This is a genomic window from uncultured Limimaricola sp. (assembly GCF_964022235.1).
In the GTDB taxonomy this organism is placed as follows: Bacteria; Pseudomonadota; Alphaproteobacteria; order Rhodobacterales; family Rhodobacteraceae; genus Limimaricola.
Genome location: NZ_CAXHZL010000008.1, coordinates 109403 through 164159, shown reverse-complemented (window position 1 = coordinate 164159; position 54757 = coordinate 109403). Strand labels below are relative to the sequence as shown.

General features: G+C 66.6%; 55 protein-coding genes (2 of these 55 cut by a window edge). 23 read left to right on the top strand and 32 right to left on the bottom strand.

All coding sequences use genetic code 11. The features are described from left to right. From AADJ02_RS11955 to guaA, 9 genes are all read right to left on the bottom strand, one after another. Positions 1–755: the 5' portion of a helix-turn-helix transcriptional regulator gene (locus AADJ02_RS11955; protein WP_341213239.1), read on the bottom strand. Its footprint begins 334 nt before the window's first position; the window shows 755 of its 1089 coding nt (coding positions 1–755); the start codon lies at positions 753–755; its stop codon lies off the left edge, out of view. 182 nt (positions 756–937) lie between these two features. After that, positions 938–1555: a TetR/AcrR family transcriptional regulator gene (locus AADJ02_RS11950; RefSeq protein WP_341213238.1), complete on the bottom strand. Its 618-nt coding sequence runs from the start codon at positions 1553–1555 to the stop codon at positions 938–940. Between the two features lies 1 nt (position 1556). After that, the gene (gene ppk2 / locus AADJ02_RS11945) at positions 1557–2429 is read right to left on the bottom strand and encodes a polyphosphate kinase 2 (protein WP_341213237.1); all 873 of its coding nucleotides are present in this window, start codon (positions 2427–2429) and stop codon (positions 1557–1559) included. 41 nt (positions 2430–2470) lie between these two features. Next, positions 2471–3448 (bottom strand): alpha/beta hydrolase, encoded by a 978-nt coding sequence (locus tag AADJ02_RS11940; protein ID WP_341213236.1) that lies wholly within the window; start codon positions 3446–3448, stop codon positions 2471–2473. Next, complete coding sequence (gene metA / locus AADJ02_RS11935) at positions 3438–4361, bottom strand: homoserine O-succinyltransferase (protein ID WP_341213235.1); 924 nt, start codon at positions 4359–4361, stop codon at positions 3438–3440. The genes AADJ02_RS11940 and metA overlap by 11 nt, the downstream gene beginning before the upstream one ends. Positions 4362–4390: 29 nt before the next feature. Next, positions 4391–5275 carry an ATPase gene (locus AADJ02_RS11930; RefSeq protein ID WP_341213234.1) on the bottom strand — a complete coding sequence of 295 codons (885 nt, stop codon included), beginning with the start codon at positions 5273–5275 and terminating at the stop codon, positions 4391–4393. A gap of 37 nt (positions 5276–5312) precedes the next feature. After that, positions 5313–6245, bottom strand: coding sequence for a DMT family transporter (locus tag AADJ02_RS11925; RefSeq protein ID WP_341213233.1), 933 nt, complete (start codon positions 6243–6245; stop codon positions 5313–5315). A gap of 114 nt (positions 6246–6359) precedes the next feature. Further along, complete coding sequence (locus AADJ02_RS11920) at positions 6360–7499, bottom strand: outer membrane protein transport protein (protein WP_341213232.1); 1140 nt, start codon at positions 7497–7499, stop codon at positions 6360–6362. A gap of 176 nt (positions 7500–7675) precedes the next feature. Continuing rightward, the gene (gene guaA / locus AADJ02_RS11915) at positions 7676–9244 is read right to left on the bottom strand and encodes a glutamine-hydrolyzing GMP synthase (RefSeq protein ID WP_341213231.1); all 1569 of its coding nucleotides are present in this window, start codon (positions 9242–9244) and stop codon (positions 7676–7678) included. Between the two features lie 166 nt (positions 9245–9410). Between guaA and AADJ02_RS11910 the strand changes: the two genes are divergently transcribed. After that, a complete protein-coding gene (locus tag AADJ02_RS11910; protein ID WP_341213230.1) occupies positions 9411–10973 on the top strand; it encodes a trimethylamine methyltransferase family protein in 1563 nt (520 codons plus the stop codon). On the opposite strand, the gene AADJ02_RS11905 is transcribed toward AADJ02_RS11910, so the two are convergent. After that, positions 10966–11241 (bottom strand): DUF6477 family protein, encoded by a 276-nt coding sequence (locus tag AADJ02_RS11905; protein WP_341213229.1) that lies wholly within the window; start codon positions 11239–11241, stop codon positions 10966–10968. The two genes, AADJ02_RS11910 and AADJ02_RS11905, sit on opposite strands and share 8 nt — an antisense overlap. A gap of 311 nt (positions 11242–11552) precedes the next feature. Between AADJ02_RS11905 and AADJ02_RS11900 the strand changes: the two genes are divergently transcribed. Continuing rightward, a complete protein-coding gene (locus AADJ02_RS11900; RefSeq protein WP_341213228.1) occupies positions 11553–12560 on the top strand; it encodes a DUF6456 domain-containing protein in 1008 nt (335 codons plus the stop codon). Here AADJ02_RS11900 and AADJ02_RS11895 read toward each other — a convergent pair. Both AADJ02_RS11895 and AADJ02_RS11890 read right to left on the bottom strand, forming a co-directional pair. Beyond that, positions 12557–13267, bottom strand: a complete 711-nt coding sequence (locus AADJ02_RS11895) for a hypothetical protein (protein WP_341213227.1) — start codon at positions 13265–13267, stop codon at positions 12557–12559. The two genes, AADJ02_RS11900 and AADJ02_RS11895, sit on opposite strands and share 4 nt — an antisense overlap. A 125-nt stretch (positions 13268–13392) precedes the next feature. Continuing rightward, on the bottom strand, positions 13393–14883 hold the full coding sequence (locus AADJ02_RS11890; protein ID WP_341213226.1) for a catalase: 1491 nt from the start codon (positions 14881–14883) through the stop codon (positions 13393–13395). Between the two features lie 105 nt (positions 14884–14988). On the opposite strand from AADJ02_RS11890, the gene AADJ02_RS11885 reads away from it, so the two are divergent. Then, positions 14989–15915 carry a LysR substrate-binding domain-containing protein gene (locus tag AADJ02_RS11885; RefSeq protein ID WP_341213225.1) on the top strand — a complete coding sequence of 309 codons (927 nt, stop codon included), beginning with the start codon at positions 14989–14991 and terminating at the stop codon, positions 15913–15915. 31 nt (positions 15916–15946) lie between these two features. Here the strand turns inward: AADJ02_RS11885 and AADJ02_RS11880 are convergent, their stop codons facing one another. Next, positions 15947–16495 carry a peroxiredoxin gene (locus AADJ02_RS11880; RefSeq protein ID WP_341213224.1) on the bottom strand — a complete coding sequence of 183 codons (549 nt, stop codon included), beginning with the start codon at positions 16493–16495 and terminating at the stop codon, positions 15947–15949. Between the two features lie 217 nt (positions 16496–16712). Here AADJ02_RS11880 and lipA point away from each other — a divergent pair, with 217 nt between their 5' ends. Continuing rightward, complete coding sequence (gene lipA, locus AADJ02_RS11875) at positions 16713–17669, top strand: lipoyl synthase (RefSeq protein WP_341213223.1); 957 nt, start codon at positions 16713–16715, stop codon at positions 17667–17669. A gap of 39 nt (positions 17670–17708) precedes the next feature. Here the strand turns inward: lipA and AADJ02_RS11870 are convergent, their stop codons facing one another. The 3 genes from AADJ02_RS11870 to AADJ02_RS11860 all read right to left on the bottom strand — a co-directional run bounded on the left by AADJ02_RS11870 (position 17709) and on the right by AADJ02_RS11860 (position 19350). Continuing rightward, the gene (locus AADJ02_RS11870; RefSeq protein WP_341213222.1) at positions 17709–18611 is read right to left on the bottom strand and encodes a cytochrome c; all 903 of its coding nucleotides are present in this window, start codon (positions 18609–18611) and stop codon (positions 17709–17711) included. Next, positions 18608–19078 carry a cytochrome c gene (locus AADJ02_RS11865; protein ID WP_341213221.1) on the bottom strand — a complete coding sequence of 157 codons (471 nt, stop codon included), beginning with the start codon at positions 19076–19078 and terminating at the stop codon, positions 18608–18610. Before AADJ02_RS11865 ends, AADJ02_RS11870 begins: the two co-directional genes overlap by 4 nt. An 89-nt stretch (positions 19079–19167) precedes the next feature. After that, complete coding sequence (locus tag AADJ02_RS11860; RefSeq protein WP_341213220.1) at positions 19168–19350, bottom strand: hypothetical protein; 183 nt, start codon at positions 19348–19350, stop codon at positions 19168–19170. Between the two features lie 122 nt (positions 19351–19472). Here AADJ02_RS11860 and AADJ02_RS11855 point away from each other — a divergent pair, with 122 nt between their 5' ends. After that, positions 19473–19922, top strand: a complete 450-nt coding sequence (locus AADJ02_RS11855; protein ID WP_341213219.1) for a type II toxin-antitoxin system RatA family toxin — start codon at positions 19473–19475, stop codon at positions 19920–19922. Here AADJ02_RS11855 and AADJ02_RS11850 read toward each other — a convergent pair. The 3 genes from AADJ02_RS11850 to AADJ02_RS11840 are packed head-to-tail and all read right to left on the bottom strand — an operon-like array spanning position 19907 to position 22019. After that, positions 19907–20389 (bottom strand): CinA family protein, encoded by a 483-nt coding sequence (locus AADJ02_RS11850; RefSeq protein ID WP_341213218.1) that lies wholly within the window; start codon positions 20387–20389, stop codon positions 19907–19909. The genes AADJ02_RS11855 and AADJ02_RS11850 overlap by 16 nt on opposite strands. A gap of 2 nt (positions 20390–20391) precedes the next feature. Then, the gene (locus AADJ02_RS11845) at positions 20392–20889 is read right to left on the bottom strand and encodes a phosphatidylglycerophosphatase A (RefSeq protein WP_341213217.1); all 498 of its coding nucleotides are present in this window, start codon (positions 20887–20889) and stop codon (positions 20392–20394) included. Further along, the gene (locus AADJ02_RS11840) at positions 20886–22019 is read right to left on the bottom strand and encodes a bifunctional 2-C-methyl-D-erythritol 4-phosphate cytidylyltransferase/2-C-methyl-D-erythritol 2,4-cyclodiphosphate synthase (protein WP_341213216.1); all 1134 of its coding nucleotides are present in this window, start codon (positions 22017–22019) and stop codon (positions 20886–20888) included. Before AADJ02_RS11840 ends, AADJ02_RS11845 begins: the two co-directional genes overlap by 4 nt. Positions 22020–22254: 235 nt before the next feature. On the opposite strand from AADJ02_RS11840, the gene dusB reads away from it, so the two are divergent. The 12 genes from dusB (at position 22255) to AADJ02_RS11780 (ending at position 36021) form a co-directional block, all read left to right on the top strand. Next, entirely contained in the window at positions 22255–23253 is a 999-nt protein-coding gene (dusB, locus tag AADJ02_RS11835) for a tRNA dihydrouridine synthase DusB (protein WP_341213215.1), read from the top strand. After that, positions 23250–24326 carry an ATP-binding protein gene (locus AADJ02_RS11830; RefSeq protein WP_341213214.1) on the top strand — a complete coding sequence of 359 codons (1077 nt, stop codon included), beginning with the start codon at positions 23250–23252 and terminating at the stop codon, positions 24324–24326. Before dusB ends, AADJ02_RS11830 begins: the two co-directional genes overlap by 4 nt. Then, a complete protein-coding gene (locus tag AADJ02_RS11825) occupies positions 24326–25702 on the top strand; it encodes a response regulator (RefSeq protein WP_341213213.1) in 1377 nt (458 codons plus the stop codon). The genes AADJ02_RS11830 and AADJ02_RS11825 overlap by 1 nt, the downstream gene beginning before the upstream one ends. A 157-nt stretch (positions 25703–25859) precedes the next feature. Beyond that, the gene (locus tag AADJ02_RS11820; RefSeq protein ID WP_341213212.1) at positions 25860–28082 is read left to right on the top strand and encodes a PAS domain-containing sensor histidine kinase; all 2223 of its coding nucleotides are present in this window, start codon (positions 25860–25862) and stop codon (positions 28080–28082) included. 8 nt (positions 28083–28090) lie between these two features. Further along, complete coding sequence (locus AADJ02_RS11815; RefSeq protein WP_341213211.1) at positions 28091–29485, top strand: sigma-54 dependent transcriptional regulator; 1395 nt, start codon at positions 28091–28093, stop codon at positions 29483–29485. A gap of 107 nt (positions 29486–29592) precedes the next feature. After that, entirely contained in the window at positions 29593–30969 is a 1377-nt protein-coding gene (gene trkA, locus AADJ02_RS11810) for a Trk system potassium transporter TrkA (RefSeq protein ID WP_341213210.1), read from the top strand. A gap of 4 nt (positions 30970–30973) precedes the next feature. Continuing rightward, complete coding sequence (locus AADJ02_RS11805) at positions 30974–32494, top strand: potassium transporter TrkG (RefSeq protein ID WP_341213209.1); 1521 nt, start codon at positions 30974–30976, stop codon at positions 32492–32494. Positions 32495–32619: 125 nt separating this feature from the next. Then, positions 32620–32853 carry an RNA chaperone Hfq gene (hfq, locus tag AADJ02_RS11800; RefSeq protein ID WP_021694502.1) on the top strand — a complete coding sequence of 78 codons (234 nt, stop codon included), beginning with the start codon at positions 32620–32622 and terminating at the stop codon, positions 32851–32853. Continuing rightward, positions 32850–34133 carry a GTPase HflX gene (hflX, locus tag AADJ02_RS11795; protein WP_341213208.1) on the top strand — a complete coding sequence of 428 codons (1284 nt, stop codon included), beginning with the start codon at positions 32850–32852 and terminating at the stop codon, positions 34131–34133. The genes hfq and hflX overlap by 4 nt, the downstream gene beginning before the upstream one ends. Positions 34134–34223: 90 nt before the next feature. After that, positions 34224–34991: a hypothetical protein gene (locus AADJ02_RS11790; RefSeq protein ID WP_341213207.1), complete on the top strand. Its 768-nt coding sequence runs from the start codon at positions 34224–34226 to the stop codon at positions 34989–34991. A 58-nt stretch (positions 34992–35049) separates the two neighbouring features. Beyond that, positions 35050–35622, top strand: a complete 573-nt coding sequence (locus AADJ02_RS11785) for a helix-turn-helix transcriptional regulator (protein WP_341213206.1) — start codon at positions 35050–35052, stop codon at positions 35620–35622. Between the two features lie 39 nt (positions 35623–35661). After that, on the top strand, positions 35662–36021 hold the full coding sequence (locus AADJ02_RS11780) for a VOC family protein (RefSeq protein WP_341213205.1): 360 nt from the start codon (positions 35662–35664) through the stop codon (positions 36019–36021). A 4-nt stretch (positions 36022–36025) separates the two neighbouring features. On the opposite strand, the gene AADJ02_RS11775 is transcribed toward AADJ02_RS11780, so the two are convergent. Both AADJ02_RS11775 and AADJ02_RS11770 read right to left on the bottom strand, forming a co-directional pair. Further along, a complete protein-coding gene (locus tag AADJ02_RS11775) occupies positions 36026–36361 on the bottom strand; it encodes a DUF3140 domain-containing protein (RefSeq protein ID WP_341213204.1) in 336 nt (111 codons plus the stop codon). Between the two features lie 56 nt (positions 36362–36417). Continuing rightward, positions 36418–38883: a penicillin acylase family protein gene (locus AADJ02_RS11770; protein ID WP_341213203.1), complete on the bottom strand. Its 2466-nt coding sequence runs from the start codon at positions 38881–38883 to the stop codon at positions 36418–36420. A 103-nt stretch (positions 38884–38986) separates the two neighbouring features. On the opposite strand from AADJ02_RS11770, the gene AADJ02_RS11765 reads away from it, so the two are divergent. From AADJ02_RS11765 to tsf, 3 genes are all read left to right on the top strand, one after another. After that, positions 38987–39856 (top strand): NAD(P)-dependent oxidoreductase, encoded by an 870-nt coding sequence (locus AADJ02_RS11765; RefSeq protein ID WP_341213202.1) that lies wholly within the window; start codon positions 38987–38989, stop codon positions 39854–39856. Between the two features lie 158 nt (positions 39857–40014). Beyond that, complete coding sequence (gene rpsB, locus AADJ02_RS11760; RefSeq protein WP_341213201.1) at positions 40015–40800, top strand: 30S ribosomal protein S2; 786 nt, start codon at positions 40015–40017, stop codon at positions 40798–40800. A 91-nt stretch (positions 40801–40891) separates the two neighbouring features. Beyond that, positions 40892–41767, top strand: a complete 876-nt coding sequence (gene tsf, locus AADJ02_RS11755) for a translation elongation factor Ts (RefSeq protein WP_341213200.1) — start codon at positions 40892–40894, stop codon at positions 41765–41767. A gap of 350 nt (positions 41768–42117) precedes the next feature. Here tsf and AADJ02_RS11750 read toward each other — a convergent pair whose 3' ends face one another. After that, entirely contained in the window at positions 42118–42861 is a 744-nt protein-coding gene (locus AADJ02_RS11750; protein ID WP_341213199.1) for an autoinducer binding domain-containing protein, read from the bottom strand. Between the two features lie 167 nt (positions 42862–43028). Here AADJ02_RS11750 and AADJ02_RS11745 point away from each other — a divergent pair, with 167 nt between their 5' ends. Beyond that, positions 43029–44027: an IS30 family transposase gene (locus AADJ02_RS11745; RefSeq protein ID WP_341213198.1), complete on the top strand. Its 999-nt coding sequence runs from the start codon at positions 43029–43031 to the stop codon at positions 44025–44027. A 73-nt stretch (positions 44028–44100) separates the two neighbouring features. Here the strand turns inward: AADJ02_RS11745 and phoB are convergent, their stop codons facing one another. From phoB to AADJ02_RS11710, 7 genes are all read right to left on the bottom strand, one after another. Continuing rightward, positions 44101–44790: a phosphate regulon transcriptional regulator PhoB gene (phoB, locus tag AADJ02_RS11740; protein ID WP_341213197.1), complete on the bottom strand. Its 690-nt coding sequence runs from the start codon at positions 44788–44790 to the stop codon at positions 44101–44103. 4 nt (positions 44791–44794) lie between these two features. Then, a complete protein-coding gene (phoU, locus tag AADJ02_RS11735; RefSeq protein WP_341213196.1) occupies positions 44795–45508 on the bottom strand; it encodes a phosphate signaling complex protein PhoU in 714 nt (237 codons plus the stop codon). A gap of 12 nt (positions 45509–45520) precedes the next feature. Beyond that, a complete protein-coding gene (pstB, locus tag AADJ02_RS11730; protein WP_341213195.1) occupies positions 45521–46315 on the bottom strand; it encodes a phosphate ABC transporter ATP-binding protein PstB in 795 nt (264 codons plus the stop codon). Between the two features lie 26 nt (positions 46316–46341). Then, positions 46342–47685, bottom strand: a complete 1344-nt coding sequence (gene pstA, locus AADJ02_RS11725; protein ID WP_341213194.1) for a phosphate ABC transporter permease PstA — start codon at positions 47683–47685, stop codon at positions 46342–46344. Then, the gene (gene pstC, locus AADJ02_RS11720; protein WP_341213193.1) at positions 47682–49145 is read right to left on the bottom strand and encodes a phosphate ABC transporter permease subunit PstC; all 1464 of its coding nucleotides are present in this window, start codon (positions 49143–49145) and stop codon (positions 47682–47684) included. Before pstC ends, pstA begins: the two co-directional genes overlap by 4 nt. 131 nt (positions 49146–49276) lie before the next feature. Further along, positions 49277–50317, bottom strand: coding sequence for a substrate-binding domain-containing protein (locus AADJ02_RS11715; RefSeq protein WP_341213192.1), 1041 nt, complete (start codon positions 50315–50317; stop codon positions 49277–49279). 174 nt (positions 50318–50491) lie between these two features. Beyond that, positions 50492–51532 (bottom strand): ATP-binding protein, encoded by a 1041-nt coding sequence (locus AADJ02_RS11710; protein WP_341213191.1) that lies wholly within the window; start codon positions 51530–51532, stop codon positions 50492–50494. 139 nt (positions 51533–51671) lie between these two features. Between AADJ02_RS11710 and AADJ02_RS11705 the strand changes: the two genes are divergently transcribed. Continuing rightward, the gene (locus tag AADJ02_RS11705; protein ID WP_341213190.1) at positions 51672–52043 is read left to right on the top strand and encodes a hypothetical protein; all 372 of its coding nucleotides are present in this window, start codon (positions 51672–51674) and stop codon (positions 52041–52043) included. 13 nt (positions 52044–52056) lie between these two features. Here the strand turns inward: AADJ02_RS11705 and AADJ02_RS11700 are convergent, their stop codons facing one another. Further along, entirely contained in the window at positions 52057–52578 is a 522-nt protein-coding gene (locus AADJ02_RS11700; protein WP_341213189.1) for a gamma carbonic anhydrase family protein, read from the bottom strand. Beyond that, positions 52575–53213, bottom strand: coding sequence for a guanylate kinase (gmk, locus tag AADJ02_RS11695; protein WP_341213188.1), 639 nt, complete (start codon positions 53211–53213; stop codon positions 52575–52577). The genes AADJ02_RS11700 and gmk overlap by 4 nt, the downstream gene beginning before the upstream one ends. A 176-nt stretch (positions 53214–53389) precedes the next feature. Here gmk and AADJ02_RS11690 point away from each other — a divergent pair, with 176 nt between their 5' ends. Next, positions 53390–53935 (top strand): PAS domain-containing protein, encoded by a 546-nt coding sequence (locus AADJ02_RS11690; RefSeq protein WP_341213187.1) that lies wholly within the window; start codon positions 53390–53392, stop codon positions 53933–53935. 63 nt (positions 53936–53998) lie between these two features. On the opposite strand, the gene AADJ02_RS11685 is transcribed toward AADJ02_RS11690, so the two are convergent. Further along, positions 53999–54757 carry the 3' portion of a 3-deoxy-7-phosphoheptulonate synthase class II gene (locus AADJ02_RS11685; RefSeq protein WP_341213186.1) on the bottom strand. It continues 612 nt past the right edge of the window, so the window shows 759 of its 1371 coding nt (coding positions 613–1371); the start codon falls outside the window, past its right edge; it ends in the stop codon at positions 53999–54001.

The following is a 54757-nucleotide window of genomic DNA, read 5'->3' as shown; positions in this document are numbered from 1 at the left end:
CGGTCGGCGCCCGGACCCGGCACCACGAATCCGCGCCCTACGCGCCCTTCGTGCTCAAGCCGGTCGTCGAGCGCCGTGTTGGCGCTGTCCTCGATGAACCGCAATCGCCGGTCGCGGCCAAGCTTCAGGATCGTGCCCTCCGAAAGCAGCGCCTCGCCCCGCGCGTCGCAAGCCACGAGACGTGAGCGCGAATCAAGCGCGAAGCAGGCGTGCGGCCCGGCGATACCATCCATCACCTGCGCGCCTGCGCGCATCGCGCTGCGCTCGACCAGCCGCGTGAGATCGAAGGCGCGGCGCAGATGCGGACCGACCATCGACAAAAGCTGGCTGCCCGTGGTTCCGATGCTCTCGGCTTCGCCAGGGGCGTAGTTGCAGCTGACCACAAGCCCGCCGATCTCCCCACGCACGAGCACCATGCCAAAGCCGCGGTGGATATCCCCCTGCGGCTTGAGGAAATCGGCGTAAAACTCGCTCTTCAGGAGGGTCTCATTCTGGACGATCTGCCAGTCATGCACCAGTTGCAGCACCGGCGTCCGCCGGAGCGCGGGCAGCCAAGGGTTCATCGCGGCATAATGGTCGGGGTAGGCCTCCATCAGCGCCGGATCGAAGTTCACTCCATGCGCAAATGTGCCCTGTGATTCGCACTGACGCACCAGTTGCATTGCCCACGCGCCGCCTCCGGTGGCCTTGGCGAGGCGCTCAGGCAGGTTTTCCCACATCTCAGGCGTGATCGCGCTCTGATAGATTTCATCCAATAAGTCAGCAATCTTGGGGTCATATGGGAGGGGGGGCATGATTGGGTCTGAAACTCTTCAAAAATTGGTCCAAATGAACCATGCAGCCTCGGGTTAGCCGTGACACTGACTTGTTGCGACGGGTTCTGTCCAGTTCGTCGTTCCCCTAGTTTCCCGGTATCGGGCAGGACCCGTCACGAGTCTCAGCTATCAGGGGCAATAAGTCCCAAGCCCCTAAGATAGATTCCAATGCCGCTTTCGAGCAGGTCATCGGCGGGAAATGGCGCGCGCGTGCCCGGCGACCCGCGCGCGAACAGTTCGACCACGCCATGGCTCATCGCCCAGACATGCGCCGCGAACATCTGCGGCGGCGGGCGGCGATCCTCGGGAATACGCTCGGACAGGGCTTCGGCGGCCCGCTCCAGCACACCGAGCGCGCGGCGCGACGCGGCGGCGAGTTCGGGCGTGCGCTGCACCGAAATACCGCTCTCGAACATCGCCACGTAATGGCCCGGATGCTTGCGCGCGAAAGCGAGATAGGCGCGGCCGGTCTTCTCGAAAGCGGCGAGCACTGATGGGCGACCTTGATCATAGGCATAGTCGAGCAGATCGGCGAAGATCTCGTAGCCCTGCCGCGCGGCTTCGGCGATCAGGTCCTCGCGCCCCGCGAAATGGCGGTAGACAGCCGCCGGCGTCACGCCCGCCTCGCGCGCGGCCTCCGACAGGGTGAACCCCGTGGGGCCCTTGGCCTCGATCAGCTTCAGGCAGGCCTCGACGAGGGCCTGCCGCAGGTTGCCGTGGTGATACCCTTGCTTGGCCACGTTAGTCGCGCGGCCAGATGTCGGGCCCGCCCGCGATCTTGGGATCGAGGGTGCTGACGGCCTCTTTGTCCTTGTCGGGGTAGTCGAGCCCGCCCAGCACGTACCGGATCGCATTGACCCGTGCGCGCCGTTTGTCGTCGCCCCGGATCACGGTCCACGGCGCGAACGCGACATCGGTGCGCTCGAACATCGTGGCGATGCGGGCGGTGTAGTCGTCCCATTTGCGCAGGCCCTCGACGTCGATCCAGCTCAGCTTCCATTGCTTCAGTGGATCGCTCTCGCGCTTGAGAAAACGTTCGAGCTGCGTGGCGCGGCCGACGTTGATCCAGATCTTGAACAGCAGGATACCGTCGTCGGTGAGCATCTTCTCGAAGGGGCCGACCTGATCGTAGAAGCGCACGACCTGTTCCGCGTCGGCAAAGCCGAACACCGGCTCGACCACGGCGCGGTTGTACCACGAGCGGTCGAAAAACACGATTTCGCCCTTGGTGGGCAGCTCCCGGACATAGCGCTGGAAGTACCACTGCCCGGCCTCGGCCTCGGAGGGTTTGGCCAGCGCCACGACGCGGGCGCCGCGCGGGTTCAGGTTCTCGCGAAACCGCGCGATGGTGCCGCCCTTGCCGGCGGCGTCGCGCCCTTCGAAGATCACCACTACGCGCTGGCCCGTTTCCTTGACCCAAGCCTGCATCTTCACGAGTTCGATCTGCAGCGCCGCCATTTCGGCCTCGTAATCCTTCCGCTTCCACTTGGAAGGGTAGGGAAAGCGCGGGCTGGTGATGTCGCCCTTGTCCGTGTCCTCGAGGATGCGGCGGATCTGGTCCGGCGCTTCTTCGTCGTGAAAATGGCTGATCGCTCCGTCGAACGGCTTGGTCATCTGTCTCTCCTCGCGCGGTGCATGTTGCGGGCCGCAAGGGCCTAGCGCAATCCCGCCCGCGCCGCCGCCCGATCGATCGCCGCCACCACCTCGTCCGGGACGGTGTGGTGCGGCATGTGGCCAACGTTCTCGAGCACCGTCAGGTTCGCGCCGGGGATGAGTTCGGCCAACCGCGCCGAATGCACCTCGAGCGGCACGATGGTGTCGGCGACGCCGTGCACGATTTCGACCGGCAGGTTGATCGAGGCATAGCGCTCCTTCATCGCGGTGACCTGCGGCAGGAGCCCGTTCACCTGCCGCGCGTTGATGCGCAGACTGTCGCGTCGCACCGCGAGGCCGACACCGACGAAATCGGCATAGCCCTCCGGCACCGGGTTGGGGGCGAACACCGCCTCGACCGTGTCCTCGACCATCCGCTCGGGCGCAAAAGCGGTGAGAAGCGGCACCACGGCGGCCCCGCCGAGCGCCGAGCCGTTGACCTTGTAGAGCGTGGCGAGGCCCGTCTCCCACGGCATGGTGGCGCCAGCGATGTCGACCACGGCGGCGACGTTGTCGGGCCGCTCCAGCGCCCAGGCCATGGCGACCGCGCCGCCGAAGGAATGGCCAAGGACGATGGGACGTTCCGCCCCGAGCGCCGCGGCCGCCGCCTGCAACAGCCGCGCCTGCGCCGCGACGCTGTCGGCGCGCGAGGTGAGCACATCATCGGCGCGCGGGTCGATCGCATCGGAATAGCCCAGCCCCGGCCGGTCGAAGGCGATGACGCGGTAGCGGTCGTCGAGCCGATCGACGAGATCGAAGGCCATGTCGCGCAGGTTGCCCGACGCGCCATGGATCAGTACGAGATCCGGCCCCGACCCCGAGACGAGCGCGTGCACGCGCCGCCCCTCGACCTCCACGAACTGCCCCAGCGGCGGGTGTTCCTGCTCCGCCGCAACCTCGCGTTTGTCGGCGCGGTAGTCCACGAAGGCACAGCCCGCGAGCGTCATGAGCGCCAGAAAGGCCGCGAGCTTAACGGCCAATGTCGTTCAGGTCATAGGAGGTGGTCTGGTAGATCTGGTTGATCCAGTTGCCATAGAGCAGATGCGCGTGGCTGCGCCAGCGGTTCGCCGGCGGCTTGGTCGGGTCGTCGCCGGGAAAGTAGTTGACCGGCACGGAGATGGCGCTGCCGGAGGCGACGTCGCGGTCGTACTCCTCCTTCAGCGTGTGGCTGTCGTACTCGAAGTGGTTGAAGATATAAAGCGTGCGCCGCTCGGGGTCTTCCACGAGGCAGGGGCCGACCTCATCCGAGGCCAGCAGCGTCTTGAGGCCGGGCTGCGCGTCGATGTCCTCCTGCCGGATTTCGGTCCAGCGGCTGACGGGTACGGTGCAATCGTCCGAAAAGCCGCGCAGGAACGGGCTGTCGGGCTTGAGGTTGCGGTGCCGGAAACAGCCGAACGCCTTCTGATCGAGCAGGTGCTTGGCGATGCCGTGCTGATGCGCGATCAGCGCCATGCCGCCCCAGCAGACGCCGAAGGTGGAATGCGCGTGGGTCTGGGTCCAATCAAAGATGCGGCGCAGCTCGTCCCAATAGGTCACCTCGTCGAAATCGAGATGCTCGACCGGTGCCCCGGTGACGAGAAAGCCGTCGAATTTCTCGCCGGAGGCCTCGATCTCCGAAAAAGGACGGTAGAACTCGTCCATGTGCTCGGGCGTGGTGTTGCGCGCCTCGTGCTCGGACATGCGAATGAGCGTCAGCTCGATCTGCAGCGGCGTCGCCCCGATCAGACGCGCGAACTGCGTCTCGGTCTGGATCTTCTTGGGCATCAGGTTCAGCAGGCCGATCTTCAGGGGCCTGATGTCTTGCCGCGCCGCCTGATCCTCCGACATCACCATCACGCCCTCGCGCGTCAGCACGGAGTAGGCGGGAAGGGCTTCGGGGATCTTGATGGGCATGGTGCAACCTCTTGGCAGGGATGGCTGATCTAGGCTTCCCGGCGGCTTTTGCCAAGCCGCGCGTCGAGCGCCTCGGCCACGACGGCCTCGAATTCGGCGGCGGAGCCTAGCCCCGACAGCGCCTCGGCGGGGATCGCGAGGCCCCAGCGCTCGGCCATCTTGGCATAGCGCGGCTGCCGATGCGCCAGCGCCTTGGCATAGGTCCATCGAATGAAGGCATCGGGATCGACCCGCGTCTCGGCCAGACCGGTTTCGGCCAGATAGTCGCCCCAGGCCTTGAGCAGGAAGGCCGGGCTGTAGGCCATCGGCTTGGGCGCGCGGTCAAAGCGGCGGACCAGCTCGGCGGTATGCGCGTCGGAACCTTCGATCCAGATCATCAGCATCTGTTCGGACAAAAGCGTCATCAGCGGGTCATGCGGATCGTCCACATTGACCCATTCGCAGATCGAGCCGCCGGTGTCGCAGACGAAATGCGGATAGCCATAGAGCGCCTCGCCGCGCTCGACGAACCACGGCGTATCCTCGAGCGCCGCGATCTCGGCGCGGCGGAACTGCTCCTGCCGCTGGCGGTAGGTCTCGATCGGCAGGCCGCCCTTGTCCGGATCGCCCGGCTTGCCGAGATAGGCCGAAACCGGGGCGAGATTGTCGAAGGTGAGGTTGGAGCCGATGTAGATGCTGTCCGAGAGCAGAAGTTCGCGCAGGAACGGCACCTTCATCGCCTCGCGCTTGGCGTTGTCGGCGATGAGTTCGCCCATGTGACGCGTGCCGATGCGGTAGTCGATGGAGTAGTGGAACCAGTCGCCCGAACGGCGCAGCAGGTTCGACACATGCGTCTTGCCAAGGCCCGACATGCCGAAGAACAGAACGCGTTTGCGCGGGGCGGACAGCCAGTCCGAGGCGGAGGAATGGATCATGCGCGCATCGCTAAAGAAGCCGCGCGACCCGGTCCAGTCAGAACTTGGGCGCAGGCGCCGCACCACGGGCGCGCGGACGCTTGAAAAGCCGCCCGTCGAGCACCGCAAGACCGCAGGCCAGCAGCGCGAACCCCGTGTAGGCGCGGGGGGGCAGCGTCTCGCCCAGAACCAGGACGCCAAGAAGGATCGCCACGGGTGCCACCATAAGCGTCACCAAAAGCACGTTGCCGCTGCCCGCCAGCGCGATGACCCGATAGTAGAGGATATAGGCCAGCGCGGTCGAGCCGATGGACACATAGCTCAGCCCCGCGAGGGTGGCGGGGGCCAGATCGAACCGCGGCGCGCCCTCAAGACCCCAGGCCAGCGGCACCATGATCAGCGCGGCCCCGGTGGTCATCCCGGCGGCGGCGGTGAGCGGCGGCAGCCCGCCCATCTTCTTGCGCGCCCAAACGCCGGCCAGCGCATAGGAGATCGTCGCGCCGATGGCGGCCAGCTGCCCCAGCGCGCCGGGATCGAAGCCAGAGAGCGCCGCGGGCCCGATCACCCAGACCACGCCCGAAAACCCCAAGGCCACGCCCAGCGCCTTGCGCGCAGAAAGCCGCTCGTCGGCAAAGAAGATCGCGGCAAACAGCACGCCGAAGATCGCCGTGGCCGCGTTCAGAATGGCGATGAGGCCGGTGTCCACGTGCTGCTGGCCCCAAGCCAGAAGCCCGAAGGGGATTGCGTTATTGAGCGCGCCCATGACCACCAGCACCGCCCAGAGCCGCGCGCCGCGCGGCAAGGCCAGATGGCGCAGCAGCACCACGGGCCAGAGCACCACCGCCGCCCAGAAGGCGCGGTGCCCGACGATCCAGAGCGGCCCGATCTCGTCCAGCGCCACGCGCACCGCGAGGAACGAGCCACCCCAGATCAGGGCAAGCAGGCCGAGCTGCGCCCAAGCCGCGTTGGTCATGGTTTTCTGTGCCGTCATGACGGGCACTGTGCACGCGGATCAAGCAGGTGCAATCCGAAACATGCGGGTTGCATGCAAACGCATAAGGGGCCGACCCTGCGGCCAGCCCCTCCCACGTGACCCGCAGCGGGATCAGAAGCGATAGGCGACGCTCATGCCGATCGCGACGGCCGAGTTGTCGGAGAACTCTGCCCGATCGGAGATGCTGCCATCGGGGTTGCGGGTTTCCGGGTTGGCATCGCCCAGCATGGTGTAACGGATGCCGCCCGAAAGGGTCACCGTTTCCATATTGTAGCTGCCGCCCAGGCTGATCCAGCGCTTGCCGTCGGTCGGATCGAGCGGCGAGATGCGGTCGTCGCCCTCCGGCTCGAAGCCCACCGCGACCTGGGCCGCGAACATGTCCGAGAACTTGCGTCCGACGCCGACCTGCACCTGATAGTTGTCGTCGATATTGGTCAGGCTGGTCCCCGGCAACGTGTTCGCCGCGAAGAAGGCGGGCTGGACCTTGGTATCCTCGTATGCGGCGTAGCGGATGTTGGCGAAGGCCAGCGTGTCGGGCGCGATCCCTGTCTGCAAATCGAGGTTCCAGCTTTCGGGAGTCTCCACCGTGGTTGTAGTGCCAGTGGAGACGACGGTGCCGCTGATGGCCTCGGTCGTGTCGAAGTCGTGCTCGATCGCCGAATTGTAAGTCAGCGCCGCGCGCAGTGCGATCTCGGGGATCTCGTAGGCCACGCCGACGAGGTAGCCGGTGGCGTCGTTCTCCTCCAGCGCCACCGAATATCCGCTGAGCGGGCCATAGGCCGCACCCGATAGGGTGATGTCCCCCTGGAGGGTCTGGCGCCGGACGCCGGCATGGACGCTGACGTTCTCGTTGAACTGGTAGCGGCCCACCGCAGTGATCGTGTGGCCTTCGAGCTGCGCCATCGTGCCGCCCAAGGCAATGGCGGTGGTCGGGTAATCGATGTCGGCGCCAAAGGGCTGGTCGATGATGACGGCACCGGAGAAGCCGTTGCCGAAATCCATCTTCGCGCTGGTCGATACGTTGAGGAAATCCTCGCCGACATTATCATATTCCCCGCCACCGAACACGGCGACGTCCTTGCCCGAAAGCTCCGGGAACACCTTGCCGAAGCTCAGCTCGAGGACGTTGCCTTCCTCGAAAATCGCCGTGATGTCCTGGTTCGAGCGATCGAGGCCGACGGCCCCGGCTCCGGTGGCCAGCAGCGCCGAGGCCAAGGCCAAGGCGCTGGTGGCGCCAAACTGCAGTTTCATGATGTCTCCCTGTCGCATGATGCGTCCTCAACAGGGAACAGAGCCATCGCACAGATTCGCCGCAATCTATGACGCAACGGCAGGTTGACGTGCACGTCGCAGCGTCACATCGGCGCATCATTCACGGGCGCGCTCCCGGCCACGAAAAAGGCCCCCGAAGGGGCCTTGGTCGCGGGTCATTCCCACTCGATGGTGCCCGGCGGCTTCGAGGTCACGTCATAGGTGACACGGTTGATGCCGCGCACCTCGTTGATGATCCGCGTCGCGGTCTCGCCGAGGAATTCGTGGGTAAAGGGGTAGTAGTCGGCAGTCATGCCGTCGACCGACGTTACCGCGCGCATCGCGCAGGCGTAGTCATAGGTCCGACCGTCGCCCATCACGCCCACAGTGCGCACCGGCAGCAAGGCCACGAAAGCCTGCCAGATATCGTCATAAAGGCCATGCTTGCGGATCTGGTCGATGAACACCGTGTCGGCGCGGCGCAGGATCGCCAGCTTTTCGCGGGTGATCTCGCCGGGGCAGCGGATCGCGAGGCCCGGTCCGGGGAAGGGGTGACGGCCGATGAAGCTGTCGGGCAGACCGAGTTCGCGGCCCAGAGCCCGGACCTCGTCCTTGAACAGCTCGCGCAGCGGCTCTACGAGCTTCAGCCCCATCTTTTCGGGCAGGCCACCGACGTTGTGGTGGCTCTTGATCGTGACGCTCGGCCCGCCCGAGAAGCTGACGCTCTCGATCACGTCAGGGTAGAGTGTGCCCTGGGCGAGGAAGGTGGCGCCGCCGACCTCCTTGGCGTGCTTCTGGAACACGTCGATGAAGAGCTTGCCGATGGTCTTGCGCTTGACCTCGGGGTCGGAAACCCCCTCGAGCGCGTCGAGGAACAGGTCGTCCTCCTGCGCGTGGATGAGCGGCATGTTGTAATGATCGCGGAACATCGTCACGACCTGCTCGGCCTCGCCCTCGCGCAGCAGACCGTGATCGACGAAGACGCAGGTGAGCTGGTCGCCGATCGCCTCGTGGATCAGCACGGCCGCGACCGAGCTGTCGACGCCGCCAGAGAGGCCGCAGATCACTTTGGCATCGCCGACCTGCTCGCGGATCAGGCGGATCGCCTCCTCGCGGTAGGCGCCCATGGTCCAGTCGCCGGTAAAGCCCGCGATGTGCAGGAAATTCTCGAGGAAGGTCTTGCCATGCGGGGTGTGATGCACCTCGGGATGAAACTGCACCGCATAGAAGCGACGGTCGAGATCGGCGGTGATCGCGAAAGGCGCGCCCGGCGAGGTGCCGCAGACCTCGAAGCCCGGCGCCAGCTTGCTGACGTGATCGCCATGGCTCATCCAGACCTGCTCGCGGCCCTCGATGAACCAGCCGCGCAGCAGATCGGTAGCCTCGCCCTCGGGCTCGACATAGGCGCGGCCGAACTCGGCGGTGCCGTCGCCACGCAGCACTTCGCCGCCCAGCATCTGCATCATCACCTGTTGGCCGTAGCAGATGCCCAAGACCGGCACCTCCAGCTCGAACACCCGCATCGGCGGCCGCGGGCTGCCCTCGTCGGGGACGCTGGCCGGGCCGCCCGACAGGATCACCGCCTGCGGCTCGAAGGCGTCGAGGAAGGCCTCGTCCACCGCGTTGAAGGGATGGATCTCGCAGTAGACGTTCAACTCGCGCAAGCGACGCGCGATGAGCTGCGTCACCTGTGAGCCGAAATCCACGATGAGAAGGCGCTGGTGCTGTTGGCTATGCTCGGTCATGGCCTGCGAATAGGCCCGCCCGGCCATTCGCGCAAGAGTGGCGGGGCCGAAAAATCGCACCGCTTCGGGCCACATGTCGCTTTCGCGCCTGAGGCGGCGCAATCCGGCCAAGGGCGGGCGGCGCGCGCGGCTATCACGGGGCAAAGACGCATCACGGGAGCGGGCGATGACGGAAGCGGCACAGATGGCCGGAGAGCGGGCAGCACGGCGCGGACGGTCCGGCGGGGGTGCGGCGCGACGCGCCGAGCGCACAGCGGTCAGCGTCGAGACCGCGCGTTTCATCGAGCGCAACATCCCGAACTTCGAGGTGCTCGACGCCCATGCCATCGAGGTGATCGAGACCAACGCCGAGACTGTGCTCGAAGAGATCGGTGTGGTGTTCTCGGACAACCCCGGCGCGCTGGAGCTGTGGCGGCAGGCGGGGGCCAATATCGACGGCGAGCGGGTGCGCATCCCGCGCGGGCTGGCGCGCAAGCTTTGCGCCACCGCGCCCGCGAGCTTCACCCAACACGCCCGCAACCCCGAGCGCAACGTCGAGATCGGCGGCCGCAACCTCGTGCTGGCCCCGGTCTATGGCCCGCCCTTCGTGCGCGACGCCGATGGCGGTCGCCGCTATGCCACGATTCAGGATTTCCGCAACTTCGTGAAGCTCGGCTACATGTCGAAATGGCTGCACCACTCGGGCGGCACGGTGTGCGAGCCGACGGATGTGGCCGTGAACAAGCGTCACCTCGACATGCTGCACGCGCATATGGTCTATTCCGACAAGCCCTTCATGGGCTCGGTGACGGCGCCCGAGCGGGCGCAGGACAGCGTCGAGATGTGCGAGATCCTGTTCGGAAAGGAGTTCGTCGCCGAGAACACGGTGATGACCTCTCTCATCAACATCAACTCGCCGCTGACCTTCGACGGCATCATGATGGGCGCGCTCGAGGTCTATGCGAAGGCCAATCAGGCCTGCATCATCTCGCCCTTCATCGTGGGCGGCGCGATGGCACCGGTTTCGGTCGCGGGCACGCTGACCCAAGTGCTGGCCGAGGCGCTGGCGGGCGTCGCCTACAGCCAGCTCGTGCGCCCCGGCGCGCCGGTGATCGTCGGCGCCTTCGTCACCTCGATCGACATGAACTCTGGCGCTCCTACCTTCGGCACGCCAGAGGCCTCGCTCATCACCTATGGCATGGGGCAACTGGCGCGGCGCATGGGGTTGCCCTACCGCTCGGCGGGCGGGTTCTGCGGCTCCAAGCTGCCCGACGCGCAGGCCGGTTATGAGAGCGCCAACAGCCTAAACATGGGGCTTCTCTCGGGGGTCAACTTCATGCTGCACGCCTGTGGCTGGCTCGAAGGCGGGCTCGTCGCCTCCTACGAGAAATTCGTGATGGACGCGGATCAGCTCGGCGCGCTGCACCAACTGGCCCGCGGCGTCGACGCCTCCGAAGAGATGCAGGCGATGGACGCGATCCGCGAGGTGGGTCCCGGCGGGCATTACCTTGGCTGCGCGCACACGCAGGCCAACTTCAAGACCGCCTTCTGGCGCAGCGACCTGCTCGACTACAAACCGTTCGAGACTTGGGACGAGGAGGGCGCGCGCGACACGCAGGCGCTCGCTTCGGCGCGGGTGGCCAAGCAGCTCGACACCTATCGCCAACCGCCGCTCGATCCCGAGATCGCGCAGCGGCTGACCGAATATGTCGAAACCAGAAAGGCCTCGATGCCCGACAGCTTCAGCTGAGAGCGGCGGCGCGGATCAGTCGCGCCTCGCCCATCAGCGCCACGATCAGCTCCACATGACGGGCCGGGCGGTAATCGCCTGACCCCGAGCGCCGCCGTGCTTCGAGATCGGCCTCGCGGTCGAGCAGCGCCATCACGGCGCGCGCCGGGCCGACCGGGCAGGCCCCGATCAGTCGCGGCAACAGGGCCGCGCGATCATAGGCGTCCACGCCGTGGCGCGCGGCGTCGACGAGCAGCGGCGGTCGTTTCAGCACGGTGATCCTGCTCAACGGGTCCTGCATATCCTGTCCTCCCTCAAGGTCATGCTGCATTCCCCGAGAGTGTCTCACGCCTGTCGTTGCGTTGCGTCACACCGCCTTACAACGCGCGGTTGCTTCAAGCTTGTTTGGGATTTTTCAATCAAGATGAACGGGTTCGGAACGAATTAATGTTTCGCTAACCGGGGCAACTGAGAGTTGAGATCGTGAAGCTTGGGGATGTCAGGGAATGCCAGGCGCGGCCATCGTATCCGGCCGTGGGGATAAGAACGCGGAGCCGAGAAGGCGGACCGAAGTGCCTTCCCGGTTGGGTGCCGCCGGCGGTGCGGCACTACCTCGAACATGTCGAAGGCGGCGCGCCGATCCGAGTTCTGGCCCGCCGGTCGGAGGTGCATGCCTCGACCGTTCTGCGACAGGTGCGCCAGCTCGAAAGCCGACGCGACGACCCGCTGGTCGACGCCGCCCTGCAACGGCTGTCGCGGGGCTTTCGGTCCGAGATCGGCCCCGATGCGCCCGCCATCCCCCCCGAGGAGAAGACCATGACCCATCATGACCCGAAGGGCCCGCGGCCCGAACCCCTTGAGGACGAGAGTGCTGCCGAGGCGCTGCGCGTGCTGCGCCGGATGGCCGAACCGGGGGCGGTGCTGGCGGTGGCGCCCGGCATGCCGGTCGCGGCGGTGATGCGCGAAGGTGCGGACGGCACGACGCAGCGTCTGGCCCGGCTCGAGCGGTCGGTGGCCGAAACGCTGGCGCTGCGTGGCTGGATCGCGGCGCAGGAGGGCCCCGGCAAGGTGGCGCGCTACCGCATCACCGCCACGGGCCGCGCCGAGCTGAAGGGGGCCGCGCCGAAGGCGCCGGGCTTTGCCGAGGCGGGGGCGTCCTTCGACGGGGCGCCGGGTGGAGCGCGCGCGGTGCCGGTCGAAGGTCCGTTGACGCTTTTGGCGCGCCGCCGCGACCGCGACGGGCAGCCGTTTCTGGGCCGCGATCTCGTCGCGGCGGGAGAGCGTCTGCGCGAGGATTTCGAACTGGCGCAGATCGGCCCGCGTGTGACGCAGGACTGGTCGCGTTTTCTCACCTCGGGCTGCGAGGCGACCTCCGGGCCGGGACAGACGCCGTCGGGTTCGCGCGAAAGGCTGGCGGCGGCGCTGGCCGATCTTGGGCCGGGTCTGGGCGACGTGGCGCTGCGTTGCTGCTGCTATCTCGAGGGCATGGAGAGCCTCGAGCGGCGCATGGGCTGGTCGGCCCGCTCGGGCAAGATCGTGCTGCGCATCGCGCTGCAGCGACTGCGTCGCCACTACGACGCCACGGGGGGGGGCGATATGATCGGCTAGTCCGCGGCGAACCCGCAGCGGCGTGTCAGCTCCTCGTCCCAGGCGGCGATCGCCGGGAGGTCGCGCGCGTGGCGGGCCACCGGTGTCTGCATCGACCAGCGCCGCATCGGCGCCAGCATCCCATAAAGAGTGGCATCGGCGATGCCGGGCGCCGGTCCTTCGATGAAATCGTGCACGCCGAGCCACAGGTCGAGCGCGTCGAGTAGATCGCGGCCGCGCGCCGCGATCCCTTCGGGCCCCAGCCGGGTCATGCCGCGCGCATGGAGCTGCCTGCCCAGCGAGCGGCGAAAGGCAGCATGGGCCAGCGCCGCGATCGGTGCCGGCATGTCGGCGCGCAAGAAATCGCGGAACCAGGCCGACCCCTCCGGCAGCATGATCAGCTCGTGCTCGTAGATCTGGTGCAGCCCCTCTTCGGCAGCCATCTTCCAAGCGCGGCCCGCCGCCGCCGGAGCGGTGTCGATGGCGGGAGGCGGTACATTGTGGCGTGCGGCGAGGCGCGCGATGATCACGTCGCTGTCGGCCACAGTCTCGCCGTCGATCTCAGCCCAGGGGCTCTTCTTCAGCGGGCCCTTGCCGGGGTTGTTCTCGACCTTGAACTCGAAGGGCACCCCGTTGAGCCGGCACCAGGCCAAAAGCTTCAGGGTGAAGGGCCCCGAGGTTGGCAGGCCGAAGGCCGGGGCAAAGCCGTAGATCGTTGCAGGAGTCATTTCGGGTGATTCCGATCGCTGATGACACGTGGCGAATGCTGCGCGCGCCCCGTGCAGCTGGCAATGAAATTAAAACGGCGGCGGGTTTCCCCGCCGCCGTCAGCAAGCCCATTGATGTCAGCCGTTCACTCGGCGGCGTGGCTGGTGTCGACGCCGACGTTCTCGGTCTTCTGATGCTCGAGCGCTTGGCGGATGCCGTCGCCGTAGGCCTGATCGACCTTGTCGAAATGCGCCAGCTGGCGATCGATGATCTCCTGCGGCACGCCGGTCATCGCGGTGGCGATGTTCGAGAACAGCCGGCTCTTCTGGCCCTCATCGAACAGGTTGAACAGCGCGCGCGGCTGGCTGTAGTGATCCGCCTCTGAACGGTAGTCATAGCGGGCCACTTCGCCTTCGTAGCGGTGCGGCGGTTCGGCCACCGACGGATCCTCGACCGGACCACCGAAGGAGTTCGGCTCGTAATAGGCATCCGGATTGGTCTTGAGGCCGAACGGCATGGTGCCATCGCGGTGGTAGTGGTTCACCGGGGATTTGGGCGTGTTGACCGGCAGGCTCTCGTAATGGGTGCCGATCCGGTAGCGATGCGCGTCCGGGTAGGAGAAGAGACGGCCCTGCAGCATCTTGTCGGGCGAGAAGCCGATGCCCGGCACCACGTTGGACGGGTTGAAGGCCGACTGCTCGATCTCGGTGAAGTAGTTCTCGGCGTTGCGGTTCAGCTCCATCTCGCCGACCTTGATCAGCGGGTAGTCGCCATGCGGCCAGACCTTTGTGAGATCGAAAGCCGACCAGCCGGTCTTCTTCTCGAACTCGATCGCGTCCATCTCGGGCATGACTTGGATGAACATGTCCCATTTCGGGAAATGTCCGCCCGCGATGGTGCCGAACAGCGCCTCCTGATAGGTCTCGCGGCTCTTGCCGATGACCTGCACCGCTTCGTCATTGGTAAAGTGCTTGTGGCCCTGCTGGGTCTTGAAGTGGAACTTCACCCAGAACCGCTCGCCCGCGTCGTTCCACAGCGAGAAGGTGTGGCTGCCGTAGCCGTTCATGTGCATCGGCGTCTGCGGCAGGCCGCGATCCGACATCAGGATCGTCACCTGATGCAGGCTCTCGGGGCAGAGCGACCAGAAGTCCCACATCGCGGTGGCCGAGCGCAGGTTGGTCTGCGGATGGCGCTTTTGCGTGTGGATGAAATCCGGAAACTTGTAAGGGTCGGCCACGAAGAACACAGGGGTATTATTGCCCACGAGGTCCCAGTTGCCTTCCTCGGTGTAGAACTTGAGAGCGAAGCCGCGCACGTCGCGCTCGGCGTCGGCGGCACCCTGTTCACCGGCCACGGTGGAAAAGCGGGCGAGCATCTCGGTCTCGCTGCCCGGCTTGAAGACGGCGGCGCGGGAGTATTTCGTGATGTCCTCGGTCACGCGCAGCGTGCCATAGGCACCCCAGCCCTTGGCGTGCACGACGCGCTCGGGGATGCGCTCGCGGTTCTGGTGCGCGAGCTTCTCAATCAGCTGGTAGTCTTCGAGGAGAACGGGGCCGCGCGGTCCGACGGTCTTAGCGTTCTGGTTGTCGGCGACGGGGGCGCCTGCGGATGTCGTCAGGCGGGGTCTGTCGGTCATGGCTGTGCTCCGGCATTGGCTTCGAAGCGGACTATGACGCGCCCGAAGGCAAAGGCAAAATCGGAATTTCTGGCCTTTGCCATAAGCTCAGGTTATCGCAATACCATGACCCCATCACTCAAACAGTTGCGCTATTTCGTGGCGCTGGCCGGGACGGGCGGTTTTGGCCGCGCCGCCGAAACGGTGTTCGTCAGCCAACCCGCGCTGAGCCAGCAGATCAAGGAGCTGGAAACGATCCTCGGGGTGGAGCTGGTGGAGCGGCTGCCGCGTGGCATCCGGCTGACCCGTGCCGGGCGCGAGGTGCTGGAGCGGTCGCGTCGCATCATGGCCGAGGTCGCGGATCTGGAGCGCGCGGCTCGGCTGTCGCGCGGCTTGACGGGGCGGCTCCGGCTCGGGGTGATCCCGACCGTGGCGCCGTATCTGCTGCCGCTGGCGCTGACCCGGCTGCGCGCGCGCGACCTGACGCTCGACATCCGCGTGCGCGAGGCGCAGACCGAGGCGCTGCTCGATGATCTCGAGGCGGGACGCGTCGACGCCGTGGTGGCGGCGCTGCCGCTGCCGGGGGCGAATCTGGTGGCCGAGCCGCTGTTCTCGGACCGCTTCGTGCTGGCGGGGACCGCCACGCGGCTCGCGCATTGGTCGGGCGGGACAGAGGCGCTGCGCCCCACGACGCTGGCCCCAGATCAACTGCTGCTGCTCGACGAGGGGCATTGCCTCGCGGATCAGGCATTGGAGGTCTGCGGATTGCGGGGACGCGGGCGCGTCGATCTCGGCGCCTCGTCGCTGGCGACGCTGTCAGGGCTGGTAGCCGAGGGCTTCGGGCTGACGCTGCTGCCCGAGATCGCGCTTCGGGCCGAGACGGCGGCGGCACCGTCGCTGGCGCTGATACGGTTCGCCGCGCCTGAACCCGCGCGCGAGCTTGCGCTGCTGCGCCGGGGCGGGGGCGACGACGCCTGGGCCGCGCCGCTGGCTGCGCTCTTGCGCGATGCGGGGGCCGAGTTGTTGAGCTCGGCCCGCGCGGTCTGTCCGTAATGCGCGTGGCGCGCGGTCAGTCCCTCAGGGATCAGGCGGCTTCTTCGCGGTTCGCCGCCTCGAGCCACTCCAGCACGGTCTCGGGCGAGGAGACGCCGTAGGGGTCTTCGGGGTGGTTGTCGCACAGACCCGGCTCTTCGAACCATGCCTCGATGCGGCCGTCGTTGATGATGGCGGCATAGCGCCACGAGCGCAGGCCGAAGCCGAGGTTGTCCTTGCGCACCAGCATCCCGGCGCGGCGGGTGAACTCGCCCGAACCGTCGGGGATCACTTCGACGTTCTCGAGGTTCTGCGCCTTCGCCCACTGGTTCATCACGAAGGCATCGTTGACCGACATGCAGTAGATCGCGTCGACGCCCTGAGCGCGGAACGCGTCGATGTTCTTCTCGAAGCCGGGCAGCTGGTAGGTCGAGCAGGTGGGCGTGAACGCGCCGGGCAGCGAGAACAGCACCACGCGCTTGCCCGCGAAATACGAGGCGGTGTCGCGCTCTTCCCAACGGAAGGGGTTGGGGCCGTCGAGGCTTTCGTCGCGCACTCGGGTGCGGAAGGTCACGTCGGGGATACGGGCGCCGGGCTGCATGTACATGCTCCTGTCTGTCTTCGGATCAACGGGTTCGGGGCTGGACCTAAGAGATCGGGTAGCGCTTCGCAATGCTGCGTTGCGGCAAATCGGGCGAGGGGGCCGAACGCATGGCAGGGTTGCAGCCAGGGGGCGGCCCAGAGACCCCGGTGGCGCCCATCTGCGTTGCGCCCAAAGGTCAGGCCGCATATGTATCGACAAGGCCAAGAGGAAAGGCATGACCGTGCGCGACCTGAAGATCCCCGGCGACCGTCACCCCGAAAAGGCACGCCGCGCCGACAGCGCGCCGCAGCCCAAGAAGCCGGAGTGGATCCGGGTCAAGGCCCCGACCTCGGAAGGCTACAAGCAGACCCGCGACATCATGCGCGAGCACAAGCTCGTCACCGTCTGCGAAGAGGCCGGTTGTCCCAATGTCGGTGAGTGCTGGTCGCAGGGCCACGCCACCATGATGATCATGGGCGATATCTGCACGCGCGGCTGCACCTTCTGCAACGTGGCGACGGGCCGCCCCGACGCGCTCGACGTGTTCGAGCCGGGGCGCGTCGCCGATGCGGTCAAGAAGCTCGGATTGAACCACGTGGTGATCACCTCGGTCGACCGCGACGATGTCGAGGACGGCGGGGCCGCGCATTTCGCCCAGACGATCCGCGCCGTGCGTCGCCAGTCGCCCGGCACCACGATCGAGATCCTGACCCCGGACTTTCTCAAGACCAAGCCCGGCTCGCTTGAGATCGTGGTCGAGGCGAAACCGGACGTGTTCAACCACAACCTCGAGACCGTGCCCGGTCTCTACCCCGAGGTGCGCCCCGGCGCGCGCTATTTCCACAGCCTGCGCCTGCTCCAGCGGGTGAAGGAGCTGGACCCGTCGATGTTCACCAAATCGGGCATCATGGTGGGTCTGGGCGAGGACAAGCAGGGCGTGCATCAGGTGATGGACGACATGCGAGCCGCCGACATCGATTTCCTGACCATCGGCCAATATCTGCAGCCAACGCCCAAGCACCACGCGGTGGACCGCTTCGTGACGCCCGAGGAGTTCGCGAGCTACGAGAAGGCGGCGCGCGGCAAGGGCTTCCTGATGGTGTCGGCGACGCCGCTGACGCGGTCGTCCTACCACGCGGGCGACGATTTCGCGCAGCTGCGCGCGGCGCGGCTGGCCAAGCTGGGCACCTGATCCGAAACTCCCTGCAAGCTACACCTGACCTGTCGCCGATCACTCGGCGGCAGGGGCAATCGGTGGCACCGCCTTGAGATAGGCGGCGATGGCTGCGCGGTCTTCCTCCGGCAGCTTGGCCAATTCGGACACGACGATGGCCATCTCGCCGCCCGCCGTGTCGAATTCGGGCGTGAAACCGGTGCCGAGGTAATAGGCGATCTCGCTTTCGGACCAGTCGAGCCCACCGGGGGTGATGTTGGGAATGCGCCCGTCGCCAGAAGGGTTGGGCGCTCCGCCAAGCCATTGGTCGTGATCGAGCCCGCCAAGCGGTCCGCGCGGCGTGTGACACTCCCCGCAATGGCCCAAGGCTTCGGCGAGATAGCGGCCACGGGCAGCGTCGTCAGGCAGATCGCCTGCAACGGTCCAACCCTCGTCGACGTAAAGCCGCTTCCACAGCCCGACGCCGCGCCGGATGGAAAACGGGAACGACACCTCGTGCGGCAGGCTTTCAACGCCGGAGCGCGGCAAGCCACGCAGATAGGCCACGAGGTCGCGGATATCGCGCGGGTCGGCCTTGTCATAGGCAGCATAAGGCAGGGCGGGATAATAATGCGCGCCGGACGGCGAGACGCCCCGCATCACCGCATCCATGATCTCGGCATCCGACCAATCACCCACGCCCTGCGGCGAGGGCGAGATGTTGGGCGCGTGAAAGGTGCCGAAGGGCGAAACGAAGGCCCGCCCGCCCGAGAGCACCGGCGCATCGCCTGCCTCCGTATCAGGCGCTATATGGCACGAGGCGCAGCCTGCGGCCGCAAAGACCAGCGCGCCCTTTTCCGGATCACCTGGCGGCCCATCGATTGCCGAGGCGGGCAGGGGCTGCGGCGCGGTCAGCACCCAGCCCGCGCCGCCCGCCAGCAGAACGACCGCCGTGACCGCGCCGAACGCCCGTCGGATCATTCCTCGGGTTTGCGGTAGGCCTTGTGGCAATCACCGCAAGCGCCGCCCAGGCCGCCCATCGCCCCCTGAAGCGCCGCGAGATCGGTGCCGGCGGCATCGCGCATCGCCGAAGTCGCCTGAATGAGCGCCTCGGTGTTGGCGTCGAAGTCCTCCCGCTTTTCCCAGATCGCGGGCAGGGCGCGGCTGTCGGCGATCTCGTCGCTCGACGAGCCTTCGACCCAGTAGTTGCCGTGCGCGCCGGAGGCGAGCCCGGCCAGCGTCGTGGCCGAAGCCGCAGCTACCTCGGCGTCATACTCCGCCTCGCCCTTGGCCATTTTGCCCAGCACGCCCAGATGCGCGCCCATCAGCTTCATGTGGCTTTCGCGCAGCTTGTATGCCGTCTCGGCGTCGAAGGCCTGCGCAGAGGCGAGCCCCGCCGCCGCCGTGAGGCCGGAGGCGAGGAGGAGGATACGAATCGAACGGATCATGATGGCACTTCCTGCTGTGGGTCACCTTCCCCCTACCGTAACGTCGGTAAAATCCCGGTCCAGTAGAAAGACGGTGAATCCCTCATGGTTCAGCGCAGAAGCCCGCCGCGTCCCGCAGGCGTCACGGTGAGCGCGTCGGGCCATCCCCAGAACCGCTCCGCCCCGACGAGGAGGAGGCACAGCACGATCACCCCGGCGATCAGCGCCATGCGCCCCGGCGAGGGCGGGTGGCGCATCCAATAGGTGAGGCGCAGCAGCCAGTGGATGTTCATGCCGCACTTTCCCTGTCGGTCTCATGCCCCAGATCGGTGCGGTGACCGCGTGTCGCAAGGCCGGCGGGGTTGATCTCGGCCCGCGTGGGGGTGAGATGGAGCGAGACACGAAGGATACACCGATGCCGACACATGCCGAGACCCGCACGCTGCCCTATAGCGCCCAGCAGATGTACGACCTCGTGGCGGATGTCGGCAATTACCCCAAGTTCCTGCCCTGGACCGCGGCGGCGCGGGTGCGGTCGGTCACGCCCGAGGGCGATCACGAGGTGATGCTCGCGGATCTGGTGATCTCGTTCAAGGTGTTCCGCGAGCGCTTTGCCAGCCGCGTCGTGCTGTGGCCCGAAAAGAAGCGGATCGAGACCGAATACATCGACGGGCCGTTCCACCACCTGCATTCGAACTGGACCTTCCGCGATGTCGAAGGCGGCTCGGAGGTGCATTTCGACGTCGATTTCGAGTTTCGCAACAGGCTCTTGCAGGGCGCGGCGGGTCTGTTCTTCAACGAGGCGATGCAACGCGTGGTGCGCGCCTTCGAGCGGCGCGCGCAGGAGCTTTACGGGCGCGGCTGAGCTTCGATCGCGGCGATGACCAGCGCCGTAGCCCGGTCGCGCGACAGCGCGCGCACCGTGTCGCGGCCCCGCGCACCGAATTCCACCGTCTCGGTCGTAACGCCCTGCGCAGTGGCGACGCCGAAGCACACGCGCCCCTCGGGCTTGTGCTCCGAGCCGCCGGGGCCCGCGATGCCGGTGATCGACACGGCGATGTCTGCGCCCGAGCGGCCGCGCGCGCCTCGGGCCATCTCGGCCGCGACCTCCTCGCTCACTGCGCCATGCATGTCGAGGCTCTCGGCGCTGACACCCAGCAGATCGCGCTTGGAGGCGTTGGAATAGGTGACGACGCCCCAGTCGAAGACATTGGACGCACCCGGCGTCTCGGTGATCGACGCGGCCAGCAGCCCGCCAGTGCAGCTTTCGGCAGTGGCAACGCGCAGCCCCGCCGCGCGCGCCATGTTCACCAATCTCGCCGTGTCGCCCATGTTCAGCCTCCGAAGATCAGCACGCCATGCGCCAATGCCGCCAGAACGACCACGCCGATGGCGGCGAAGATCCCGGCCACCACGTCATCCATCATCAGCCCGGTCACGTCGCCGCGCCGGTCCATGCGGCCGACGAGGCCCGGCTTCCAGATGTCGAACAGCCGAAACAGCGCGAAGGCCGCGATCCAGCCGGGCCAGAGGTCGAGCACCGGCGCGCCGACATGCGCCGCGCCGTAAAGCACCGGAAACAAGGCGATCCACTGTCCCGCCACCTCGTCAATCACGACGTGCGAAGGATCATGGTCGCCCGAACGCGCGGCTTCGGCCCGGGCCGCAGGAAACCCCGCGATCAGCACCACGGCGATCGCCGCCAGCATCAGCCACGGCCCACCGAGCCAGTAGATCGGCCATGCAGCAACAAGGGCCGCGAGCGAACCCCATGTTCCGGGGGCCGGGCGGATCAGGCCCGAGTAAAAGAAGGTGGCGATGAGGCGGCTCATGCCTTCACCAGCGTCGCGGTGGCCATGGCAGCGATGCCTTCCTCGCGCCCGGCAAAGCCCAGACGCTCGGAGGTGGTCGCCTTGACGCTGACCCGGCCGATCTCGATCTTCATGATCCGCGCCAGCTCGCCGCGCATCGCCTCGGCCAGCGGCCCGATCTTGGGGCGCTCGCAGATCAGCGTGACGTCGCAATGGGTGATCGCGAAGCCTTCGACCCGCGCCAGATCGGCGGCGTGCGAGAGAAACACCTCCGAGCGCGCGCCCTTCCATTGCGGATCGGAGGGCGGGAAGTGCTGGCCGATGTCGCCATGCGCCATGGCGCCATAGATCGCATCGGTCAGCGCGTGCATGCCGACGTCGGCGTCGGAATGGCCCTTGAGGCCCCGCTCATGCGCGATCTCGACGCCGCAGAGCCAGAGGCTCTCGCCCGGCTCGAAGGCGTGCACATCAAAGCCGTTGCCCGTTCTCACATCCATGTCGCACCCCAATATCCTCTCGGCGCGGGCAAAATCCTGCGCGCCGGTGATCTTCAGATTGTCCTCGTGGCCCGGCACGACCGTGACCGCAAGCCCCGCCGCGCGCGCCACGGCCACGTCGTCGGCGGCAGGCGGGCCGTCGTGCGCGCGGTGCGCCGCAAGGATCGCGTCAAAGCGAAACCCCTGCGGCGTCTGCGCCCGCACCAGCCCCTCGCGCGATGGCGCGGCGGCGACCATGCCGTCCTCGATCCGCCACAACGCGTCGGTGACCACCAACCCGGGGGCCGCCGCCGGGCCATGGTCGAGCGCCGCGATCACCGTCTCGATCGTTTCGCGCGGCACGAGCGGGCGTGCCGCATCGTGGATCAGCACCCGTTCGGGCGCGAGCGGCACCAGCGCCTCGAGCCCGGCGCGTACGGAAAGCGCCCTCTCGGCACCGCCCGCCACGACGAGATCGACCCGCTGTTCGATCTCGGGGTGGCGACCGATCTCCTCGGCCCGCAGCACGAGACACACCGGCCCCAAGCCCGCGAAGGCCTCTATGCTGCGCGCCAGAACGGTCCGGCCGCCAAGGTCGCGCCATTGTTTGGCCAGACCGCCGCCCGCGCGCAGACCGCGCCCCGCCGCGACGATCACTGTGGCCGTGCCGGTCATGGTAGAGTGCGAGGGGGCGGGCTTCGGGGACGGGCTGGGTGTCACGCTGTCTCCTTCACGCGGCGGTCGCGCTTGTGTAGGGGCTGGCATGGGGCGGCGCAATTCCATCCTTTCCGACAGGAAGTCGCACAATTATTAGGCAAATGCGATATGCTGCAGCACATGCACACGCAATGCGATTGTGACGCACCGGCCCTCCCCATAGATCGATCCCATACGCACAGGTTTTAGGCAGATGACACGCGCCCCGCTTTCCCCCATCGATCTTGGCTCCGGCGTTGTTTTCGACGCGCCGGTGGCGTTGGCGCCGCTGGCGGGGATCACCGATCTGCCGTTCCGCCGTCTCGTCGCCTCGTTCGGCGCGGGCTGGGTGGTCTCCGAAATGGTCGCGAGCCAGGAAATGGTGCAGGCCAAGCCGGGCGTGCGCGAGCGCGCCGAATTGGGCTTTGACCGCTCGGACACGGGCGTGCAGCTCGCCGGGCGCGATCCGTACTGGATCGCCGAGGCCGCGCGCATGGTCGAGGCCAATGGCGCACGATTCATCGACATCAACATGGGTTGTCCGGCCAAGAAGGTGACCGGCGGGCTGTCGGGCTCGGCGCTGATGAAGACGCCTGACCACGCGCTGCGGCTGATCGAGGCGGTGGTGGGCGCGGTCTCGGTGCCGGTGACGCTCAAGACCCGGCTCGGCTGGGACGACGAATTGCTCAACGCGCCGCAGATCGCCCGGCGAGCCGAGGCCGCGGGCGTGCGCATGGTGGTGATCCACGGGCGCACGCGCTGCCAGTTCTACAAGGGCGCCGCCGACTGGGCCGCGATCCGCCGCATCCGCGAGGCCGTCTCGATTCCGGTCATCGCGAATGGCGACATCACCGACGCGACCACGGCGCGCGAGGCGCTGGCGCGCTCTGGTGCGGCAGGCGTCATGGTGGGGCGCGGCGCGCAGGGACGGCCCTGGCAATTGGCGCGGATCATCGCGACCCTCACCGGCAGGCAGGCCCCCGACATCCCACAGGATCAGGCATTTATCGACATGGTTTCAGGACATTATGAGGCGATGCTCGAGTTCTATGGCGCGGCCTTGGGTGGGCGCGTCGCGCGCAAGCATCTGGGCTGGTACATGGACGAGGCGGGCACGCCCGAGGCGCTGCGCCGCGAGGTTCTGACCGCGATGCCAGAACGGGTGCCATCGCTGTTGCCGCTGGCGCTGCAGGGCGAAAGGCGCGCGGCATGATCGTCGACACCGCCCTGTGGAACTCGCTTCCGGTGCCCGCGCTGCTGCTGGGGTCCGACGACCGGATCTCGGACGCCAACTCGGCGGCGGAGCTGTTTCTCAACATCTCGCAGCGCAGCCTGCGCGGCGCGCCGCTATGGGACAAGGTCACGATCGACGCGCCGCTCGAGGAGGCCTTCGTGAAGGCCCGCGAACAGCGCAGCTCGCTCTTCGTCAACGATGTCGACGTCGGCTCGGGCGAGCGCCCGCCGATGCAATGCTCGATCCTGTTCTCGCCACTGATGGGCAGCGACGGGCAGATGCTGATGATGATCTCGCCGCGCGAGATGGCGCACCGCCTGACCCAGCACCAAGCCACGGGCAAGGCGGCGAAATCGGCGATCGGCATGGCCGAAATGTTGGCCCACGAAATTAAGAACCCGCTCGCGGGGATCACCGGTGCTGCGCAGCTTTTGTCGATGGGGTTGTCGGCCGAGGATCGCGAGCTGACCGACCTCATCGTCGAGGAAAGCCGCCGTATCGTGAAGCTGCTCGAACAGGTCGAGCAGTTCGGAAACCTGCGCCCGCCCGCGCGCCGTCCCGTCAACGTGCACGACGTGCTCGACCGGGCGCGCCAATCGGCGGCGGTGGGCTTTGGCGCGCATATGTCCTTTGTCGAGGACTATGACCCCTCGTTGCCGCGCGCCCTGATCGATGCCGATCAACTGCTGCAGGTCGTTCTCAACCTGGTGAAGAACGCCTGCGAAGCCGGGCGGCCCGGCGGCTGCGTCCGCCTGCGAAGCTTTTACGAGCCGTCGCTGCGCGTGCGTCAGCCCGACGGCACCCAGGCGCGGCTGCCCTTGCAGCTCGAAATCCATGACGACGGCCCCGGCCTGCCGCCCGATATCGCGGGAGACGTGTTCGAACCCTTTGTGTCGGGCCGCGAAAACGGCACCGGGCTCGGGCTCGCGCTCGTCTCGAAGCTCGTCACCGAAAACGGCGGTTGGATCTCTGTGGATTCGGCGCCCGGGCACACCGTGTTCCGGATCTCCCTGCCGCGCGCCCCCGAAGCCCCCCCCAGCGGAGAAAACTGATGGACGGAACGATCCTGGTCGCCGATGACGACCGCACCATCCGCACCGTGTTGACCCAAGCGCTCACGCGCGCGGGCTGCAAGGTCCATGCCACTTCCTCGTTGGTCACGCTGATGCGCTGGGTCGAGGAGGGCAAGGGCGACCTCGTGATCTCCGACGTGGTCATGCCGGACGGCAACGGCATCGAACAACTTCCCAAGATTTCCGAAGCGCGGCCGGGCCTGCCGGTGATCGTGATCTCGGCGCAGAACACGATCATGACGGCGATTCAGGCCGCCGAAGCAGAGGCCTATGACTACCTCCCCAAGCCCTTCGACCTGCCCGACCTGATGAAGCGCGCCTCTCGCGCGCTCGAGGCCAAGCGCCGCGCGCCCGCGGCCCGCACGCCGGGCGCGGCCCCCGATGCCGCGGCGGGCGGTGATCTGCCGCTGGTGGGTCGCACGCAGGCGATGCAGGCGCTGTACCGACTGGTGGCGCGGGTGATGAACACCGCGCTGCCGGTGCTCGTCACCGGCGAAAGCGGCACCGGAAAGTCGCTCATTGCCCGGGCCATTCATGATTTCTCCGACCGTCGGTCGCTGCCCTTCGTCACCGTCTCGCCGTCGGATCTCTCCGGGATGGACGGGCCGGGCGCGGTGCTGAGCCGCGCGCGGGGCGGGTCGATCCTGTTCGACGAGGTCGGCGATCTCGATGCCGAGGCGCAGGTGCGCATCGTGCGCATGCTCGACGCGATGGGCGACCACGCACCGCGCATCATGGCCACCTCGCAGGGCGAACTGGCGCGGCGCATCGAGGAGGGGAGCTTTCGCGAGGATCTCTATTACCGCCTCGCCGGCGTGACCATCACCGTGCCGTCGCTGCGCGAGAGGGTCGACGACATCCCGCTGCTGGCCGAGCATTTCCTGCTCAAGGCCGAGCGCGACGGGCTGGGCCCGCGCCGGCTGTCGCCGCAGGCGACCGAGATGATCCGCGCCTATTCCTGGCCCGGCAACGTGCGACAGCTCGAGAACGCGATGCGGCGACTCGTCGTCACTTCGACCGAAGAGGAAATCGCGCGCGCGGATGTCGATCTGGTACTCGGCGGACAGCCCGCCGCCGAACCGCTGCGCGGTGGCGGCGAAGGCGAAAAGCTCTCGGCGAGCGTAGAGCGGCATCTGAAACGATATTTCGACCTGCATGGCGGGCAGTTGCCGCCCGTGGGCCTCTATCAGCGGATTCTCAAGGAAATTGAAACGCCTCTGATCGAAATCGCACTCGACGCGACGGGCGGAAATCAGGCGAAATGCGCCGATCTTCTGGGCATCAACCGAAATACCCTGCGCAAGAAGATCACGGACCTCGATATTCGCGTGACACGTCGCCGCAAATTGATGTAAAACCGCAACAGAACCGTGACCCCCCGGACGCATGGCCGGGGTGAGATCGCGGCAATGAGGCGGCGGAACTTGCGTTCCCATCAACGGGGCAGGGTGTTTGAGGCGGTTATCGACCTCCCGATTCTCGCGCGTCGCGCGCTGGCGCCGCCAGCGGCGGGTGCAGAACGCTGCGACCTTGTCGCTCGTGGTGCTTGGCCCGGCCTTGGCCGTGGCCACCTTCTGGGTCATGGGGCCGCTCGATCAGGGCGCCACGTCGCTGTTGTTGCGGCTGGTGCTGCTGGCGGACCTCGTCTACGCCCTCGTCGTCGCGGCGCTGGTCTCGTTCCGGGTGGCGCGCATGGTGTCGGCCCGGCGTGCCCGCTCGGCCGGATCGCGGTTGCACATGCGGCTCACGGGCGTCTTCGCGCTCTTGGCGCTCATCCCCACGGTGCTCGTCGCCGTGTTTTCGGTTCTTACCATCAACGTCGGCCTCGAAGGTTGGTTCTCGGAGCGGGTGCGCACCGTGCTGGGCGCATCGCTCACCGCAGCGCAGGCCTATGAGGAAGAGCACCGCCAGGATCTGTCGCGCGACGGGCTGGAGTTGGCGGCCTTTCTCAACGCCGAACGCGCCGCGCAACCCTTCTTGTCGGATGGCGAGGTGCGGCAGGCGCTTGGCCGGGTGCAGGGGCAGATCGAGCGCGGGCTGACCGAAGCCTATGTCATCGACGGGACGGGCGAGATCCGCGCCCGGGGCGCGCGCAGCTACGAGTTCGATTTCGAACGGCCCGAAGCCGCGAGCTTTCGACGCGCTGAAGCGCGCGGCATCGCCATCATCGAAGATTGGGTCAACAACGAGTTTCGGGCGTTGATCCCGCTTCAGGGCTTTTCCGACCGCTACCTCTATGTGACCCGCGAGGTCGACGGCGGCATCCTCGCCCTGCTCGACGACACGCAGCAGACGGTCGAGCTATATCAGCAGCTCGAAGCCGAACGCGGCCGGCTGCTGTTCGAGTTCGGGCTTCTGTACCTAGGTTTTGCCGTGATCCTGATCCTCGCGGCGATCTGGCTCGGTCTGTGGTTCGCCGAGCGGCTGTCCAAGCCCGTGGGCCGCCTCGTCTCGGCCTCGCAGCGCGTCGGCGCGGGCGATCTCGACGTGCGGGTGATCGAGGAAGAGGGCGACGACGAGATCGCCCAGCTCGGCACCTATTTCAACCAGATGACGACCGAGCTGAAGCTACAGCGCGACCGCCTTTTGGACAATACCCGCCAGATCGAGGCGCGGCGCCGGCTGTTCGACAGCGTGCTGGGGTCGGTCACCTCCGGCGTGATCGGTCTTGGGGCCGACGGGCAGGTGGCCTTCGCCAACCGCTCCGCGCTGCGGCTGCTGGGTCTCGGGCCGGAGTTGGACGACACGACGCTCGAGATGATGGTGCCCGAGTTCGCACCGCTGTTCGAGGCGCTGCGCGTCGAAGAGCGCGAGTCGGTGCAAGAGCAGGTTCAGCTGATCCGGGACGGGCGGCAGGAAACGCTTCTGGTGCGCATGGCGCCGCGTCGGGCCGACGATGGCGCGCTCGAAGGCTACGTGGTGGCCTTCGACGACGTGAGCGATCTCGTGTCCGCGCAGCGCATGGCGGCATGGGGCGACGTCGCGCGGCGTATCGCGCATGAGATCAAGAATCCGCTGACCCCGATCCGCCTGTCGGCGGAGCGGATCCAGCGCAAATTCGCGCGTCAGCTCGATACGGAGGACGCCGCGGCGCTCGGTCATATGACCGAGGTGATCGTGCGCCAGACCGGCGACCTGCGCCGCATCGTCGACGAGTTCTCGAAATTCGCGCGGATGCCCGAGCCCGACCGTATCCGCAACGACATCGTGACGATCCTGCGCGATGCGGTCACGCTTCAGGAGGCGGGCCAGCCCGACGTCAAGTTCGAGATCACATTGCCATCGCAGCCGGTTCTGGCCGCGCTGGACGCGACCATGATCACGCAAGCGCTAACCAACCTTATTAAGAACGCGGGAGAAGCCATTGAAAGCTTTACCGAAAAAGGTGTTGAATCCGGCTTCGCGCCGACCATCCGGATGGCGATGACCGCGGACGGCACCGAGGCCCGGATCACCATTGCCGACAATGGCATCGGCCTGCCCGAGGATCGGGCGCGGCTGTTCGAGCCTTACGTCACCACCCGCGACAAGGGCACCGGCCTCGGCCTGCCCATCGTGAAGAAGATCATCGAGGAGCATGGCGGAAGCTTGTCCCTCGTCGACGCGCCAGCCTTCGAGGAGGGTGCCCACAAGGGCGCCATGGCGGTCATCACCCTGCCGGTACTGCGCGAGGGTCATGGCGAATCGGGGGATATCGAGAAGACCGGGCAACCGGCATTGCAGGCAACAGCATGAGGTATGAGATGGGCGACATCCTGATCACCGACGACGAGCGCGACATCCGCGAACTGATCTCCGACATTCTGCGCGACGAAGGCTATTCCACCCGGCTCGCGGCCACGTCCGACGAGTGCATGGAAGCCATCGAGGACCAGCCCCCGGCGCTGATGATCCTCGACATCTGGCTGAAGGACAGCCGGATGGACGGGATCGACATCCTGAAGACCGTCAAGCGCGACCACCCCGGCATCCCGATCGTCATCATCTCGGGCCATGGCAACATCGAGATCGCGGTCGCCGCGATCAAACAGGGCGCCTACGACTTCATCGAAAAGCCCTTCAACATCGACCAGCTGCTCGTGGTCATCAAGCGCGCGATGGAGACCTCGCGGCTGCGGCGCGAGAATGTCGAACTGCGCCGTGGCGACGCGCCGCCTTCCGAGATGCTGGGCGACAGCGCCTCGTTCCGCTCGCTGCGCAGCCAGCTCGACAAGGTGACGCGCTCCAATGGTCGGGTGATGCTCACGGGTCACCCCGGATCGGGCAAGGAGATCGCCGCACGCTACATCCACGCCAACTCCAACCGCGCCGGCGCACCCTTCGTCACCGTCAATTCGGTGACGATCGAGCCCGAGCGGATGGAGGAGGTGCTGTTCGGCAAGGAAGGTCCGGAAAAGGGCATCGAGAAGGGTCTGCTCGAACAGGCCAGCGGCGGGGTGATCTATTTCGACGAGGTGGCCGACATGCCGCTCGGCACCCAGTCGAAGATGCTGCGCGTGCTGGTCGACCAGTCATTCCAGCGTGTTGGCGGCACCGAAAAGGTGCAGGTGGACCTGCGTGTCATTTCCTCGACCAACCGCGATCTGCAGGCGGCGATCCGCGCCGGCTCGTTCCGCCAGGAGCTGTACCACCGGCTCAACGTGGTGCCGATCCATGTGCCGGGGCTGGAAGAGCGACGCGAAGATATCCCACTCTTGGCCGAACACTTCATCGCTGAATTGAACAAGACCCAAGGCCTGCCACTGCGCCCCTTGGGAGAGGATGCCCGTGCCTTGCTGCAGACAATGCTGTGGCCCGGCAACATCAGACAGCTCAAGAACGTCGTGGAACGTGTTCTTATCCTTGGAGATTCCAGCGGTGAGATCAGCGCCAAGGAGCTGCCGGGTCTCGACGATCCGGGCCGCGAGGAAGGCCGTGTCGTCCTGTCTGGCGGCTTGGCCACGCTGCCGCTTCGGGAGGCGCGCGAGCTGTTCGAGCGCGAGTATCTCCTGACGCAGATCAACCGCTTTGGCGGCAACATCTCCCGTACCGCGGCCTTCGTCGGCATGGAGCGCTCGGCGCTGCACCGCAAGCTCAAGAGCCTTGGCGTCGTCACCTCCTCGAAAGCGGGCGCGCGGGTGGCCCATGTCGAGGATTGATCCGACCCCGCCAAAGGTGCGGGCGGATTGACCGCACCCTCGGGCTCTGGCACTCCGTGGCGGCATGAGCGCCGCCACGGGCGCCTCCCAACGGACCGGGAACAAAGATGAAGGTCATCATCTGCGGCGCCGGGCAGGTCGGCTGGCAGATCGCCCGGCACCTGTCGGGTGAACGCAACGACGTCACCGTCGTCGACAGCAACCCCGACCTCGTGCGCCGCGCCACCGACACGCTCGATGTTCAGGGCATCACCGGTTTCGCGAGCTATCCGGACGTGCTCGACCGCGCGGGCGCGCGGGACGCCGACATGATCATCGCCGCGACGCATAGCGACGAGGTGAACATGGTCACCTGTCAGGTGGCGCATTCGGTGTTCTCGATCCAGCGCAAGATCGCCCGGCTGCGCGCGCAGTCCTATCTCGACGCGATCTATTCCGATCTCTACCGGCGCGATCACATGCCGATCGACGTGGTGATCTCGCCCGAGAAAGAGGTCGCGGAGGCCGCGCTGCAACGGCTTGCGGCACCGTCGGCCTTCGATGCCGAAAGCTTTCTCGACGGGCGCGGGCATCTCTTGGGCATTTCCATCGACGAGGAATGCCCGGTCATCAACACGCCGCTGCGCCAGTTGACCGACCTGTTCTCGACCCTGCGCGCCATCGTGGTGGGCATAAGGCGGCGCGGCAGGCTGTTCGCACCGGCGCCCGAGGATCAGATTTTTCCCGGCGATTCCATCTATGTCTTTACCGACACCACCGACATGGTCCGCACGCTCGAGATCTTTGGCAAGCGCCACGCCAAGCAGGAGCGGATCGTGGTGATTGGCGGCGGCAACGTCGGTCTCGGCGTCGCTCGGGCGCTGGAGAACCGGCCCGACCGGCTGCGCGTCAAGATGATCGAGCGCGACCGCAAGGCCGCCGAGCGCGCCGCCGATCAGCTCGACCGGACCATCGTGCTCAACGGCGACGGTCTCGATGCCGCGCTGCTCGAAGAAGCGCAGATCGGCACCGCCGACGCAGTGCTCGTGGTCACGGATGACGACAAGACGAACCTTTTGGCCTCGGTCCGGGCCAAGGCGCTTGGCTGCCCGCTGGCGATCTGTCTGGTCAACGACCCAACATTGGTGCCGCTGATGCAGGCGATGGACATCGACGCCTACATCAACCCGCGCGCCACCACCGTGAGCTCGATCCTGCGCCACATCCGGCATGGCCGGGTGCGCGGGGTCTATTCGATCGGCGACGCCGAGGCCGAACTGATCGAGGCGCAGGTCTTGGGCACCTCTCCGATCGCGGGCCAACGCATCCGCGACATCGCCTTTCCCGAAGGCGTGCTGGTGGGCGGCGTGGTCAAGGACGGGCGGATGATGAAGATCCACGGCGCGCTGCGGATCGAGGAGGGCGACATGGTGGCGCTCTTCGCGATGGCTTCGGACGTGCCGGAGGTCGAGCGCCTGCTGCAGGTCTCGATCGACTTCTTCTAGAGCCATGGAACGCCGCCTGACCCGCATCCCGTTCTTCGTGCTGCTGATGGCGATGGGCTCGGCGGCCATGCTGCTGCCCGCCATACACGCGCTGGTGCGCGAGGACTGGCTGACCTCGCGCACCTTCCTTTACGGGGCGATCCTCGGGTTGATGCTGTCGCTGCTGATCGGTCTGGCCACGGCGAATTACCGCCCCGCCAGCGTGCCGCGCAGCCAGCTTTCGGCGCTGCTCGCGGCCTTCACGGTGCTGCCGGTGATCTTCGCGATCCCGTTTCACGAAGCACTGGGGACAACCTCGTTTCTCAACGCGTGGTTCGAGATGGTGTCGAGCTTCACCACCACCGGCGCCACTGTCTATGACAACGTGGTGCGGCTCAACGACAGCCTGCATTTGTGGCGCGCTCTCGTGGGTTGGCTCGGCGGTCTGCTGATCTGGGTGACGGCGGTGTCGATCCTCGCGCCGATGAACCTGGGCGGCTTCGAGGTGCGCAACTCCGCGCTGCCAAGCGAGGGCGGCGCGCGGCTCAGCCAGATCACCCGTGTGGCCGATCCCTCCGAGCGTCTGGTGCGCTATGCCGCCCGGCTGCTGCCGATCTACACCGCGCTGACGGGGCTGCTGTGGCTCGGCCTCGTGGCGGCGGGCGACCGGCCCTTCGTGGCGTTTTGCCACGCGATGTCGACGCTTGCCACCAGCGGCATCAGCCCGGTGGGCGGGTTGCGCTATACCAACTCCGGCCTCTTGGGCGAAATGCTGATCGTCGTTTTTTCGGTCTTTGCGCTGTCGCGGCTGACCTTCGCGCGCAACATGTTCGGAGATCACGGCGGGCGGCTGATCCGCGATCCCGAGCTGCGCATGGGGCTGGCGCTGGTGCTGATCGTGCCGGGGCTGTTGTTCGCACGGCATTTCTTCGGCGCGGTCGAGGACCGGGCCGAGGCCGATCTGCCGGAGGCGTTCGCCGCGCTGTGGGGGGCGGTCTTCACAGTGACCTCGTTCCTCACCACCGCGGGCTTCGAAAGCCGCTATTGGCTTGGGGCCGCGGAATGGTCGGGGCTGGAGACGCCGGGGCTGGTGCTGGTCGGGCTCGCGCTCATCGGCGGCGGTGTCGCGACGACGGCGGGCGGGGTCAAGCTGATGCGCGTCTATGCGCTCTGGATGCATGGCAAGCGCGAGCTGGAACGGCTTGTGCATCCGCATTCGGTCGGCGGCGACGGCGTCGAGGCGCGGCGCATCCGGCGCGAGGGCGCGTTCATCTCGTGGATCTTCTTCATGCTGTTCGCGCTGTCGGTGACGGCCGTCATGCTGGCGCTATCGCTCACCGGGGTGCAATTTGAGGTGGCGATGACGCTGACCGTGGCGGCGCTCTCGACCACGGGACCTCTGGCCGAGATGGGGGCGCAGTACCCGATTTCCTATGCGGGCATCCCCGGCATGGCCAAGGCGATCCTCGCGGCGGCCATGGTTTTGGGGCGGCTCGAGACGCTGGCGATCATCGCCTTGCTCAACCCGTCGAGTTGGCGCAGTTAGGACACGCGAGGGGCTCGTGCGCCATCGCACGGATTTCCGGGCTGGAAACTCCACCGGCGGCGGGACATACTCCTTTGCAACGAGGGAAAAGGCCGGTCCGCGGCCACAAGAACAAAGGGACGGTGATGGCCGGAGACAAGCAGAACCTTCAGGATGCGTTCCTGAATCACGTGCGCAAGGTCAAGGTGCCGGTGACGATCTTCCTGATCAATGGCGTGAAGCTGCAGGGCGTGATCACCTGGTTCGACAATTTCTGCGTGCTGCTGCGCCGCGATGGACAATCCCAGCTCGTCTACAAGAGCGCGATTTCGACCATCATGCCGTCGCAGCCCGTAAACCTCTATGACGGTGAAGATTGACCGATTATTACATCCCCGAGGCCCCGGACACCCGTGCATGGGTGATCCACCCCGAGATCAAGAACGACAATAGCCGGCGTGAGCCCAATGCGGCGCTAGCCGAAGCCATCGCGCTGGCCGACGCCCTGCCGGGCCTCGACGTGCTCGGCTCCGAGGTCGTGCGCCTGCCCAAGCGCCACCCCGGCATGTTGTTCGGCACCGGCAAGATCGAAGAGCTCAAGCAGCGCCTGCACGCCAACGAGGTGGAATTGGTGCTGATTGACGGCCATGTCGGCCCGGTGCAGCAGCGCAATCTCGAAAAGGAATGGAAGGTCAAGATCCTCGATCGGACCGGACTCATTCTCGAGATCTTCGGCGACCGCGCCGCGACCCGAGAGGGCGTGTTGCAGGTCGAGATGGCGGCGCTCAGCTACCAACGAACGCGCCTCGTGCGCGCCTGGACCCACCTCGAGCGTCAGCGGGGCGGACTGGGCTTTGTCGGCGGCCCCGGCGAGACGCAGATCGAGGCCGACAGACGCGCCATCGACGAGCAACTCGTCCGGCTCAAGCGGCAGCTCGACAAGGTCGTGAAGACCCGCACGCTGCACCGCGCCGCGCGCGCCAAGGTGCCGTTTCCGATCGTGGCGCTGGTGGGCTATACCAACGCCGGAAAATCGACGCTGTTCAACCGGTTGACCGGTGCGGACGTGATGGCCAAGGACATGCTCTTTGCCACGCTCGACCCGACGATGCGCCGCGTCGTGCTGCCCACGGGCGACGAGGTGATCCTGTCGGATACGGTGGGCTTCATCTCGGACCTGCCGACCGAGCTTGTCGCGGCGTTCCGCGCCACGCTCGAAGAGGTTCTCGACGCCGATCTGGTGCTGCATGTACGCGACATCGGCCATGCCCAGACGGTGGAGCAGGCGCGCGAGGTCGAAAGCATCCTGTCGACGCTCGGCCTGCCAGACGACACGCCCAAGATCGAGGTCTGGAACAAGATCGACACGCTGGCCGAGGACGCCCACGAGGCGGCACAGGAGCGCGCGGGCCGGACCGAAAACGTCTCGGCCGTCTCGGCGGTCACCGGCGAAGGGATGGACGCGCTGCTGGCCGACATCTCCGAGGCGCTCGGTGGCGTGAAGCAGCTTGAAGAGCTGGTGGTGCCCTTTGCCGCCGGTCGCAAGCGCGCCTGGCTGTTCGAGCAGGGCCTCGTCGAAGGGGATACGCCGACCGAGGAGGGCCACAAGATGCAGGTCCGCTGGTCGGCGGCGCAGAAGGCACGTTACGAGCGGATCTGATACCTGACACATGATGGCCCGCGCCCTGTCGGATGGGCGCGGGCCGCGCATCGGCGCAGTCTTTTCCTGACACTCACAGGGAGAGACGCCATGAAACACCCCATCCTGATCCCCACGCTCGCGCTCGTCGCCGCACCGGCGCTGGCGCAAGAGCCATGCGGTGACATGCCAGCCGACACGCGCCCGATCGCCGCGGCGCGGCTGATCATCGAATACAACGCGACCGATGGCGACATCGGCGTTCACGGATACGGCGACGACGACGGCTGGAGCGAGCTTTGCGTCTTCGACCCCTCCGGCACGCTGGTGCTGCACGTCGACCCCGAGGCGCAGCTTGGCGATCTGGGCCTCGGCTCGTTCTTTTTCGAGAGCCGCGAGCCGCCGGAGTCGGTCTGGGACTACGCGGCGCTGAAGGGCGCGTTTCCCGAGGGCGATTACGCGATGCGCGCCAAGCTCTTTGACGGCACGGGGCGGGAGGGTATCGCGCGTTTCACCACGCTGGTGCCGCGGCCGCCCGAAATCACGGCACCCGATCTGGTCGAGGATGCGGAAGAGATGGAGCCACCCGTGCTGCCTGCCGCCGATCTGGAGGTGACTTGGACACCGGTGACCGCCTCTCTCGACGACCGCGCGCCGCAGATCACCGGCTATGAGCTGATCGTTACCGATGAGGAGTATGAAGACGCCGACGGCTTTTCCAAGCCGATCTTCGACGTGCATCTGGGGCCGGAGGTCACCGGCTTCACGGTGCCCGCCGCCTTCCTGCGGCCCGGGACGCTCTACGAGATCGAGGTGCTGGCGCTCGAGACGTCGGGCAACCAGACGATCACCTTGGGCTTCTTTGCCACCGAAGACTGACTTGCGCGGATGCCACGGAACGAAATCCGTGGCATCCTTCCGTTCGGAGGGAAACCCCATGTCCCGAGCCATGATCTTTGCCGCCGCCGCCACCGGCCTGTTCGGCCTGTTGATCGCGCTTGAGGTCGCGCAGTCGGATGAGCCCCTCACATGGGGCGGCTTTGCCGTCGACCTGTTCGAGACGGCGCTTCTCGCCGGAGCGGTCGCCTTCACCGCCTTCGGCTCTCAGGCCAGCCGCGAGATGCGGCGTGAGCGGACGCGGCTCTTGGGCGATCTTGATCGTGCCCAGCGCGAGGGCGAGCATTGGCGACAGGCCAGCCGCGCGCATGTCGACGGTCTGAGCCGGGCGATCACCGCGCAGTTCACCGATTGGGGCCTGACCGAGGCCGAGGGCGAAGTGGCGCGGCTCATGCTCAAGGGGTTGAGCCACAAGGAGATTGCGACGCTGCGCGATTGCTCCAGCGCCACGGTGCGCCAGCATGCTGCCGCCGTCTACCGCAAGTCGGGCCTGACCAGCCGCGCGCAACTCACCGGGTTTTTTCTCGAAGACCTGCTGGCCCCGGCACGCGAGCGTGGCGGGCTGACTGTCGTTGCGTCGCCTGCCGGGCGAACGGATGACGGGGCGAAATGATAGCGCTATCAGAGGGCGACACAGGACAGGAAGCCGCCGATGATCCTCGATCTTCACCACATCCAGATGGCGATGCCCGAAGGCGGCGAAGACGCGGCGCGGGCGTTCTACTGCGGCGTGCTCGGGCTGAACGAGGTGGCCAAGCCCGAAGCGCTCGCCGGGCGAGGTGGGGTCTGGTTCGAAGGGCGCAACCTGCGGCTGCACCTCGGGGTCGAGACGCCGTTCTCGCCCGCAAGCAAGGCACATCCGGCGTTCCGCGTCGCCGATCTGGCGGGGCTGCGCTACCACTTTGACGCGGCCGGGATCGAAACGCGCCCGGATGTCGATCTGCCAGGGTTGCGGCGGCTCTATGTTTCGGACCCGTTCGGCAACCGCATCGAGATCTGCGAGACGGTCTGAGCAGTCACTTCATGGGATCGTGGCCCCAGTTCATCAGGCTGTAACGCCACTTGGAATGCGCCATGTCGACTTCGGGGCCGCCTTGGGCCTTGTGCCGTTTGATGTAGCCCACGACCTTGGCCATGTGATCCCATTGGTCGTCCGAGAGATCGGCCTTGTTGGTGCGCTTGATTTCGACGATCCGCTTGCCCGATTTGTGGCCCGTGCTTTCGCCGTCGCCACCGGTGTCGCCGACCGATCTGCTTTGCTCGGTGTCGAGGAAATCCTCGATCTCCTTGGGGGCCATGTTCACCAGATCGCGGAACTCATCCCAGATCTGCTCGTGTGATTTTCCGCTCATGCGTTGCTCCTTCCCGTGTCGGAAGGGCAACCGGCGCGGCCCGCGCCGGTTCCGCGTCAGGGCCGGGCCGGGATCAGCTGGGTGATGCCCACGGCGGCGCCGCGCGCCAGCGTCGGGTCGAGAGACATGGGGATGTATTCGCCACGCCGCCAAAGCTCGCCCAGATCGTCGTAATGGCGCGACAGCGGATGGCCCGACTGGCCGGTCGAGATGATGAAGACCGAGCTGTCGGGATCGGCGAAGTCGTAAACGCCGCGATAGCCCGCCGCATGGACGTTGTGGAACGGGTTCGGCGCGCGCCCGTCTGTCAACCCGCGCCGCAGCGTGTTGTCGCCGCCCGAAGTGCTCTGGCGGATGTTCACGAACCAGTTGAGGAAGGGCGCCTGACCTAGAACCGGGTGATCCTGCCGTGCCTCGTGCGCGTCGCCCCAGCGCAGCGCGTCTAGGTTGCTGCCATAGGTCTCGGAGATCCAGATCAGCGCATCGTCGAGCGCCATGCGCGCGATGTCGGCACAGCTTTCGTCCGCCGCCGACTGGCGGATGTCGCACCATTTCGAGGCACCGTCGATGTCCCGGTAGACGCGGTCGATGAACAGCGGCTCGACGTGGCTGAAAGCGTTCGCCAGCGGCCCGAGATCGTCGCGGATCAGCCGCTCCTGCAGCGCCCGCATCCATGCGGCATAGATCAGCGGCTCGGGCAGATGCTCGTTCATTTCGCCGTTCCACTCGCCCAAGAGCTCCAGCGCGCGCTGACGGCGGCGCTCGGGCGTGCCGTCTTCGGCGGGCTCTCCGGTGAACCACAGGTCCGCGCCCACGATCGGCAGCAGGGCGCGCGCCGTCGGGCTCACCGTGTCGAGCTGCGCTTCGATGAAGCTGTCGCGGGTGTGCACCTCGCGCGATTGCATCAGCCCGCGCCAGCGCGCGATGCGCTGCGTGTCGCCCCAGTGGTAGGAGACATGCTCGGGAAAGGGCCGGTCCACGGTCTTGTTGTTGGTGTTGCCGACGAGGCCGCCCGCGGGTTCGGAGGTCTCGGGCAGATCGGCATAGGACAGCCAGCCTTGCCAGCGATTCTGGGCCACATGGCCCAGCGTCGGCAGGCGGCCCTGGCTTTGATGATCGGGATTGCGCAGCGGCACCGCGCCCACGGTCTTGAGCGCCACGCGGTTGCGATCGGCGAGGATCAGGTTCTGACTGGGGGCCACCTGCAGGCGGCCCGCGCGCATGCCTTCCTCGATCGAGCGCGCCTGCATCAGCCGCAGCCCGGCGGTCATCGAGGTGTCGTTGTCCGAGAGGCCCGACCACGCCAGCGTCATCACGTGGCCGCGCGGCCGGATCGTGTCGAGCGCGAACTGCTCGGGCGGCAGGACGGGGCCGTTGGTCGTGCGCTGCAGCCGCAGGGTGACGGCGGCGGCGTCCTTGATCTCGACGATGCTGTCGCGCGCCTCGAAGCGGGCCCAGCCCTCGGGCGTGCGGTATTCGGAGGCGTTGCGGGGGTTCACCTCCTCGGCATAGAGGTCGAGGTCGTCGGCGAAGGAGGCGGTGATGCCCCAGCCGAGATCGGCGCTGCGCCCCGCGAGCACCAGCGGCACGCCGGGGATCGTCGCGCCGATGACGCCGCCCGCGTTCAGCTCCAGCCGCGCCAGATACCAGATCGACGGCGCGGTGAGCAGGCGGTGCGGGTCGTTGGCAAGAAGCGTGGCCCCGGTGGCCGAGCGCGACGGCCCGGCGGCCCAGGCGTTCGACGCGCCCGAGAGCGCAGCGGGCAGGCTGGCCGACAATGGATCAAAGGAGGTTTCGGCGGCGACGTGGCGCTGCGGAACCTCGGGCATCAGATCGGCGTAACGGGGCAGGGCGGTGAGACCGGGACCGGGCACGTCGGGCAGGATGTCGCGCAGCCGGTCGTCTTCGAGCACCAAAGAGGTGCGGGCGCGCAGCACCTCGGCCTGAAGATGGTCCGATTGCTGCCAGGCCATCAGCTTCAGGATCGCGATGCTGTCGGCGGGCTGCCAGGGCGAGATCGGCTGGTTGAACAGCCACATCTCGGGCGCGCCACGCCCGCGCGCGCCGGTGTTGACCTCGCCCACCCAAGCGTTGACGCCGGCGGCATAGGCCTCGAGGGCCGAGCGCGTCTGCCCGTCCTGATCCTCGACAGAGGCCGTGGCAGCGCGGTAGAGATCGAGGCGGCGCATCAGCACGTCGCTCTCGGCGGTGCGGCGGCCGAACAGCTCGGACAGGCGCCCCTGAACGGTGCGGCGCAGGATGGTCATCTGCCACAACCGGTCCTGCGCATGGGCATAGCCAAGCGCGAAGAACACGTCGCGGTCGGTGCTGCCGAAGACATGCGGCACGTTGGCATGATCGCGCACGATCTCGACCGGGGCGGTGATGCCCGCGACACGCGTGCGCGCATCGTAATCGGGCAGCGAGCGGGCGAAGAACCACCATGTCAGCACGAAACCGGCGAGGCCGAGAAGGATCGCGCCGACGGTCAGGCGCAGAAGCCAGCGAAACAGGGTGGCCATCGATCCTCCGGGGAGCAGTCGCCCGCGCTTGACGGGCCGGTTGGGCATGGTGAGTATCGCGCCTCGGGGGCGAACGAAAGCCCCGGGAGGCAGGGAGAGCGCAATGGCGAAGCTGACGTTTCTGGGACTGGGCGTGATGGGATACCCCATGGCGGGGCATCTGGCCAAGGCGGGCCACGAGGTGACGGTCTACAACCGGACCGCCGCCAAGGCCGAAAAATGGGCCGCCGAGCATGGCGGGCAGCACGCCGCGACCCCGCGCGAGGCGGCACGGGGCGCCGAGATCGTCTTTGCCTGCGTCGGTAATGACGACGACCTGCGCGGCGTGTGTCTGGGCGAGGACGGCGCCTTTGCCGGCATGGAGGCGGGTGCTTTGTTCGTCGATCACACCACCGTCAGCGCCGCCGTGACGCGCGAGCTTGCGGGGCAGGCCGATGCCAAGGGGATCGGCTTTGTCGACGCGCCGGTCTCGGGCGGGCAGGCGGGGGCCGAGAACGGCCAGCTTTCGGTTATGTGCGGCGGTGCGCAGGCACATTTCGACCGGGCCGAGCCGGTGATCGACGCCTATGCCAAGGTCTGCCGCCGCCTGGGCGAGAGCGGCGCGGGGCAGTTGGCGAAGATGGCCAACCAGATCGCCATCGCGGGGCTGGTGCAGGGCCTGTCGGAGTCGCTGGCCTTCGCCGAAAAGGCCGGGCTCGATGGCCGGGCGCTGGTCGAGGTGATCTCCCAAGGGGCCGCCGGAAGCTGGCAGATGGTCAACCGCCACGGCACCATGCTCGACGATCATTTCGAGCACGGCTTCGCCGTCGACTGGATGCGCAAGGATCTGGGCATCTGCCTTTCGGCCGCCGACGAGCTGTCGGTCAGCCTGCCGGTGACGGCGCTGGTGGACCAGTTCTACAAGGAGGTGCAGCAGATGGGCGGCGGTCGCTGGGACACCTCGTCGTTGATCAAGCGGCTGCGAAAGCCGTAACCGGGGTTGCCTTTGCGGGGTCGTGGCGCTAAGGGCACGGCACGATCAATCCCGCAGGCGGGGGCGGGCCTATCGGGGGGAGACATCCCCCGGGGTCCACCGGTTGGGGCAGCCGCCCTGATCCTCCGCCGAGGCCAAACCGGAAAAAGGTTATAGACATGGCTCTTCCCGAGTTCTCCATGCGTCAGCTGCTCGAAGCTGGCGTGCACTTCGGCCACCAGACCGCCCGCTGGAACCCGCGGATGTCCGAGTACATCTACGGCGCCCGCAACGGCATCCACATCATGGACCTGACCCAGACCGTCCCGATGCTGGACAAGGCTCTGCAGGTCGTGCGCGACACCGTCGCCAAGGGCGGCCGCGTGCTGTTCGTCGGCACCAAGCGTCAGGCGCAGCAGCCGATCGCCGACGCCGCCGAGAAGTCCGCGCAGTTCTACATGAACCACCGCTGGCTCGGTGGCACGCTGACCAACTGGCAGACCGTGTCGCAGTCGATCAACCGCCTGCGCGCCATCGACGAAGCCTCCGAGCAGGGCTTTGCCGGCCTGACCAAGAAAGAGCGTCTGGGCATGGAGCGCGAGCAGATCAAACTGCAAGCCTCGCTCGGCGGCATCCGTGAGATGGGCGGCGTTCCCGACCTGCTGTTCGTGGTCGACGTGAACAAGGAAGACCTGGCGATCCTCGAAGCCAAGAAGCTCGGCATCCCGGTCGTCGCCGTCGTCGACACCAACTGCTCGCCCGATGGCGTGGATTACGTGATCCCCGGCAACGACGACGCCGCTCGTGCGATCTCGCTCTACTGCGACCTCGCGGCCCGCGCCGCGCTTGACGGCATGAGCGCGCAGCTCGGCGCCGCCGGCGTCGACATGGGTGCGATGGAGCAGTACACCGAAGAGCAGCTCAGCGCTGACGCCGGTGCGGACGCCGAGGCCGCGGCCCAGTAAGGCCCGCCCGGCAAGGCCGCTGGCCTTCCCAGACGATTGCCGGGCGCGGATCACCGCGCCCGGAGTCCATTCAAATTCTAGGAGAGACGCGATGGCGATCACCGCGAGCATGGTCAAGGAACTGCGCGAGAACACCGGCGCAGGCATGATGGACGCCAAGAAGGCGCTGACCGAAACCGACGGCGACATGGAAGCCGCCGTGGATTGGCTGCGCACCAAGGGCCTGGCGAAAGCCGCCAAGAAATCCGGCCGCACCGCCGCCGAGGGCCTCGTGGCCGTCGCCGTCGAGAATGGCCGTGGCGTCGCGATCGAGCTGAACTCGGAAACCGACTTCGTCGCCAAGAACGCCGACTTCCAGTCGATGGTTTCGAAGATCGCCCAAGCCGGCGTCAAGGTGTCGAACCTCGAAGAGCTGAAGGCCGCGCAGGTCGACGGCAAGCCGGTCGAGACCCTCGTCACCGACGCGATCGCCAAGATCGGCGAGAACATGACGCTGCGCCGGATGGCGTCGATCGAAGGCGAGAACGTCGTCACCTACGTGCACAACGCCGCGGCCGCCGACATGGGCACCATCGGGGTGCTCGTCGCCTTCTCGGGCGGTGACGAGGCCTTTGGCCGTCAGGTCGCGATGCACATCGCCGCTGCCAACCCGGCCGCCCTTGGCGAGGCCGATCTCGACCCGGCGATGGTCGAGAAGGAAAAGCAGGTCCAGATGGACATCGCCCGCGAAAGCGGCAAGCCCGAGGCCGTCATCGAGAAGATGATCGAAGGCCGCATGAAGAAGTACATGGCCGAGTCGACCCTGCTGGGTCAGGCTTTCGTCGTGAACCCCGACCTGACCGTCGAAGCCGCCGCGAAAGAGGCGGGCGTGACGATCACCGGCTTCGTGCGTCTCGCCGTGGGCGAGGGCATCGAGAAGGTCGAAGAGGACTTTGCCGCCGAAGTGGCCAAGGTCGCCAAGGGCTGATTTCACGCCTTGATCGATCCGAAACGCCGTCCGCATCGCGGGCGGCGTTTTTCGTTTGAAACGGCGGATATGGCTCTGATTGAATCAGTCAGGCCGTAGGCACGGTGTCGGATGGGGCAGGGAGCATACCCTGAAAGAGAGTGCCGCGCCCGGCGGCGGTGACGGACGCGGCGATCTCATGCTGAAGTCCGACCTGCTGCTGTCGGATAGACACCATACCGGACAAAAAATGTTTTCCGGATGGTGCAAGTGGCCAAACCGGCCGATACTAGTGAACATCACAACCATGTCACGATCAGCGACTCGTTAAAAGTCTGGTAATCTTGACCTGAAACAGCCTTATCCTCGCCTTATGCATAGAGTTGGTGAAACCGGATTGCGCGAGCCACGGCTTGGGCGGTGGTCGAGGCACCGAAAGCCTCGCGCGCAAGGCGCAGATGCTTGTCGACGGTCGCGACGCTCAGCTTCAGCTCGTCGGCGATCTGCTGCACCGAAAGCCCGGCGGCCACGAACCGCAGCACTTCCTTCTGGCGCGGCGTCAGATGATAGGAATCCGTGTAGATCAGCTGAAACCTGAGATGGAAGGCATGAAGCTGGGCCTCGATCTCCTCGCGGCGCTGCAACCAGATCCGATCGAGCCGGCATTGCGGTATGTCGGACTGGGCCGCGAGCACGAGTGACGCGCGGGTTTTCTGTGGCAGCATCGGGAAGCTGATCATCGCACCGGCGTGCACCCCATGCGTGCGGTTGAGGTCACGCAGCCGTGCCTCGCTCGACGGATCGCCATGCGGCAGCATGTCCTGACGGCTCCAGAGCAGGGTGCCGCTGTTGTGCCGGGCCCAGTCACCGTAACGCGTGTCGAGATACAGACCATCCGCCACCAGACGGCGGGTGTAGCCGTCGCAATGGCTGCTGCGCAGCACCCAGTTGCCGGGATCGAGAGTGTCGGGCTCGGGCAAGAAGGTGAAGCCATAGAGCAGCCGGTCCATGCCGTAGTCCATCATGCGGTCGCACAGCATGTCCCACAGAATGGCATCGTCACCGACACGCGCGGCGCGAGAGATGAAGCTCAGCGCGGTGGTGCTGGTCAGCATGTTCGACATCACGGCCATTCTGAATATTAACACTTACTTCAAAAAGGCCAAAGCATCCCATATAATTACATAATCTTTATTATGAGATAATCGTTACGGGCCATGGCACTTTCTAAACTGGGTTGCGACAAACGCTCTATCCTGTCGCAAACACAGGAGTTTGGAAGATGGCCCACCGCGAGCTGGATCTACGAGAACGGCGTCTGGTTGAAGACCTTCTACAGGCGAAGATGTCCGTGGTAAGTATTGCGGCGAGATTGTCCCGCCATCGCTCGACGATCTACCGCGAGATCCAGCGTAATCGGTTCGAAGACAACGAGCTGCCCCATCTCAGCGGCTACTACGGCATGCTGGCCCAGAAACGGGCCGCCGAGCGCCGCCACAGGCGTCGTAAACTGATCCGGATGACGGCCCTGCGCGAGGCCGTTATAGATCGCTTGAAAGCTGGTTGGTCACCCGAGCAGATCGCCGGACGGCTACGCTTCGAAGAGCATCGCGGCACCATTTGCCACGAAACGATCTACGCCTTCGTCTACTCGCAGGACGGCCAGAGCCAGGACCTGGCGCGTCACCTGCCCGAGCGTCGCCGCCAGCGCAAACCCCGCTACGCCCGTCGGCCTCGAAGTCTCATCTTTCCATTGGAACGCGCGATCCAGAACCGGCCGGATCACATCAACGACCGTAGTGGGTTCGGCGACTGGGAAGGCGATTTGATGATCTTTCGCAAGGAGTTGGGCAAGGCCAACGTGGCCTCGCTGGTGGAGCGCAAGACCCGCTATGCGGTCCTGTTCCGCAACAACGACCGCAGCTCCAAGCATCTGATGAACCGTCTGATCGCCCTGCTGTCGCCCCTGCCCCTATCCGCACGACGCTCGATCACCTTCGACCGGGGGCTCGAGTTCAACCGCTGGCGTGATCTGAGAATGGGAATGGGCACCGAGGCGTGGTTTTGCGACCCGCAGGCGCCTTGGCAGAAAGGCTCGGTCGAGAACCTGAACAAGCGCGCCCGGCGCTATCTGCCGCGCGATACGGCCATCGCCGCATTGTCAGACCACGCGATGGCGGAGATCAGCGCGCAGCTGAACGCCACGCCAAGACGCTGCCTCGGCTACCGGACACCGGCCGAGGCCTTCGCTGAGGAACTCCGTCAGCTCGACCTATCCTGAACCCGTGTCGCAACCAGCATTGAATTCACACATGACTTTTGGCACTTTGTCTCTCGCATCGTTTAATATTCCACTACCCCAGCGCGTATCCGGCACCGCGCACCGTGCGCAGAGGATCGCTGCCACCTTGCGCGCAAAGCACCTTGCGCAGCCGGCCGATGTGGACGTCGACGGTGCGCGTGTCGACATAGACATCGCGTCCCCAGACCCGGTCGAGCAACTGCTCGCGGCTCCAGACCCGGCCCGGCTTTTCGAGGAACGTGGCCAAGAGACGGAATTCGGTTGGCCCCAGTTTGAGCATGTGTCCGTCCCGGTGCACGCGGTGCGTTTCCGCATCGAGCGTAATGTCTTCAAAGCTGAGCGTCTCGCCCACGCCCGCCGGTCGCGACCGGCGCAGCTGGCCCTTCACCCGCGCCATCAGCTCGGTCACCGAATACGGCTTCACGACATAATCATCGGCGCCGGTCTCGAGCCCGCGTACGCGGTCGACCTCTTCGGACCGCGCCGAAAGCATGATGATCGGCACGTCTCGCGTCTCGGGTCGCATCTTGATGCGGCGACAGATCTCGATGCCCGTGACACCCGGCAGCATCCAGTCGAGCACGATCAGGTCCGGAATTTCTTCAGACACCATCAAGAGCGCCGCATCGCCATCCTCGGCCTCCGAGATTCGGAAGCCTTCGGATTCGAGGTTGTAGCTCAGAACCGCGCGCTGCGACGGCTCGTCCTCGACGATCAGGATGTGAGGCTGCACCTGCCGCATCCGCTCACTCCGGGCTGGTCACGTAGGAGGTGTTGTCGCCCTTGGGACGGTCCTCGTCGGGCATCTGGCCGGTGATGAGATAGATCACCTGCTCGGCCATGTTGGTAACGAGATCGCCCATCCGCTCGATGTTCTTGGCGATGAAATGCAGATGCATGCAGGCAGTGATCGCGCGCGGGTCTTCCATCATGTGGGTCAGGAATTCGCGGAACAGCGCGTTGTACATCTGGTCCACGTCCTGATCGCGCTGGAGCACCTCGGCGGCGAGATCGGCGTCGCGGCGCACGAAGGCATCGAGCGTGTCCTTCAGCATGTTCTGTACCTCGCGCGCCATGCGCTTGAGGGCGGCGTCGGAGCCATCGATCGGGCTGAGTTCGGCCAGAACGCTGGTGCGCTTGGCCATGTTCTTGGCATAGTCGCCGATCCGCTCGAGGCTGGCGGCAAGCCGCAGCACCGACAGGATCACCCGCAGGTCGCGGCTCACCGGCGCGCGGATCGCGATGACACGCGCGGCTTCCTCGTTGAGCTGCTCTTCGAGCGCGTCGATCACCTTGTCGCCGCGACGGACCCGCTCGGCGTTCTCGATGTCGCGGTCGGCGAGGCTTTGGGCGCCGTCGATGATCGCGGCCTCGACGAGGCCGCCCATCTTGAGGATCAGCGCCTGGATCGATTCGAGATCGCGGTCGAAGGCCGAGGCGATGTGCTGCTTGTCCTGCATGTCCCTGCTCCCTTACCCGATCCGGCCCGAGATATAGCTCTCGGTGCGGCTGTCTTCGGGGTTGGTGAATATCTTGCCGGTCTCGCCGTATTCGACGAGGTTTCCGAGGTGGAAGAACGCGGTGCGCTGGCTGACCCGCGCGGCCTGCTGCATCGAGTGCGTGACGATCACCACCGAGAAGTTCTGACGCAGCTCGTCGATCAGCTCCTCGACCTGAGCTGTGGCGATCGGGTCGAGTGCCGAGCACGGCTCGTCCATCAGCAGGATCTCGGGCTCGGTCGCCACGGCGCGCGCGATGCACAGGCGTTGCTGCTGGCCGCCCGACAGCCCGGTGCCGGGCGCGTGCAAGCGGTCCTTGACCTCGTCCCAGATCGCGCCGCGCCGCAGCGCCTTTTCGACGATCTCGTCGAGCTCGGCCTTGTTGCGGGCCAGCCCGTGGATCTTGGGGCCATAAGCCACGTTGTCGTAGATCGACTTGGGGAACGGGTTCGGCTTTTGGAACACCATGCCGACCTTGGCGCGAAGCTGCACCGGATCGACGCGGGGGTCGTAGATGTCTGCCTCGTCGATTTTGATCTCACCGGTGACCAGCGCGCCGGGAATGGTGTCGTTCATCCGGTTCAGACAGCGCAGGAAGGTCGACTTGCCACAGCCCGATGGCCCAATGAAGGCGGTGACGGTGCGGTCGGCGATGTCCACGTCGACGCCCTTGATGGCGTGGGTGGTGCCATAGTGCACGTGCACGTCGCGGGCGGTGATCTTGGTCTCGTTCAGCACGGCATTGTCCATGGTTCGCATGTCGTTCATGTCGGGGCCCCCTGCCCTGTAAGCGCTCACCAGCGCCGCTCGAAGCGGCGGCGCAGCAGCACCGCGATGAGGTTCATGGCCAGAAGGAACACCAACAAGACGATGATGCCGCCCCAGGCGCGCTCGTAAAAGGCCGGATCGGCCCGCTTGGCCCATTCGTAGATCTGCGCAGGCATCGCCGAGTTGGGCGCGAGAAAGCCCTCGGCCACGCCCTCGGGATAGTTCGTCGCGATATAACCCACCATGCCGATCAGCAGCAGCGGCGCGGTCTCTCCCAGCGCCTGCGCAAGGCCGAGGATGGTCCCGGTCAGGATGCCCGGCATCGCCAGCGGCAGCACGTGATGCGTCACCGCCTGCATCTTCGACGCGCCGACGCCGAGTGCGGCGTTGCGGATCGACGGCGGCACGGATTTGAGCGAGGCGCGCGTCGAGATGATGATGGTGGGCAGCGTCATCAGCGTCAGCACCAAGCCACCGACCAAAGGTGCGGACTGTGGCAGGTGCATGAACTGGATGAACACCGCGAGACCCAAGATGCCGAAGACGATCGACGGCACGGCGGCGAGGTTCGAGATGTTGACCTCAATGATATCTGTAAGCCGGTTCTGCGGCGCGAACTCCTCGAGATAGATCGAGGCCGCGACGCCGATCGGTAGCGACAGCACCAGCACCACCAGCATCATGAACAGCGAGCCCAGCATGGCGACGCCGATGCCCGCCTGCTCGGGCCGCGAATCCGAGGCGTCGGCCCCGGTGATGAAGTCCCAGTTGAACCGTTTTTCCACCAGCCCCGCGTCGCGCCAAGCGTCGATCAGGTCGAGATGCTCGGCGTCGAGGTTCTTGTCGCGCGCAAGGCTGGCGCGACTGACGCGCCCCTTGAGGTAGCCATCGACGCGGCTCGAGGCCAGAAGCTCCACCGAGACGGTCTGGCCGATCAGTTCGGGGTTGGCGAGCACGCGGTCGCGCAGCTGTGCCGCGGCAGAGGAAGACAGAACCTTGCCAAGCGCCTTGGGGGCAAGCTCGGTCTCGACGCCGGTCTTTTCTACCAGATCGACGAGCCCCGCTTCGATCAACGGCGCATAGCCGAAGGTCGAGACCTTGCCGATCTTCTCGGGGTCGCGGTCGCCGTCCTTGTCGAGCTTTTCCTCGAGCAGCGGCACGTCGAGCTGGATATAGGTCTGGGTAAAGGCGGTGAGGCCGTTCGACAGGATTGCCCACAGCAGCGCCGCGAGAAACAGCATGCCGATCGCGAGCGCCGCGATGCCGTAGGCCTTGAAACGGCTCTCGGCCCGGTTGCGCCGCTTGGTGCGCGCGTCGGTGACGAGCAGCGAGCCGTGCTTGGCCGGGGTCTCGATGGGGGTATCGGTCATTCGTACTGCTCCCGGTAACGGCGCACGATCCACAGCGCCACGACGTTGAGCGCCAGCGTGATCACGAAGAGGGTCATGCCGAGGGCAAAGGCGACCAGCGCCTCGGGCGAGGAGAAATCGGCGTCGCCGGTGAGCTGGCTGACGATCTTGGCGGTGACGGTGGTCATCGCATCGAAGGGGTTCATCGACAGCCGTGCCGCGGCCCCTGCCCCAAGCACCACGATCATCGTCTCACCGATAGCGCGGGATGCAGCCAGTAGCACCGCGCCGACGATGCCGGGAAGGGCTGCGGGCAGCACCACCTGACGGATCGTCTCGGAGCGGGTCGCCCCGAGGCCGAGGCTGCCGTCGCGCAAGCTCTGCGGCACGGCGTTGATGATGTCGTCCGAGAGCGAGGAGACGAAGGGGATCAGCATGATGCCCATGACGAGCCCCGCGGTCATGACGGCGGTGCCGCCCTGCATCCAGCCCAAACCAAGATAGCCGCCGCGCCCGAACGCCTCGACCAGCAGCGGGCCGACGGTCTGTAGCGCGAAGAGGCCGTAGACGATGGTTGGGATGCCCGCGAGCATCTCCAGCATCGGCTTGGCCCAGGCCCGCACGTTCCTGTGCGCGTATTCGGCAAGGTAAACGGCGGCGAAGAGGCCGATTGGTACTGCCACCAGAAGCGCAATGAAGGAGATGTAGAGCGTGCCCCAGAGGAGCGGCAGAATGCCCAGCTCGGAGCCGCCGCCAAAGCTCGGGCTCCAGGTGGTGCCGAAGAAAAACTCGGCTGCGGGATAGAGGCGGAAGAACTCGATGGTGTTGAACACCAGCGCCAGCACGATGCCGACCGTGCTCAGGATCGCGATGAGCGCCGCCGAGATCAGAACGCCGCGCATCGCTTGCTCAACGGCGTTGCGGGCGCGGAAATCGGGCTGTGCGCGGCGGATGCCGATTGCCGCCCCCGCGAGGGCGAGGCCGATCACGACGAGGCTGCGCGCCAGATCACCGGTGCCAGAAATCGTCCGCCAGCGCAGCGCCGCGTCGCGGGTGGCGGTGGACACATCGGAGCCGAGCGCCACGCCTTGGGACGCCATCACCGCGCGCAACTCCTCGGGCGGCAGATCGCGCGCCGCCGCGTTGGTGAGCGTGCCGCGCGCGACGGCGGCGTCGAGACCGGCGGCAAGCCGCTGCACGTCCGCCATCATCAACGAGGGCACGTCGCCTTGGGCAGCTTCGGCTTCGAGCACCGGCCAGACGAGGCCGCGCGTGGCGATGGGCTGAGCCACCAGCCAGATGACGAGCAGCAACAGCGCGGGTCCGGCGGCATAGATCGCGGCGGTCCAGCCATAGTAATTCGGGAGGGAGTGGAGCCTGCGCTCCTCGCGTTTGGCCGCGCCTTGCGCACGCGCGCGGGCCAGCACGAAACCGGCGGCGGCGATGGCCAGGACGATCAGGGCGATCCAGGACGGGGACATGGCGGGGCCTTCAATTGTCGAGGCCCGAGGCGGTGGTCGCGTCGGGCCGGGGCGGTGTCAGGTCTGTCGTGCGCCGATGCGCGAGCGGTCGGGGGCGACGTTGCCGCCGCCCCTCTCCGATAACGCCTGCGTTACATGGCGTCCATGGTGGTGCCGTTCGCCACCGTCTCTTGCGTCGCGGCAAGCTCGGGGTCGGCAACGAGGCCGTAGGCCGCCAGCGGGCCGTCGGGACCGGCGATCTCGTCGGCCACGAAGAACTCCACGAACTCCTGCAGGCCGGGGATCACGCCCAGATGCGCCTTCTTGACGTAGAAGTAGAGCGGACGCGACACCGGGTATTCGCCGCTCGCGATGGTCTCGGTCGAAGGCTCGACGCCGGACATGGTCGCGACCTGCAGGCTGTCGGTGTTGTTCTCGTAGAACGACAGGCCGAAGACGCCGATGCCCTGCGGGTTGGCCTCGATGCGGGCCAGCGTCTCGGTGTAGTCGCCGTCGATGTCGATCGACACGCCGTCGGTGCGGGTCTGCATGCAGGCCGTCTCGGCGGCGTCCTCATCCATGCCGGCATCCAGCATCGCCTGCAGCGATCCGCTTTCCTCGCAGCCCGCGAGCAGCACCTTCTCCTCGAAGACCTCACGGGTGCCGTGCTTGGTGCCCGGGATGAAGGCGAGGATTTCCTGATCGGGCAGCTCGGCGTTGACTTCGGCCCAGTTCTTGTTGGGGTTGGCGGTCATCCCCCCGTCCTGCGGGATCTCGGCGGCCAGCGCGAGGTACCAGTCGGCGGGGGTGAAGGCGAAGGTCTCGCCGTCGATGTCGGAGGCAAAGACGATGCCGTCATAGCCGACGCGCACTTCGATGATCTCGTTCACGCCATTGGCGGCACAGGCTTCGATCTCGCCTTCGCGCATCGCGCGGGAGGCGTTGGCGATGTCGATGGTGTTCTCACCCACACCTTCGCAGAACCGTGCGAGGCCAGCCGAGGAGCCGCCCGATTCCACTACCGGGGTCGGGAAGTCGAAGTTTTCGCCAAAGGCCTCGGCGACGATCGAGGCATAGGGCAGCACGGTCGAGGAGCCCGCGACCTGCACGTTGTCGCGCCCTTGGGCGGTGGCGAAGCCGGCAGTGGCGGCGATGAGGGCCGCACTCGAGGCGGTCAGCTTGACGAAGGACATGGATCGCTCCTGTTGTTCATTCCCCCGAGGGCCGCATCAGCGCCCCCGTTGCCGTTCGATTAGTAGCGTGGGAACTCTGTTTTGTGACAGCTGTGTAAAACTTTCATGACAGCCCGCGATCTAGCGCGGATGACCGTGCGGCAAGGGCTGTTGCAAAGGCTTTCCCCGGAGCTGTCACTGGGTCGGCAGGACCACGGTGAAGCTGCTGCCCTGCCCTTGCACGCTCTCGACCCTGAGCCGACCGCGGTGGCGGTTCACGATATGCTTGACGATGGCGAGGCCCAGCCCGGTGCCACCCACCGCGCGCGAGCGGTGCGGATCGACGCGGTAGAAACGCTCGGTCAGGCGCGGCAAGTGATGCGCCGCGATGCCGTCGCCGTGGTCGCGCACCACGAGCCGCACGCCGGGGCCACGCAGGTCGGCTTGCAGTTCGGACGCCGTGAGCGTGACCTCGACCGGCCGCTCCGCACCACCGTATTTAATCGCGTTGCCGATCAAGTTGGTGAGCACTTGGCGTAGCTGCTCTTCGTCGCCCGGCACCACGACCGGCATGGGCGGCACATCGAGCACGAGCCGCACCCGCGCGCGCGCGGCGATCGGTTCGAGCAGGGCGATCACCTGCCCCGTCAGCGCCGACAGATCGACCGGCCCGGTCGGGCGCAGCCGCTCGTCCTGCTCGACGCGGCTGAGAGACAGCAGATCCGACACCAGCTGCGACATGCGAGCGGCCTCGCGCTCCATGATCCCGAGAAACCGGTCCCGCGCGGCGGCGTCATCGCGCGCTGCGCCACGCAGCGTCTCGATGAAGCCCGACAGCGCGGTGATCGGCGTGCGCAGCTCGTGGCTTACATTGGTGACGAAATCGCGCCGCATCGCCCCCGCCGCCTCGACCGCCGTGACGTCCTCGAAGCTCAACGCCACACCGCGCCCGCTGGGCAACTGGACCGCCCCCGCCGTCACCTCCCAAGTGGTGTCGCGGCTGCCCGAGCGGCCGAGGTAACGCGCGCGCTGCGTCTCACCGTCGCGCAACACCGATTCGACCGCGTCGAGCACGGCAGGCTGGCGCAACGCGGTAATGTAGTGCCGCCCCGTCTGCGCCGCTCCCAAAAGCTTCTGCGCCGCCGGGTTTGCCGCCTCGATCCGCTCGGCGGGACCGATCAGGAGCACCGGGAGCGGCAGAGCGGACATCAGGGAATCAACGGGGACTATTGTCATGGAATTCAACCAAAGGACTCTATAAACGGCACGGTATTCGCGGCTAGATTGCGCATTTCAATTTCTCGTCATCACATGTAGGGGACAGGCCAAACCTGATACGGCGCTCGGATGGCGCTCTTGGCCGGAGTCGCACTGCATGACACTCGATCCGCTCCACCGCCATCTGGGTCACAGACAGGTCATGCTCATCGTCGGTCAATTCGCACCCTCCGAAAGCAGGGCCAAGGCGGCTGAGGCAGAGGCGCTGCAAAATGTGCGGTACTGTGGCTTTCATCGGGTGACGGCGGAGCTTCTCGAGAGGGTGCAGCCAAGCGTGATCATCTCGTCCTTGATGGGGCCGCAGTTCGACGCGGTCGATCTGGCGCTCAGGCTGTCCATGTTAGGCTACGGCGGCCCCTACCGCGTGCTTGGCACATCGGTCTCCGACGCTCGGATGGTGCGCGACGAGATCCGCAAGGTCGCGCCATGGCTCGATTTCGATCTGATCGAGCAACCGCCCGAGACCTGACGCGCCCGCCGTCTCAGAGCGCCTCGAGCCCGCCCCGAAACCGCGCCGCGTTGTCGCGGTAGTTGAGCCCCGACTGACGCAGCTTTTCGATTGCCGCATCGTCGAGCTGGCGCACCACCTTGCCCGGTGCTCCCATCACGAGGCTGCCGTCGGGGATCTCCTTGCCTTCGGTGATCAACGCGCCCGCTCCGATGAGGCAGTCGCGGCCGATCTTCGCGCCGTTGAGCACGGTAGCCCCCATGCCGATCAGGGAGTTTTCGCCGATCGTGCAGCCATGCAGCATCGCCTTGTGGCCGACGGTGACGCCCGCGCCGATGTCGAGCGGATAGCCCATGTCCGTGTGCAACACGCAGTTTTCCTGCACGTTGGTGTTCTCGCCCAGCGTGATGCGTTCGTTGTCGCCACGAATGGTCGTGCCGAACCAGACCGAAGCGCCGGGAGCCAGCGTGACGCGGCCGATGACATGGGCACCGGGGGCGACCCAGGCTTCGGCGTCGATCCGGGGGCTTTCGCCGTCGAGCGCGTAGATGGTCATGATCTCTCCTCGAACTCCGCCTGCAACCCGCGCACGTGATCGAGCAGCCAGGGCTGCTGGCTGCGGCGCAGGCGCTCGGCCTCGATGATGATCTTGAGCCGTGCCTCGGTCACGTCAAGCTCGTCGTTGACAAGCACGTAGTCGTAACCGTCCCAATGGCTGATCTCGTCCCAGCTTTTCTGCATCCGCCGCTCGATCACTTCGGCGCTGTCCTGCGCGCGGCCCACGAGGCGGCGATGCAGCTCCGCGATCGACGGCGGCAGGATGAAGATCGACAGCACCTGATCGGCCATGCGGCTGTTCGAGATCTGTTGCGCGCCCTGCCAATCGACGTCGAACAGCACGTCGCGCCCGGCCTCTGTCGCCTCGGCGACGGGGCCTCGCGGAGAGCCGTAGTAATTTTCAAAGACCCGCGCGTGTTCGAGCATCTCGCCCGTCGCCACGAGGTGCTTGAACCGATCCTCGGTGACGAAATGGTAGTCGGCGCCGTCGACCTCGCCGGGTCGCGGCGCGCGGGTCGTGGCTGAAACCGAGAACCCCAAGCTCGGGTCCCAGTCGCGCAGACGCCGCGCCAGCGTCGACTTGCCGGCGCCGGAGGGTGAGGACAGGATGATGAGAAGGCCGCGCCGCTGCATGTTATCTGCTGCTCCGTCTGTGTGCCGATCTGGATCGGGCCGGGGTTAGGCGGATCGGACCCGCGCGGCAAGACCATGACATGGCGCGTTAAGCAGTTTACCGGATATTAAGGGTCTTCGGCCCGCGCCGCCCTTATAATCATGGCAAGAGTATGACCAGATCATGGGGTGTTCGGATGACGATGCATAACGAGATCGCCCGCGACACGGCGGCCGCGCGGCTGAGTGAAGTCGAAGCCTACTGGCGCAGCCTGATCCGGCGCGGCCTGCCGCCGTTGCGCGCGCATATCGATCCTAACCGGATCGGCACGGCCCTGTCGGAGGTGTTCCTGCTCGATGCCATCGCCCCCGGCGCAGGACGGTTGCGGATCGCGGGTCGCGCGCTCTGCGACCTCGCCGGGGACGAGGCGCGCGGCCTGCCGTTGTCGTGCCTCTTCGCACATCCGGCGCGGGCGCGGCTCTCCGACCTCCTTGAGCGCGCCTTCGAGGCGCATCACCCCTGCCGGGCGCCTTTGACGGTGCCGGGGATGGGAGGTGGGCGCGGCCCGGTGGGGGCGCTGCTGCTGCTGCCGCTGCGCCCCCACGCGGGCATGGCGCCGCAGATCCTCGGCGCGCTGGCGCATGACCTGTCCCCCGGGCTGCATCGTTTCGGCTTTGCGGGGCCGGTGCGGATCGGCGCGCCGCCGACCGACGCCACGCCGCTCAGGCTCGTACCTGCCTGAGCGCCACGAAAAAGGGGCGGCCCGCTGGCCGCCCCTCGGGGTCTCTCGATAAAAGATCGCCGCTCAGACGGCGGCGGCGGTCTTCATTCCGGCGCGGCGCGAAGACAGCTCCTCGGCCACGAGGAACGCCAGCTCCAGCGACTGCGACGCGTTGAGGCGCGGGTCGCAGGCGGTGTGGTAGCGATCCGACAGGTCCTCATCGGTGACGGCACGCACGCCGCCGGTGCACTCGGTCACATCAGCGCCGGTCATCTCGAAATGGACGCCGCCGGGGATCGTGCCTTCGGCGTTGTGCACGCCGAAGAACTCGCGCACCTCGCGCAGCACGCTCTCGAAGGGGCGCGTCTTGTAGCCCGAGGAGGACTTGATGGTATTGCCGTGCATCGGATCGCACGACCAGGTCACCTTGGCGCCCTCTTCCTGCACCGCTTTGACAAGGCGCGGCAGATGCTCGCCCACCGAGCCCGCGCCGAAACGCGCGATCAGGGTCAGGCGGCCCTCCTCGTTGAGCGGGTTCAGCTTGGCCATCAGCGCCTTGAGGTGCCCGCTGGTCATCGAGGGGCCGCATTTCAGGCCGATCGGGTTCTGCACGCCGCTGGCGAACTCGACATGCGCGCCGTCGGGCTGACGGGTGCGGTCGCCGATCCAGATCATGTGGCCCGACCCCGCGAGCCACTTGCCGGAGGTGGAATCGATGCGGGTCAGCGCCTCTTCGTATTCCAGCAGAAGCGCCTCGTGCGAGGTAAAGAACTCCACCGTCTGCAGCGCATGCGCGGCTTCGTCACGGATGCCGGCGGCCTCCATGAAGTCGAGCGCGTCGGT

What these genes read in the sequence shown, in the direction of transcription:
- ppk2 (WP_341213237.1), bottom strand. Translation starts at nt 2,429, where the DNA reads ATGACCAAGCCGTTCGACGGAGCGATCAGCCATTTTCACGACGAAGAA.
- metA (WP_341213235.1), bottom strand. Translation starts at nt 4,361, where the DNA reads ATGCCCATCAAGATCCCCGAAGCCCTTCCCGCCTACTCCGTGCTGACG.
- AADJ02_RS11930 (WP_341213234.1), bottom strand. Translation starts at nt 5,275, where the DNA reads ATGATCCATTCCTCCGCCTCGGACTGGCTGTCCGCCCCGCGCAAACGC.
- AADJ02_RS11925 (WP_341213233.1), bottom strand. Translation starts at nt 6,245, where the DNA reads ATGACGGCACAGAAAACCATGACCAACGCGGCTTGGGCGCAGCTCGGC.
- AADJ02_RS11920 (WP_341213232.1), bottom strand. Translation starts at nt 7,499, where the DNA reads ATGAAACTGCAGTTTGGCGCCACCAGCGCCTTGGCCTTGGCCTCGGCG.
- guaA (WP_341213231.1), bottom strand. Translation starts at nt 9,244, where the DNA reads ATGACCGAGCATAGCCAACAGCACCAGCGCCTTCTCATCGTGGATTTC.
- AADJ02_RS11910 (WP_341213230.1), top strand. Translation starts at nt 9,411, where the DNA reads ATGACGGAAGCGGCACAGATGGCCGGAGAGCGGGCAGCACGGCGCGGA.
- AADJ02_RS11895 (WP_341213227.1), bottom strand. Translation starts at nt 13,267, where the DNA reads ATGACTCCTGCAACGATCTACGGCTTTGCCCCGGCCTTCGGCCTGCCA.
- AADJ02_RS11890 (WP_341213226.1), bottom strand. Translation starts at nt 14,883, where the DNA reads ATGACCGACAGACCCCGCCTGACGACATCCGCAGGCGCCCCCGTCGCC.
- AADJ02_RS11885 (WP_341213225.1), top strand. Translation starts at nt 14,989, where the DNA reads ATGACCCCATCACTCAAACAGTTGCGCTATTTCGTGGCGCTGGCCGGG.
- AADJ02_RS11880 (WP_341213224.1), bottom strand. Translation starts at nt 16,495, where the DNA reads ATGCAGCCCGGCGCCCGTATCCCCGACGTGACCTTCCGCACCCGAGTG.
- lipA (WP_341213223.1), top strand. Translation starts at nt 16,713, where the DNA reads ATGACCGTGCGCGACCTGAAGATCCCCGGCGACCGTCACCCCGAAAAG.
- AADJ02_RS11870 (WP_341213222.1), bottom strand. Translation starts at nt 18,611, where the DNA reads ATGATCCGACGGGCGTTCGGCGCGGTCACGGCGGTCGTTCTGCTGGCG.
- AADJ02_RS11865 (WP_341213221.1), bottom strand. Translation starts at nt 19,078, where the DNA reads ATGATCCGTTCGATTCGTATCCTCCTCCTCGCCTCCGGCCTCACGGCG.
- AADJ02_RS11860 (WP_341213220.1), bottom strand. Translation starts at nt 19,350, where the DNA reads ATGAACATCCACTGGCTGCTGCGCCTCACCTATTGGATGCGCCACCCG.
- AADJ02_RS11855 (WP_341213219.1), top strand. Translation starts at nt 19,473, where the DNA reads ATGCCGACACATGCCGAGACCCGCACGCTGCCCTATAGCGCCCAGCAG.
- AADJ02_RS11850 (WP_341213218.1), bottom strand. Translation starts at nt 20,389, where the DNA reads ATGGGCGACACGGCGAGATTGGTGAACATGGCGCGCGCGGCGGGGCTG.
- AADJ02_RS11845 (WP_341213217.1), bottom strand. Translation starts at nt 20,889, where the DNA reads ATGAGCCGCCTCATCGCCACCTTCTTTTACTCGGGCCTGATCCGCCCG.
- AADJ02_RS11840 (WP_341213216.1), bottom strand. Translation starts at nt 22,019, where the DNA reads ATGACCGGCACGGCCACAGTGATCGTCGCGGCGGGGCGCGGTCTGCGC.
- dusB (WP_341213215.1), top strand. Translation starts at nt 22,255, where the DNA reads ATGACACGCGCCCCGCTTTCCCCCATCGATCTTGGCTCCGGCGTTGTT.
- AADJ02_RS11830 (WP_341213214.1), top strand. Translation starts at nt 23,250, where the DNA reads ATGATCGTCGACACCGCCCTGTGGAACTCGCTTCCGGTGCCCGCGCTG.
- AADJ02_RS11825 (WP_341213213.1), top strand. Translation starts at nt 24,326, where the DNA reads ATGGACGGAACGATCCTGGTCGCCGATGACGACCGCACCATCCGCACC.
- AADJ02_RS11815 (WP_341213211.1), top strand. Translation starts at nt 28,091, where the DNA reads ATGGGCGACATCCTGATCACCGACGACGAGCGCGACATCCGCGAACTG.
- trkA (WP_341213210.1), top strand. Translation starts at nt 29,593, where the DNA reads ATGAAGGTCATCATCTGCGGCGCCGGGCAGGTCGGCTGGCAGATCGCC.
- AADJ02_RS11805 (WP_341213209.1), top strand. Translation starts at nt 30,974, where the DNA reads ATGGAACGCCGCCTGACCCGCATCCCGTTCTTCGTGCTGCTGATGGCG.
- hfq (WP_021694502.1), top strand. Translation starts at nt 32,620, where the DNA reads ATGGCCGGAGACAAGCAGAACCTTCAGGATGCGTTCCTGAATCACGTG.
- AADJ02_RS11790 (WP_341213207.1), top strand. Translation starts at nt 34,224, where the DNA reads ATGAAACACCCCATCCTGATCCCCACGCTCGCGCTCGTCGCCGCACCG.
- AADJ02_RS11785 (WP_341213206.1), top strand. Translation starts at nt 35,050, where the DNA reads ATGTCCCGAGCCATGATCTTTGCCGCCGCCGCCACCGGCCTGTTCGGC.
- AADJ02_RS11780 (WP_341213205.1), top strand. Translation starts at nt 35,662, where the DNA reads ATGATCCTCGATCTTCACCACATCCAGATGGCGATGCCCGAAGGCGGC.
- AADJ02_RS11775 (WP_341213204.1), bottom strand. Translation starts at nt 36,361, where the DNA reads ATGAGCGGAAAATCACACGAGCAGATCTGGGATGAGTTCCGCGATCTG.
- AADJ02_RS11770 (WP_341213203.1), bottom strand. Translation starts at nt 38,883, where the DNA reads ATGGCCACCCTGTTTCGCTGGCTTCTGCGCCTGACCGTCGGCGCGATC.
- AADJ02_RS11765 (WP_341213202.1), top strand. Translation starts at nt 38,987, where the DNA reads ATGGCGAAGCTGACGTTTCTGGGACTGGGCGTGATGGGATACCCCATG.
- rpsB (WP_341213201.1), top strand. Translation starts at nt 40,015, where the DNA reads ATGGCTCTTCCCGAGTTCTCCATGCGTCAGCTGCTCGAAGCTGGCGTG.
- tsf (WP_341213200.1), top strand. Translation starts at nt 40,892, where the DNA reads ATGGCGATCACCGCGAGCATGGTCAAGGAACTGCGCGAGAACACCGGC.
- AADJ02_RS11750 (WP_341213199.1), bottom strand. Translation starts at nt 42,861, where the DNA reads ATGCTGACCAGCACCACCGCGCTGAGCTTCATCTCTCGCGCCGCGCGT.
- AADJ02_RS11745 (WP_341213198.1), top strand. Translation starts at nt 43,029, where the DNA reads ATGGCCCACCGCGAGCTGGATCTACGAGAACGGCGTCTGGTTGAAGAC.
- phoB (WP_341213197.1), bottom strand. Translation starts at nt 44,790, where the DNA reads ATGCGGCAGGTGCAGCCTCACATCCTGATCGTCGAGGACGAGCCGTCG.
- phoU (WP_341213196.1), bottom strand. Translation starts at nt 45,508, where the DNA reads ATGCAGGACAAGCAGCACATCGCCTCGGCCTTCGACCGCGATCTCGAA.
- pstB (WP_341213195.1), bottom strand. Translation starts at nt 46,315, where the DNA reads ATGAACGACATGCGAACCATGGACAATGCCGTGCTGAACGAGACCAAG.
- pstA (WP_341213194.1), bottom strand. Translation starts at nt 47,685, where the DNA reads ATGACCGATACCCCCATCGAGACCCCGGCCAAGCACGGCTCGCTGCTC.
- pstC (WP_341213193.1), bottom strand. Translation starts at nt 49,145, where the DNA reads ATGTCCCCGTCCTGGATCGCCCTGATCGTCCTGGCCATCGCCGCCGCC.
- AADJ02_RS11715 (WP_341213192.1), bottom strand. Translation starts at nt 50,317, where the DNA reads ATGTCCTTCGTCAAGCTGACCGCCTCGAGTGCGGCCCTCATCGCCGCC.
- AADJ02_RS11710 (WP_341213191.1), bottom strand. Translation starts at nt 51,532, where the DNA reads ATGACAATAGTCCCCGTTGATTCCCTGATGTCCGCTCTGCCGCTCCCG.
- AADJ02_RS11705 (WP_341213190.1), top strand. Translation starts at nt 51,672, where the DNA reads ATGACACTCGATCCGCTCCACCGCCATCTGGGTCACAGACAGGTCATG.
- AADJ02_RS11700 (WP_341213189.1), bottom strand. Translation starts at nt 52,578, where the DNA reads ATGACCATCTACGCGCTCGACGGCGAAAGCCCCCGGATCGACGCCGAA.
- gmk (WP_341213188.1), bottom strand. Translation starts at nt 53,213, where the DNA reads ATGCAGCGGCGCGGCCTTCTCATCATCCTGTCCTCACCCTCCGGCGCC.
- AADJ02_RS11690 (WP_341213187.1), top strand. Translation starts at nt 53,390, where the DNA reads ATGACGATGCATAACGAGATCGCCCGCGACACGGCGGCCGCGCGGCTG.